This is a genomic window from Streptomyces sp. NPDC096176 (assembly GCF_044763255.1).
Lineage (GTDB): Bacteria > Actinomycetota > Actinomycetes > Streptomycetales > Streptomycetaceae > Streptomyces.
This window is the reverse complement of sequence record NZ_JBIWFV010000001.1, coordinates 336,026-392,587: the sequence shown is the minus strand read 5'-3', so window position 1 is coordinate 392,587 and position 56,562 is coordinate 336,026. Positions and strand designations below refer to the sequence as shown.

Annotated in this window: 49 protein-coding genes and 1 pseudogene (2 of these 50 only partly in view); 19 read left to right on the top strand and 31 right to left on the bottom strand. The window is 70.1% G+C overall.

All coding sequences use genetic code 11. The features are described from left to right. The 9 genes from ACIQ7Q_RS01915 to ACIQ7Q_RS01875 all read right to left on the bottom strand — a co-directional run. Window positions 1-1,184, bottom strand: partial view of an ABC transporter permease gene (locus tag ACIQ7Q_RS01915; RefSeq protein WP_403855231.1) — the 5' portion only. 85 nt of this gene lie to the left of the window's left edge; only the first 1,184 of its 1,269 coding nucleotides appear in the window; it begins with the start codon at window positions 1,182-1,184; its stop codon lies off the left edge, out of view. After that, the gene (locus ACIQ7Q_RS01910) at window positions 1,181-2,290 is read right to left on the bottom strand and encodes an ABC transporter permease (RefSeq protein ID WP_403855229.1); all 1,110 of its coding nucleotides are present in this window, start codon (window positions 2,288-2,290) and stop codon (window positions 1,181-1,183) included. The genes ACIQ7Q_RS01915 and ACIQ7Q_RS01910 overlap by 4 nt, the downstream gene beginning before the upstream one ends. After that, window positions 2,287-3,816 (bottom strand): ABC transporter ATP-binding protein, encoded by a 1,530-nt coding sequence (locus ACIQ7Q_RS01905; protein WP_403856387.1) that lies wholly within the window; start codon window positions 3,814-3,816, stop codon window positions 2,287-2,289. Before ACIQ7Q_RS01905 ends, ACIQ7Q_RS01910 begins: the two co-directional genes overlap by 4 nt. Window positions 3,817-4,054: 238 nt before the next feature. Then, on the bottom strand, window positions 4,055-5,107 hold the full coding sequence (locus ACIQ7Q_RS01900; RefSeq protein WP_403855227.1) for a BMP family protein: 1,053 nt from the start codon (window positions 5,105-5,107) through the stop codon (window positions 4,055-4,057). 1,118 nt (window positions 5,108-6,225) lie between these two features. Then, complete coding sequence (locus ACIQ7Q_RS01895) at window positions 6,226-7,449, bottom strand: amidohydrolase (protein WP_403856385.1); 1,224 nt, start codon at window positions 7,447-7,449, stop codon at window positions 6,226-6,228. A 197-nt stretch (window positions 7,450-7,646) separates the two neighbouring features. Then, window positions 7,647-8,681, bottom strand: a complete 1,035-nt coding sequence (locus ACIQ7Q_RS01890) for a hypothetical protein (protein WP_403855225.1) — start codon at window positions 8,679-8,681, stop codon at window positions 7,647-7,649. Window positions 8,682-8,942: 261 nt separating this feature from the next. Continuing rightward, on the bottom strand, window positions 8,943-9,866 hold the full coding sequence (locus ACIQ7Q_RS01885; RefSeq protein WP_403855223.1) for an N-acetylneuraminate synthase family protein: 924 nt from the start codon (window positions 9,864-9,866) through the stop codon (window positions 8,943-8,945). A 48-nt stretch (window positions 9,867-9,914) separates the two neighbouring features. Further along, window positions 9,915-11,192 (bottom strand): cytidylyltransferase domain-containing protein, encoded by a 1,278-nt coding sequence (locus tag ACIQ7Q_RS01880; protein ID WP_403855221.1) that lies wholly within the window; start codon window positions 11,190-11,192, stop codon window positions 9,915-9,917. 47 nt (window positions 11,193-11,239) lie between these two features. After that, window positions 11,240-12,556 (bottom strand): DUF6716 putative glycosyltransferase, encoded by a 1,317-nt coding sequence (locus ACIQ7Q_RS01875; protein WP_403855219.1) that lies wholly within the window; start codon window positions 12,554-12,556, stop codon window positions 11,240-11,242. A 187-nt stretch (window positions 12,557-12,743) separates the two neighbouring features. On the opposite strand from ACIQ7Q_RS01875, the gene ACIQ7Q_RS01870 reads away from it, so the two are divergent. After that, window positions 12,744-13,727: a glycosyltransferase family 2 protein gene (locus ACIQ7Q_RS01870; RefSeq protein WP_403855217.1), complete on the top strand. Its 984-nt coding sequence runs from the start codon at window positions 12,744-12,746 to the stop codon at window positions 13,725-13,727. Then, window positions 13,727-15,061, top strand: coding sequence for a polysialyltransferase family glycosyltransferase (locus ACIQ7Q_RS01865; RefSeq protein WP_403855215.1), 1,335 nt, complete (start codon window positions 13,727-13,729; stop codon window positions 15,059-15,061). Before ACIQ7Q_RS01870 ends, ACIQ7Q_RS01865 begins: the two co-directional genes overlap by 1 nt. 157 nt (window positions 15,062-15,218) lie before the next feature. On the opposite strand, the gene leuE is transcribed toward ACIQ7Q_RS01865, so the two are convergent. Both leuE and ACIQ7Q_RS01855 read right to left on the bottom strand, forming a co-directional pair. Next, window positions 15,219-15,872: a leucine efflux protein LeuE gene (gene leuE, locus ACIQ7Q_RS01860; protein WP_403855213.1), complete on the bottom strand. Its 654-nt coding sequence runs from the start codon at window positions 15,870-15,872 to the stop codon at window positions 15,219-15,221. Window positions 15,873-15,915: 43 nt separating this feature from the next. Beyond that, window positions 15,916-17,496, bottom strand: a complete 1,581-nt coding sequence (locus tag ACIQ7Q_RS01855; RefSeq protein WP_403855211.1) for a methylmalonyl-CoA mutase — start codon at window positions 17,494-17,496, stop codon at window positions 15,916-15,918. Between the two features lie 252 nt (window positions 17,497-17,748). On the opposite strand from ACIQ7Q_RS01855, the gene ACIQ7Q_RS01850 reads away from it, so the two are divergent. Further along, entirely contained in the window at window positions 17,749-18,627 is an 879-nt protein-coding gene (locus tag ACIQ7Q_RS01850; RefSeq protein WP_403855209.1) for a L,D-transpeptidase family protein, read from the top strand. 245 nt (window positions 18,628-18,872) lie between these two features. On the opposite strand, the gene ACIQ7Q_RS01845 is transcribed toward ACIQ7Q_RS01850, so the two are convergent. From ACIQ7Q_RS01845 to ACIQ7Q_RS01815, 7 genes are all read right to left on the bottom strand, one after another. Continuing rightward, on the bottom strand, window positions 18,873-19,910 hold the full coding sequence (locus ACIQ7Q_RS01845; RefSeq protein WP_403855207.1) for a hypothetical protein: 1,038 nt from the start codon (window positions 19,908-19,910) through the stop codon (window positions 18,873-18,875). After that, the gene (locus ACIQ7Q_RS01840; protein ID WP_403855205.1) at window positions 19,910-20,641 is read right to left on the bottom strand and encodes an RNA polymerase sigma factor; all 732 of its coding nucleotides are present in this window, start codon (window positions 20,639-20,641) and stop codon (window positions 19,910-19,912) included. Before ACIQ7Q_RS01840 ends, ACIQ7Q_RS01845 begins: the two co-directional genes overlap by 1 nt. Before the next feature lie 547 nt (window positions 20,642-21,188). Continuing rightward, complete coding sequence (locus tag ACIQ7Q_RS01835; RefSeq protein ID WP_403855203.1) at window positions 21,189-21,731, bottom strand: SMI1/KNR4 family protein; 543 nt, start codon at window positions 21,729-21,731, stop codon at window positions 21,189-21,191. An 88-nt stretch (window positions 21,732-21,819) separates the two neighbouring features. Continuing rightward, window positions 21,820-22,110 carry a hypothetical protein gene (locus tag ACIQ7Q_RS01830; RefSeq protein WP_403855201.1) on the bottom strand — a complete coding sequence of 97 codons (291 nt, stop codon included), beginning with the start codon at window positions 22,108-22,110 and terminating at the stop codon, window positions 21,820-21,822. A gap of 264 nt (window positions 22,111-22,374) precedes the next feature. Then, complete coding sequence (locus ACIQ7Q_RS01825; protein WP_403855199.1) at window positions 22,375-22,686, bottom strand: hypothetical protein; 312 nt, start codon at window positions 22,684-22,686, stop codon at window positions 22,375-22,377. 37 nt (window positions 22,687-22,723) lie between these two features. Continuing rightward, complete coding sequence (locus ACIQ7Q_RS01820) at window positions 22,724-23,662, bottom strand: L,D-transpeptidase family protein (protein ID WP_403855197.1); 939 nt, start codon at window positions 23,660-23,662, stop codon at window positions 22,724-22,726. A gap of 381 nt (window positions 23,663-24,043) precedes the next feature. Continuing rightward, complete coding sequence (locus tag ACIQ7Q_RS01815) at window positions 24,044-24,580, bottom strand: hypothetical protein (protein WP_403855195.1); 537 nt, start codon at window positions 24,578-24,580, stop codon at window positions 24,044-24,046. Between the two features lie 62 nt (window positions 24,581-24,642). On the opposite strand from ACIQ7Q_RS01815, the gene ACIQ7Q_RS01810 reads away from it, so the two are divergent. Further along, window positions 24,643-25,365: a hypothetical protein gene (locus ACIQ7Q_RS01810; RefSeq protein ID WP_403855193.1), complete on the top strand. Its 723-nt coding sequence runs from the start codon at window positions 24,643-24,645 to the stop codon at window positions 25,363-25,365. A gap of 33 nt (window positions 25,366-25,398) precedes the next feature. On the opposite strand, the pseudogene ACIQ7Q_RS01805 reads toward ACIQ7Q_RS01810, so the two are convergent. Continuing rightward, window positions 25,399-25,728 (bottom strand): annotated as a pseudogene (locus ACIQ7Q_RS01805) (ATP-binding protein); the annotation flags it as partial. Further along, window positions 25,728-25,931 (bottom strand): hypothetical protein, encoded by a 204-nt coding sequence (locus ACIQ7Q_RS01800; RefSeq protein ID WP_403855191.1) that lies wholly within the window; start codon window positions 25,929-25,931, stop codon window positions 25,728-25,730. The gene ACIQ7Q_RS01800 and the pseudogene ACIQ7Q_RS01805, both read right to left, overlap by 1 nt. A gap of 174 nt (window positions 25,932-26,105) precedes the next feature. Here ACIQ7Q_RS01800 and ACIQ7Q_RS01795 point away from each other — a divergent pair, with 174 nt between their 5' ends. Next, entirely contained in the window at window positions 26,106-26,960 is an 855-nt protein-coding gene (locus ACIQ7Q_RS01795; protein ID WP_403855189.1) for a helix-turn-helix transcriptional regulator, read from the top strand. Beyond that, window positions 26,941-27,231, top strand: coding sequence for a DUF397 domain-containing protein (locus tag ACIQ7Q_RS01790; protein WP_403855187.1), 291 nt, complete (start codon window positions 26,941-26,943; stop codon window positions 27,229-27,231). The genes ACIQ7Q_RS01795 and ACIQ7Q_RS01790 overlap by 20 nt, the downstream gene beginning before the upstream one ends. A 5-nt stretch (window positions 27,232-27,236) precedes the next feature. Here ACIQ7Q_RS01790 and ACIQ7Q_RS01785 read toward each other — a convergent pair whose 3' ends face one another. From ACIQ7Q_RS01785 to ACIQ7Q_RS01770, 4 genes are all read right to left on the bottom strand, one after another. After that, window positions 27,237-28,619: an SMI1/KNR4 family protein gene (locus ACIQ7Q_RS01785; RefSeq protein WP_403855185.1), complete on the bottom strand. Its 1,383-nt coding sequence runs from the start codon at window positions 28,617-28,619 to the stop codon at window positions 27,237-27,239. A gap of 47 nt (window positions 28,620-28,666) precedes the next feature. Continuing rightward, the gene (gene lepB, locus ACIQ7Q_RS01780) at window positions 28,667-29,269 is read right to left on the bottom strand and encodes a signal peptidase I (protein ID WP_403855183.1); all 603 of its coding nucleotides are present in this window, start codon (window positions 29,267-29,269) and stop codon (window positions 28,667-28,669) included. 174 nt (window positions 29,270-29,443) lie between these two features. Next, window positions 29,444-30,022: a hypothetical protein gene (locus tag ACIQ7Q_RS01775; RefSeq protein WP_403855181.1), complete on the bottom strand. Its 579-nt coding sequence runs from the start codon at window positions 30,020-30,022 to the stop codon at window positions 29,444-29,446. 31 nt (window positions 30,023-30,053) lie between these two features. Beyond that, a complete protein-coding gene (locus ACIQ7Q_RS01770; RefSeq protein WP_403856383.1) occupies window positions 30,054-38,465 on the bottom strand; it encodes a DNRLRE domain-containing protein in 8,412 nt (2,803 codons plus the stop codon). Between the two features lie 628 nt (window positions 38,466-39,093). Here ACIQ7Q_RS01770 and ACIQ7Q_RS01765 point away from each other — a divergent pair. Then, window positions 39,094-39,744, top strand: a complete 651-nt coding sequence (locus tag ACIQ7Q_RS01765) for an MmpS family transport accessory protein (protein WP_403855179.1) — start codon at window positions 39,094-39,096, stop codon at window positions 39,742-39,744. A 22-nt stretch (window positions 39,745-39,766) separates the two neighbouring features. After that, complete coding sequence (locus tag ACIQ7Q_RS01760; protein WP_403855177.1) at window positions 39,767-41,374, top strand: N-acetylmuramoyl-L-alanine amidase; 1,608 nt, start codon at window positions 39,767-39,769, stop codon at window positions 41,372-41,374. 218 nt (window positions 41,375-41,592) lie between these two features. Here ACIQ7Q_RS01760 and ACIQ7Q_RS01755 read toward each other — a convergent pair whose 3' ends face one another. The 3 genes from ACIQ7Q_RS01755 to ACIQ7Q_RS01745 form a co-directional block, all read right to left on the bottom strand. Next, a complete protein-coding gene (locus tag ACIQ7Q_RS01755) occupies window positions 41,593-42,159 on the bottom strand; it encodes a hypothetical protein (protein WP_403855175.1) in 567 nt (188 codons plus the stop codon). Between the two features lie 92 nt (window positions 42,160-42,251). Continuing rightward, window positions 42,252-42,971, bottom strand: coding sequence for a DUF4328 domain-containing protein (locus tag ACIQ7Q_RS01750; protein WP_403855173.1), 720 nt, complete (start codon window positions 42,969-42,971; stop codon window positions 42,252-42,254). 313 nt (window positions 42,972-43,284) lie between these two features. Further along, window positions 43,285-44,889: a glycoside hydrolase family 20 protein gene (locus ACIQ7Q_RS01745; RefSeq protein WP_403855171.1), complete on the bottom strand. Its 1,605-nt coding sequence runs from the start codon at window positions 44,887-44,889 to the stop codon at window positions 43,285-43,287. An 87-nt stretch (window positions 44,890-44,976) separates the two neighbouring features. Between ACIQ7Q_RS01745 and ACIQ7Q_RS01740 the strand changes: the two genes are divergently transcribed. The 6 genes from ACIQ7Q_RS01740 (at window position 44,977) to ACIQ7Q_RS01715 (ending at window position 50,010) form a co-directional block, all read left to right on the top strand. Then, window positions 44,977-45,678 (top strand): 2-oxo-4-hydroxy-4-carboxy-5-ureidoimidazoline decarboxylase, encoded by a 702-nt coding sequence (locus tag ACIQ7Q_RS01740; protein ID WP_403855169.1) that lies wholly within the window; start codon window positions 44,977-44,979, stop codon window positions 45,676-45,678. A 214-nt stretch (window positions 45,679-45,892) separates the two neighbouring features. Next, complete coding sequence (gene sdhC / locus ACIQ7Q_RS01735; RefSeq protein ID WP_403855167.1) at window positions 45,893-46,273, top strand: succinate dehydrogenase, cytochrome b556 subunit; 381 nt, start codon at window positions 45,893-45,895, stop codon at window positions 46,271-46,273. Between the two features lie 8 nt (window positions 46,274-46,281). Continuing rightward, window positions 46,282-46,758, top strand: a complete 477-nt coding sequence (locus ACIQ7Q_RS01730) for a succinate dehydrogenase hydrophobic membrane anchor subunit (protein ID WP_403855165.1) — start codon at window positions 46,282-46,284, stop codon at window positions 46,756-46,758. Window positions 46,759-46,781: 23 nt separating this feature from the next. Next, window positions 46,782-48,536, top strand: a complete 1,755-nt coding sequence (gene sdhA, locus ACIQ7Q_RS01725) for a succinate dehydrogenase flavoprotein subunit (RefSeq protein WP_403855163.1) — start codon at window positions 46,782-46,784, stop codon at window positions 48,534-48,536. Beyond that, window positions 48,536-49,294, top strand: a complete 759-nt coding sequence (locus tag ACIQ7Q_RS01720) for a succinate dehydrogenase iron-sulfur subunit (RefSeq protein WP_403855161.1) — start codon at window positions 48,536-48,538, stop codon at window positions 49,292-49,294. Before sdhA ends, ACIQ7Q_RS01720 begins: the two co-directional genes overlap by 1 nt. 167 nt (window positions 49,295-49,461) lie before the next feature. Then, the gene (locus ACIQ7Q_RS01715; RefSeq protein WP_403855159.1) at window positions 49,462-50,010 is read left to right on the top strand and encodes a hypothetical protein; all 549 of its coding nucleotides are present in this window, start codon (window positions 49,462-49,464) and stop codon (window positions 50,008-50,010) included. Window positions 50,011-50,111: 101 nt separating this feature from the next. Here the strand turns inward: ACIQ7Q_RS01715 and ACIQ7Q_RS01710 are convergent, their stop codons facing one another. Then, window positions 50,112-50,567, bottom strand: a complete 456-nt coding sequence (locus ACIQ7Q_RS01710) for an Lrp/AsnC family transcriptional regulator (protein ID WP_403855157.1) — start codon at window positions 50,565-50,567, stop codon at window positions 50,112-50,114. 77 nt (window positions 50,568-50,644) lie between these two features. On the opposite strand from ACIQ7Q_RS01710, the gene ACIQ7Q_RS01705 reads away from it, so the two are divergent. Continuing rightward, window positions 50,645-51,571, top strand: a complete 927-nt coding sequence (locus ACIQ7Q_RS01705; RefSeq protein ID WP_403856381.1) for an SMP-30/gluconolactonase/LRE family protein — start codon at window positions 50,645-50,647, stop codon at window positions 51,569-51,571. A 66-nt stretch (window positions 51,572-51,637) separates the two neighbouring features. Here the strand turns inward: ACIQ7Q_RS01705 and ACIQ7Q_RS01700 are convergent, their stop codons facing one another. After that, window positions 51,638-52,501: an alpha/beta fold hydrolase gene (locus tag ACIQ7Q_RS01700; RefSeq protein ID WP_403855155.1), complete on the bottom strand. Its 864-nt coding sequence runs from the start codon at window positions 52,499-52,501 to the stop codon at window positions 51,638-51,640. 136 nt (window positions 52,502-52,637) lie between these two features. On the opposite strand from ACIQ7Q_RS01700, the gene ACIQ7Q_RS01695 reads away from it, so the two are divergent. From ACIQ7Q_RS01695 to ACIQ7Q_RS01685, 3 genes are read left to right on the top strand one after another with little or no spacing between them, the layout of a single operon-like run. After that, on the top strand, window positions 52,638-53,081 hold the full coding sequence (locus tag ACIQ7Q_RS01695) for a hypothetical protein (protein WP_403855153.1): 444 nt from the start codon (window positions 52,638-52,640) through the stop codon (window positions 53,079-53,081). 5 nt (window positions 53,082-53,086) lie between these two features. Beyond that, window positions 53,087-53,515, top strand: coding sequence for a thiol-disulfide oxidoreductase DCC family protein (locus ACIQ7Q_RS01690; protein ID WP_403855151.1), 429 nt, complete (start codon window positions 53,087-53,089; stop codon window positions 53,513-53,515). Between the two features lie 11 nt (window positions 53,516-53,526). After that, entirely contained in the window at window positions 53,527-54,249 is a 723-nt protein-coding gene (locus ACIQ7Q_RS01685; protein ID WP_403855149.1) for a TetR/AcrR family transcriptional regulator, read from the top strand. Between the two features lie 39 nt (window positions 54,250-54,288). Here ACIQ7Q_RS01685 and ACIQ7Q_RS01680 read toward each other — a convergent pair whose 3' ends face one another. Further along, on the bottom strand, window positions 54,289-55,881 hold the full coding sequence (locus ACIQ7Q_RS01680) for a metallophosphoesterase (RefSeq protein ID WP_403855147.1): 1,593 nt from the start codon (window positions 55,879-55,881) through the stop codon (window positions 54,289-54,291). 9 nt (window positions 55,882-55,890) lie between these two features. Next, window positions 55,891-56,136: an SCO4848 family membrane protein gene (locus ACIQ7Q_RS01675; protein WP_356639270.1), complete on the bottom strand. Its 246-nt coding sequence runs from the start codon at window positions 56,134-56,136 to the stop codon at window positions 55,891-55,893. Between the two features lie 121 nt (window positions 56,137-56,257). Here ACIQ7Q_RS01675 and ACIQ7Q_RS01670 point away from each other — a divergent pair, with 121 nt between their 5' ends. After that, window positions 56,258-56,562 carry the 5' portion of a D-alanyl-D-alanine carboxypeptidase family protein gene (locus tag ACIQ7Q_RS01670; RefSeq protein ID WP_403855145.1) on the top strand. 949 nt of this gene lie beyond the right edge of the window, so only the first 305 of its 1,254 coding nucleotides appear in the window; the start codon lies at window positions 56,258-56,260; its stop codon lies off the right edge, out of view.

Sequence of the window (56,562 nt, the reverse complement as noted above, 5' to 3'; positions counted from 1 at the left end):
GTGGCGACGTACGGCGCGGCGTCGACGAACTGGCTGGGCAGTACGTCCGTGAGCGCGTACCAGGTGAACAGCAGGGCCGAGAAGACCGCCGAGATCACCGCCGGCAGGTACTTCCTCTTGTACAGCTGCCACACCACGACGATCACCAGCAGGATGGCCAGCAGAAGCAGCATGGCGTGCACGTTCACCGCGCCGCCCCGCAGCTTGAGGCTGTCGGTGAAGCCGAACAGGCCCGCGCCGAGCGCCGTACCGCCCGGCATCCAGTTGCCGAAGATCATGGCGGCGAGACCGATGTAGCCGCGGCCGCCGGTCTGGCCCTCCTGGTAGATGCCGGTGATGATCGCGAGGAACGCGCCGCCGAGGCCCGCCAGACCGCCGGAGACGATGACGGCGATGTACTTGTACTTGTAGACGTTGACGCCGAGCGACTCGGCGGCGACGGGGTTCTCACCGCAGGAGCGCAGCCGCAGGCCGAACGAGGTCCGCCACAGCACCCACCACGTACCGGGCACCAGCAGCAGCGCCACGACGGTCAGCAGCGAGAGGTTGGTGATCAGACCGCCGAGGACGCCGGCCAGGTCGGAGACGAAGAACCAGTGCTTGCCCTGCAGGTCCCCCAGCCAGTCGGAGAGCCCCGGAACGGTGATCCGATCGATGGCGTCGATGCGCGGGGACTGCTTGGACGAACCGCCCTCGGTCTCGGCGAAGGTGAAGTCCGACAGGTAGCGGGTGAGGCCGGTGGCCAGGATCGTGATGGCGACACCGGAGACGATGTGGTTGACCTTGAAGGTCACCGTCATCACCGCGTGCAGCAGACCGCCGAGCGCGCCGCCCGCGATGCCGAGCACCACGCCGGTCCACGGGCCCCACTGGTAGCCCGCCCAGGCGCCGAACCAGGTACCGAGGATCATCATGCCCTCGAGACCGATGTTGATGACACCGGCCCGCTCCGCCCACAGACCGCCGAGTCCGGCGAGGCCGATCGGCACGGCGAGCTGGAGCGCGCCGGAGACCTGGCCGACGGAGGTGAGGTCGTCCGCACCGCTGATCACCCGCACCAGGGAGAACAGCGCCAGTCCGCCCGCGACGATCAGCAGGACGACGGGCAGGGACAGCTTGCGGCGGCCGCCGCCCTTCTTTGGCGCGGTGCTCGCCATCGAGACCGTGCTCGTGGACTCGCTCATGCCGCGGCCACCTCCTTGTTCTTCCGGGCCTGCGCGGCAAGCTCCTCGCCGACCTTCTGCTGCTGACGGCGCAGCCCGTACTGCCGGACGAGTTCGTAGGACACGACGACCGCGATCACGATCAGGCCCTGCATGATGACGGCGATCTCCTTCGGGTAGCCCTCCAGGCTGAGGCCCTCCGCCGTCTTGTCCAGGAAGGCGAAGAGCAGCGAGGCGAAGAGGATCCCGATCGGGTTGTTGCGGCCGAGCAGCGCGATGCCGATGGCGGTGAAGCCGACACCGACCGGGAAGCTCAGGCTGTAGGTGTGGGTCTGGCCCAGCAGCATCGGCATACCGGCGAGGCCGGCCATGGCGCCGGAGATCAGCATGGCGGTGAGGATCATCTTCTTGGCGTCGACACCGCTCGCCTGTGCCGCGGACTCGCTGGCGCCGGTGGCGCGCAGGTCGAAGCCGAAGCGGGTGCGGTTGAGCACGAACCAGTAGACGATGCCCAGCGCGAAGGCGACGAAGGTGAAGCCGTAGATGGTTCCGCCGTCCATCTCCAGGCCGGGGAACCAGCCGGACTCGGCGATCTCGCCGGTGGTCAGGTCGTTGGAACCCTCCGGCCGCACACCCAGGTTCGCCGGAAGGATCATCCAGGCGATCAGGCTGGTCGCGATGGCGTTGAGCATGATCGTGGAGACGACCTCGCTCACGCCGCGGGTGGTCTTGAGGACGCCCGCGATACCGGCCCAGACGGCCCCGACGGCCATGGCGACGCACACGATCAGCAGGATGTGCAGCGGGCCGGGCAGGTCGACGGCGGCACCGACGACGGCGGCGAGCATGACCGCAAGGCGGTACTGGCCGTCGACGCCGATGTTGAAGAGGTTCATCCGGAAGCCGATGGCGACGGCGAGCGCCGCCAGGTAATAGATACCGGTCTGGTTGATGACCAGGACCTGGACGTCCGTGAACTCGATCTGCTCGACCATCAACTGGTACGGCTCGACCGCGCTGCGGTCCGAGAGGAGCAGCACCACCGAGGTGAGCAGGAAGGCCACGACCAGGGCGAGCGCAGGACCGGCCAGGCCCAGGATCAACCGGTCCTTGTCGAACTTCTTCATCGGCTCTCACCGTTCTCGTGGTGCTCGAGGTGGCCGGACGCGGCACCGGTCATGGCGGAGCCCAACTCCTCCGGCGTGATCGTGGCGGGGTCGGCGTCGGCGACCAGACGGCCGCGGTACATCACCCGCAGGGTGTCGGAGAGCCCGATGAGCTCGTCCAGGTCGGCGGAGATCAACAGCACGGCCAGACCCTCGTGGCGGGCCTCGCGGATCTGGTCCCAGATCTGCGCCTGCGCGCCGACGTCCACACCACGGGTGGGGTGGGCGGCGATCAGCAGCTTGGGCTTGTGGCTCATCTCGCGGCCGACGATCAGCTTCTGCTGATTGCCGCCGGACAGGGAGGCCGCCGTGACCTCGATACCGGGGGTGCGCACGTCGTACTCACGGACGATCCGCTCGGTGTCCTTGCGGGCTGCCTTGAGGTCGAGCAGGCCCTTCTTGCTGTTGGGCGCCTCGGTGACGTGGCCGAGGATGCGGTTCTCCCACAGCGGCGACTCGAGCAGCAGCCCGTGCCGGTGCCGGTCCTCCGGGATGTAGCCGATGCCGCCCTCGCGCCGCTTGCGCGTGGACGCGTGGGAGATGTCGGCGTCGTCGAGGGTGATGACGCCGCCGTCGGGCTGCCGCAGACCGATCAGGGCTTCGATGAGCTCGGTCTGGCCGTTGCCCTCGACACCCGCGATGCCCATGACCTCACCCTTGTGGATGGTGAAGTTGATGCCGGCGAGGACCTCACGGACCACACCGTCGGGGTCGGTCACCGTGAGCGTGAGGTCGTCGACCTTCAGCATCGGGACGTCGGTGACCGTCGACTCGCGGGTCTCCGGCGAGGGCAGCTCGCTGCCGACCATCAGCTCGGCGAGCTGCTTGGTGGTGGTGTTCCTCGGGTCGGCCGTGCCCACGGTCGTACCGCGGCGGATGACGGTGATGTCGTCGGCGACCGACAGCACCTCGCCCAGCTTGTGCGAGATGAAGATGACGGTGAGACCCTCGGCCTTGAGCTCGCGCAGGTTGTCGAAGAGCGCGTCGACCTCCTGCGGGACGAGCACGGCGGTCGGCTCGTCGAGGATCAGCGTGCGGGCGCCGCGGTAGAGGACCTTGAGGATCTCGACGCGCTGACGGTCGGCGACACCCAGCTGCTCGACGAGCACGTCCGGGCGCACGTTCAGCCCGTACGCGTCGGAAATCTCTTGGATCTTCTTCCGGGCCTTGGCACCGATGCCGTACAGCTTCTCGCCGCCGAGAACGACGTTCTCCAGGACGGTGAGGTTGTCGGCCAGCATGAAGTGCTGGTGCACCATGCCGATGCCGCGTGCGATGGCGTCGGCGGGGCTCGAGAAGGCGACCTGGTCGCCGTCGATGGTGATGGTCCCCTCGTCCGGCTTCTGCATGCCGTAGAGGATCTTCATCAGGGTCGACTTTCCGGCACCGTTCTCACCGACGAGGGCATGCACAGTGCCCTGACGGATGGTGATGTCGATGTCGTGGTTGGCGACGACGCCGGGGAAGCGCTTGGTGATGCCGCGCAGTTCTACGGCGGCAGGAGGGCTGGACGCGTTGATGACGCACTCTCCTTGGCGGGAAGGAGCGGGAGGGCAGGCGGAAGGGGCGGGCTGTGGTGGTCATGGGGGCGTGGCGAAGTTATCGCGCCTGAAGGCCCTCTACGCGCGTAGCGCTCCCGAATACCAGAACCCGGGGGCCGGAAACCGGTCCGCGGGCCGTGGGGCTTTCGCCCTGGCCCGCGGACCTGCGGTACCGGCCGCTCGGTTACGGAGCGGTCTTGACCTTGATCTTGCCGGCGATGATGTCGGCCTTGGCCTTGTCGACCGCCGTGACGACGTCCGACATCTTGGTGAAGGCCGGATTCGAGCGGGACAGCGCGACACCGTCGTCCTCGAGGCCGTAACGGACTTCACCGGTCTGCGGCTTGCCGTCCTGGACCGACTTGATCAGGTTGAACACGGCACCCGAGACGTTCTTGGTGACCGAGGTCAGGATCTGCGCCTTGTAGGCGGCCAGACCCTTCTGGTTGTACTGGTCGGAGTCGACGCCGATGGCCCACTTGCCGGCCTTGGCGGTCGCCTCGATCGAACCGGAGCCCGCGAGGCCCGCAGCCGCGTAGACCACGTCGGCGCCCGCGTCGAGCTGGCCCTGCGCGGCGGCCTTGCCGAGGTCCGGCTTCGAGAAGCCACCGAAGTCCGGCGGCTGCGTCAGGTACTGGACCTTGACGTTGACGTCCTTGTTGGTGTCCTTGACGCCCTGGACGAAGCCCGCCTCGAACTTCTTGATCAGCGGGGTCTCGACGCCGCCGATGAAGCCGACGGTGTCGGTCTTCGTCACCTTGGCGGCGGCGACGCCGGCCAGGTAGGAGCCCTGCTCCTCATTGAAGACCAGGTTGGCGATGTTCTTGCCGGTCTTGGAGGTGTCGTCGATGAGGCCGAAGGTGGTCTTCGGGAACTTCGGGGCGACCTCCGCGATGGCGGGCGCGTAGGCGAAACCGACACCGATCACGGGGTTGTTGCCGGCGCGAGCCAGAGCGGTGAGGCGCTGGATCTTGTCCGGGTCGCCCTCTCCCTCGCTGGGCTCGGCCTCACTGCCCTTGATGTCGAGTTCCTTCTCGGCCCTCTCCAGGCCCGCGAAGGCGGCGTCGTTGAACGACTGGTCGCCGCGGCCACCGATGTCGTACGCGATGGCGGCCTTGCCGCCGTTGTCTTCCGAGCCGCTCGACTCGGAAGACGACTTGCCGCCACATGCGGTGGCGGACAGTGCGAGAGCCGCGGACGCGATGCCCACGGTGGCGATCCTGGTGATCCGGCGCACTGGGGGGCTCCTTTAAACCTGACCGAAAGCGCCACTTCCGGCGCTGGGTTCGCGGCGATCGTAACGCGCGTAGATGTCAGTTAAAGACCCGTTCATCAGTCGTTACCGGATCGTCGCGAAGCCCCTGGACGGGCGGCTGCCAGGTTATGCGCCGGGTAACGACCCGGCCCCACGGCGTGGCGCTGCGTGCCGCTGCGCGCCCACGGATGTGGCCGAATGCCGCCGGTCCCGGGCGGTTCCGGGCGGAGCCCGGTTGTCCCCGGCGCGCTGCCGGGCGGGGCGGTTCCGGGCGGAGCCCGGTTGTCCCGGGTGCGCTGCCGGGCACGGCCCGCCTCTTGTCCGAGGCGTGCCCGGGTCTCGGGCGTGGCCCGGTTGTACCGGGTGCCGGCCCGGCCGTCCAGGTGCGTTGCCGGGCCCGGCCGGTTGTCCCGGGTGCGGTTCCGGGGCGGGCCCGGTCCGGCTGGTGTGCGTCCGGGTGCCGCTCCGGGGGCATGTCCGGGACTGCTTTCCCGTACTTGCCTCGCCCTATCCAACGACGCCTTACGTCCCGAACACGCCCCCTGCGCGTCCCCCTCCCCCGGCCAACGGCTTCGCTCCCCCCGGTGGACAGCCGCACCGCTCGCAGCACAGCGGGCGACCCCTCTCCCTCCGTGGACCGGCACCCGCGCGTCCATTCCGCCCCAGGTGGACAGTCGCACCCACGGGCGCCCGTTTCCCCCGAGGGAAGCCTGCCCCGGCCGTGGGGACGGCCACCGGCCCCACGGTCCCGTGACCGGCGGGAGGGGGTGGGGTCGCAGGAGGGGGGTGAGCGGACGTAAAGCGTCGTGAGTCAGGGCGGGGCAAGTACGGGAAAGCAGTCCGCGATCCCCCTCCGGAGGCCCCGCCCCCGCACCCACCCCCGGCAGGGGCACCCCCGGAAACGCCGCGCAAGCGCGGCCCACGCCGCGCCCGCCGAACCGGGCTGAGCACGAGACCCCGGGCCGGGCACAGGGTCGCCACGCCCCCGACCGGGCCACGCACGAGAACGCCACACCCCGGCACCGGTCCACGCACGGGAACGCCACGCCCCGGCACCGGTCCACGCACGGGCGCGCAACGCCCCCACGACCGCGCAGCGGTCAGAGCGCCAAAAGCGCCGCGGCCGTGAAGAGTTCGACGCCCACCGTGATCGCCGCCTCGTCGACGTCGAAGTCCCCGCGGTGCAGGTCGCGGCGGACAGGGTCGCCCGGGACGCGGACGCCGAGGCGTGCCATCGCGCCTGGGACGTGCTCCAGGTACCAGGAGAAGTCCTCGCCGCCGAGACTCTGCTCCGTGTCCTCGATCGCGTACGTCCCGCGTCGCGCGGTCTGCGCGTCACGCAGCAGTTCGGTGACGACCGGGTCGTTGACGACCGGCGGCACGCCCCGCACGTAGTTGATCTGGGACTTGGCCCGGTGGAGCGTCGCGATCTCGTCGATCGCCGCGTGCACCAGGTCGGGGGCCTCGCGCCAGCCGGGGAGGTCGAGGCAGCGCACGGTGCCGGAGAGTTCGGCGTGCTGCGGGATGACGTTGCAGGTGTGGCCGGCTTCGATGCGGCCCCAGGTGACGGCGAGCCCGGACCTCGCGTCGACGCGGCGCGCCAGCAGCGCGGGGACGTCGGTGACGATCTTCGCCGCAGCCGTGACCAGGTCCGTGGTCAGGTGCGGGCGCGCGGTGTGGCCGCCGGGGCCGTCAAGGGTGACCTCGACGCGGTCGCAGGCGGACGTGATGGGGCCGGGCCGCAGCCCGATGACGCCCGCGTCGACCTTGGGGTCGCAGTGCACGGCGATGATTTTGCTGACACCGTCGAGGACGCCGGACTCGATCGCGTCGGCCGCACCGCCGGGCAGCACTTCCTCCGCCGGCTGGAAGATCAGCCGGACCGGCTGCGTCAGCAGCCCCTGCCGGTCCAGGTCGGCGAGGACAAGCCCCGCACCGAGCGCCACGGTGGTGTGCACGTCGTGGCCGCAGGCGTGGGCGCGGTCGGGCACGGTGGAGCGATAGGGGACGCCGACTTTGGTGTCAGGGATGGGCAGGGCGTCGATGTCGGCGCGGATCGCGAAGAAGGGCAGTACGGCGCCCGGGGCCGGCGTTCCGATGTCGCAGATCAGGCCGGTGCCCGCGGCGAGGACGCGGGGCTGGAGCCCGGCCTTCTCGAGGCGTGCCTTGATCACTGCGGTGGTGCGGAACTCCTGGTTGCCGAGCTCGGGGTGCATGTGCAAGTCGCGCCGGAACGCGATCAGTTCGGCGCGCAGCGATTCGGACAGCGTGCCGGGCAGTGCGACTGCGCCGGGCTGTTCGACTTCTTCGGACTCGCGGGACATCAACTGGTTCACCCAGTGAAGGGTATGCCCCTTGGCGCTTCAACTGCCGTGCGATCAACAAAACATCAGCCTCATAGGGGACAGATATTTGGTCACACGGCGATTGGCGCCTTCCCCAAGTGGGTAAGCTCACCCAACTCGGACTTGAGTCGATCTTTCCTTTCCGGACCGTGACCGTCCGCTCACCACCGCTTCCTTCAAGCGGGCGCGGGCAGCCGTTGCACATCGCGGGCGGTGCCCGTGACCCCGGCCAGAAAGCCCTGGGCGCGGGGTGAGGCGTTCTCCCTGAGCCACTCGGGCGCGATGTCGCACACCGCCACCTTGATTCCGGTGCCCTCGAGGGCCAGCGGAAGGGTGTGGACGACGGTCGAGGGAAAGCTCAGGACCGTTGCTCCGATCGGGCCACGCCGGGCGATCAGCTCCAGCGGCAGGTCCGGGCGGACCACCTCGAGGCCCGTCTCCGCGGCCAGACGGTGCAGCTTGTCCGTGCTCTCGCGGCGGTGCGCGAAGTAGCGGGTCGCGCCGTGGGTGCGGGCGAGGGACGAGACGGCCCGCAGGTACTGCGCGAGGTCGACGACGCCGGTCTCCACCAGGGAGGTGCCGACCATGTCCGCGCCCTTGGTGATCGTCGGCGGCCCGAAGCGGGCCCGGGTCCACGCGAAGTTGTTGGGCGTGACCGTGATCCCCTGTGCCGACTCGACGGGCATCGAGGTGAAGACCTCGACCGACCGGCCCTTGGAGGGGGCGAGCCGGCGCCTGGCCAGGAAGGTCACCGGCGCGAGCACCAGCTCGCGCGGCCCGCGGCGGCCGCCACGCCGGTGCCAGCGCACCAGCTGCTCCCCGCGGGTGACCTGTGCGACGAACTCCATGGTCGCCGTGCCGTCGTCCACCACGGTCACGTTCTTCCGGCCGACGAGGGTCAGCAGGAGCTGGACGTACCGGGAGAAGGGGTCTCCGATGACGATGCGCTCGGCGCGGCGCAGGATGGGGCCGAGTTCGCGCACCGTGCGCAGCGGCGCGCCGAGCCCGCCGCGGGCCTCCTGCCAGCGGACGGCGAAGCCCTCGCCGCGGGCCAGCTCGGCCATCCGGCGCAGCTGACCCCGCGACATGGGGTCCGTGGGCGACAGCACGACCAGGGTCAGACCGCCGGCCCCGGGGGCGGTCGGCGCAGTGTGGGCCCACTCCAGGACGTTCAGGAGCTGGACCGGACTCTCGACGAAGGCGAGATTCATCGGTTGTCACCTCGTGATGCCGGGCCGGCGTGCAGCCGGGGTCGTCGACGGGTCCGTACGGAGCCGGCGGTGGTTGCTGTCGGCTGCGGGTTTCCACAGGGCCGGCCTACGGAGCGCCCGTGGCCGGGCCCGGGGCGCGCGGCGGGCCCGGCCGTGACGGGGGCGCCGTGCGCCCCCGGCCGACCGACGGCCCCCGCGCGGAACGCACACACGCGCCGGGGGTGTCCTCCGGGGCGGTGCGGCACGGCAGCGCGGCCGTGGTCAGATCGCGGCCGGCTCACGGTCGCCCGCCTCGGCGACGACGCCCGCGACGCGCCGCAGCTTCTTCATGGGGGCGAGCTCGGAGTCATAGACCTTCTTGACGCCGTCGCCGAGGGCTTCCTCGATGGTGCGGATGTCGCGAACCAGGCGAGTGAGGCCCTGCGGCTCGACGGAGGCGGCCTGGTCGGAGCCCCACATGGCGCGGTCGAGGGTGATGTGGCGCTCGACGAAGGCGGCGCCGAGGGCGACGGCGGCGAGGGTGGTCTGCAGGCCGGTCTCGTGGCCGGAGTAGCCGATCGGGACGTTCGGGTACTCGCCCATCAGCGTGTTGATGACGCGCAGGTTGAGCTCCTCGGCCTTGGCCGGGTAGGTCGACGTGGCGTGGCAGAGCAGGATGTTGTCGCTGCCGAGGACCTCGACGGCGTGACGGATCTGCTTCGGGGTCGACATGCCGGTCGAGAGGATGACCGTCTTGCCGGTGGCCCGCAGGGAGCGCAGCAGCTCGTCGTCGGTGAGCGAGGCGGAGGCCACCTTGTGGGCCGGGACGTCGAACTTCTCCAGGAAGGCGACGGCCTCGGTGTCCCACGGGGAGGCGAACCAGTCGATGCCGCGCTTCTTGCAGTGCTCGTCGATCTGGCGGTACTCGTCCTCGCCGAACTCGACGCGGTGACGGTAGTCGATGTACGTCATCCGGCCCCAGGGGGTGTCGCGCTCGATGTCCCACTGGTCGCGCGGGGTGCAGATCTCCGGGGTGCGCTTCTGGAACTTGACCGCGTCGCAACCGGCGTCGGCGGCGGCGTCGATCAGGGCGAAGGCGTTGTCCAAGTCACCGTTGTGGTTGATGCCGATCTCGCCGGTGATGTAGACGGGGTTGCCGGGGCCCGCGGTCTTGTTGCCGAGGGCGCGGAGGCGGGACGTGCTCATGGGGGTGGTTCCTTACTTCTTGGGGGACTGTCCGGGGTGATTCGGTGATCAGGGGGTGGTGGCAGGGGTGTCGGGGACGGTGAGCGTCGGGCCGAGGAGCCAGGCGGCGATCTCTCGGATCGCCCCCTCACCGCCGGGTGTGGCAGTGACGGCACGGGCGGCGGCGCGTACGGAGTCGTGCGCACTCGCGACGGCCACGGGCCAGCCGACGAGGTGGAAGCACGGAAGGTCGTTGACGTCGTTGCCGACGTAGAGCACCCGCTCGGGAGCGAGCCCCCGCTCCTCGCACCACTGCTTGAGCGCGAGGTCCTTGCGGTCGATGCCGTGCAGGACGGGGACCCTGAGCTTGCGGGCGCGGGCGGCGACGACCGGGTTCTGCTCGGTGGACAGGATCAGCAGTTCCAGGCCGGCCTTGCGCAGGTGGGCGACGCCGAGCCCGTCGCCGCGGTGGACGGAGACGATCTCGCGTCCGTCCGCGTCGATGAGGACCCGGTCGTCGGTCTGGGTGCCGTCGAAGTCGAGGACGACGGCGTCGATGTCCTCGCGGGCGGGCAGCGCGGCGGTGTCGAGCAGCGGTGCCAGCGCGCGGGCGCGGGCCAGGTCGTGCGGGTCGTCGACCTCGAGGACACGTGCCGGGTCGGTCCTCACGAGTGCCGTGCGGCCGAAGAACCGGTGGCCCGCCTCGCGGAAGCCGGTCGCGGACATGGCGTACGCGGCGCCGGTCTCCAGGAAGTCCTGGGGGCGGTCCTGCCGGCGGGGCCGGAAGGAGGAGTCGTGGTTGACGCCGTAGCCGGTGCCGGTGTCCGTGGCGGTCTCGACGAGCACGGCGGTGCCGCCGGCCCGCTCCGCGCTGCCCTCCGGGGCCTCGGCCGCTTCGCCGGCCCCATCGGTCTCCCGCCACACGAAGCCGTGGAAGGGTGCCACGGTCACGGCGCTGTCGGCGCCGTCCAGGGCGACGGCGCGGGCGACGCCTTCGATGTCCTCGCGGGCGACGAAGGGGCTGGTGCACTGGACGAGCAGCACCACGTCGACGGGTGCGCCGTGTACGGCCTCGTGCGCGTCCATGGCGTGCAGGACGGCCGACTCGCTGGTGGCGGTGTCCCCGGCGATGGCGGCGGGCCGCAGCACGACCTCGGCACCGGCGCCGCGGGCGACGGCCGCGATCTGCGGGTCGTCGGTGGAGACAGCGACGTGCGTGACCAGCGGGGCGTCGAGGCAGGCGCGGACGGCTCGTGCGACGAGCGGCACGCCGCCCACCGCCGCCAGGTTCTTGGCCGGGACGCCCTTCGATCCGCCACGGGCGGGGATCACGGCGAGAACGGTCATCGGTGGCTCCTGAGCTGGGGGTTCGAAGGCGGTCGCGGCCACGGGGGTCACAGCTCGCCCATCCGGCGGATCACGGGGGCGACGCGCTGCACCCCGTGGCGGTAGGCGCCGCGTGCCGCCTCGCGCACCGCGTCGCGCACCACCCGCCGTACGCCGGTGACCTCGGCCTTCGGTGCCACGCCGGCCAGTGGCGTGCCGTCGGGGGCGAGGTGATGACGGGCGAGGAGGGCGGGCAGGTACCCGGGTGCGGTGGTGGGTGTGTAGTACGGCGCGAGCGGCGGGAGCGCGGGCCCCAGCAGCAGTTCGGCGACCCGCGTGCGGGCCTCTTCGAAGGCGCTGTCGTACGAGCCGTCGGCGGCGACGCCCTGGCGTGACAGCCAGTCGCTGTCGGGGGTCGGGCGGTGCCCGCCGTCGAGCTGGTCCCAGGAGGCGAGCAGGCCCGAGCCGAGGAAGTGGTGGTTGCCGAGCGCCTCGCGCACCCCGAGGTCCGTGAGGACGGCGGTGGGGATGCGGCGGTGCAGGGCTTCGAGCGCGGCGGTGGACGAGACGGTGACCAGGAGGTCGGTGCGGTCCAGCACCTCGCCCATGTGCCCGTACACCAGCCGGAAGTTGGGCGGCAGTCCGCCGGGCAGCTTGTCGGCGAGCTTCTGGTACGGGATCTCTTCGAGGTGGGTTGTGTGCTCGCCCGGCTTGGAGCGGAGCTTCAGCAGCACCTCGCGGCGAGGGTGGAGCCGTGCGTGCTCGACGAGCCTGCGCAGCAGGTACGTACGGTCGGCGCGCGATTCCGGGACGGACGGCTGGACGGCGAAGACGACGGTGTCCCGGCCGTCCTCCGCCCGGTGGGGCGCGCCGCCGAGGAAGGGCAGCGCGGCCTCGGTGACGGCGCCCGCGTCGGCGCCCACTCCCTCGTACACGGCGCGGAAACGGTCCGCGTCGTGGCGGGAATTGGCGAGGACGACGTCCGCGCCGTGCCGCAGCAGCAGTCCGTCGGAGAGCTTCTCGTAGACGACGCCGACATAGCCGGTGACGACGACGGGCCGGCGTTCGAGGCCGAGTGCGGCGAGCCCGTGCAGCATCGCCTGGACGCCGCCGCCGACGAGGGCGAGCACGACGACGTCGTACGGCTCTTCCTTCATCGCCCGCAGGAACCCGTTCCCCGTCACCTCGCGCAGGTCGTCGGCGCGCACGCCGACTTCCGCGAGCTGGCGGGCCGTGGGTGTGGCCCGGCCGCGCAGCAGGAAGCCGCTCAGCTCGACGGAGGTGCTCGGCGCGATGCGGCGCGCGGTGAGCGCGCCCCATTTCCACCGGGTGTCGGAGTCGGCGAGTACGGCGACCCGTACGGCCTCGCTGGTACTTGTTGGCACGTCGAGGACGTTAGAAAGGCATTTTGTTTCGTGGCCCAACTGGGCTGCAACAAAGGGTTAACAGCGGGTCTACGGATGGGGAATCGGGCCGGTTGGCGAACCGGTTAACAGATTCGATGCCCGCCGTTCACCTGTCGTCCTCCCACGCGTCGACGCGAATGCCGAGGGCCCCCTTAGCGTCTCGCGGGTGGTCAAGCTCTCCGTCATCGTGCCGTTCTACAACGTGCAGACATACGCCCCCGACACCCTGCGAAGTCTGAAGGCGAATGCCCGCGCGGACTTCGAATTCGTTCTTGTCGACGACTGTTCGACGGACGGAACTCCGGAGATCCTGCGGCGGGCGGAACGGGAGCTCCCGGGCGCGGTTCTGATCAGACACGAACAGAACGGCGGGCTGGCGACCGCGCGCAACACCGGCCTCGACGCCGCGAACGGTGAGTACCTCACCTTCCTCGACGGCGACGACTGGCTGGCGCCCGGCCACTACGAGCGCCTGCTGGCCGCGATGGAGGACCTCGGCTGCGACTTCGTGCGGACCGACCACGTGCAGTGCACGGGACGGAACCGTTCGATCCACCGGGTGCCGTTCGGCCGGCGCGGCGAGGTGATGCGACCGCGTGACGCGATCCTGCCCGCCGACCGCTCGACCGCGGTCGACTACCCGTACGCCTGGGCCGGGATGTACCACCGGCGGCTCGTGGACCGCGGACTGCTGCACTTCACGCACGGGCTGCGCACCGCGGAGGACCGTCCGTGGATCTGGCGGCTGCACCGTGAGGCGGATTCTTTCGCCGTGATCAGTCAGCTGAGCATTTTCTACCGGCGAGGAGTCGCCTCTTCGCTCACCCAGATCGGCGACATCAGGCAGCTCGATTTCATCAGGGCATTCGACCAGGTCATCGAGGAAACGGCGAGCGACGCGGAATCGGAAAAATTGCTGCCGAAGGCCGTCCGCACCTACTGCGCTCTCATTTCTCATCACCTGGGATCCATCGAAAGGTACGAACCGGCCGTGGCACGCAAATTGCGCACGATGAGCGCGGCCGCGCTGAAGCGTATGCCGCAGGACGTGCTGAACGACGCGCTCGATTCGATGGACGCCGAGCGTGCGTCCCGGCTGCGCAAGGTACGCCGGCGCCCCGCCCCTCTCGCCCCGGAGGTGGCGGCCTGATGGCCACGACCCAGATCTTCTTCGCCTCTTCCCTCTTCGGCGCCGCCACGCTGGCCGCCGCGATCGACTCCGGCGGCTTCGCCACCGCCGACCGCCGGCTGCTGCTGGTCTCCAACAACGCGGTCACACCGGAGACGTCCCCGTCCCTGGACCGGATGCCCGGCTTCGAGCAGCTGCGCGACCGCTTCGACGAGGTGCTCTCGTGGAACGAGACGATCTCGCCGTTCCACCCGGGTGGTTGGGCGCCGCGGAGCGAGGACGTTCCGCTGTGGGAGCGTTATCTGCGCCGGCTGTGGAACCTGGGCGACGACCGGATCGAGCTGGCCGTCGAGTCGATCCAGGTCAACCCTGCTCTGGCGATCGCGCAGCTCTTCCCCGACGCGGCGCTCGACGTGTACGCGGACGGTCTGATGAGCTACGGCCCCACCCGCAACAAGATCGACCCGCTGGTCGGCGAGCGGGTGCGGCGACTGCTGCATCTGGACCTGGTGCCGGGCCTGAAGCCGCTGCTGCTGGCGGAGTTCGGGGTCGAACCGCAGCTCGTGCCGACCGAGGCCTTCGTGAAGGTCGTCGCCGAACTCTCCGACGCCGTGCCGGACGCCTGCGAGGGCGTCGCCGAAGGCCCGGCGCTGCTGCTCGGCCAGTACCTCGCGGCATTGGACATCATCACGGCCGAGGAGGAAGAGGCCCTGCACGTCGGCATGCTGGCGGGCGCGGCCGCACTCGGCCACCGCCGGATCGTGTTCAAACCGCACCCGACGGCCCCGGCCGCCTGGACGCGCACGCTGGAACGCGAGGCCGAGACGCTGGGTGTCGAACTGACCGTCCTGGAGCGGCCGTTGCTGGCGGAAGTGCTGTACCGGCAGCTGCGTCCCGCCCTGGTGGCGGGCTGCTTCTCCACGGCGCTGTTCACCGCGGGCGGCTTCTACGGCACGCCCGTCGCCAGGGTCGGCACGGAGCCCCTGCTGGACCGGCTCAGCCCGTACCAGAACAGCAACCGGGTGCCGGTGACGCTCGCGGACGCGCTGCTGCCGGACCTGGCGGCGGGCGAGGCGGGAACACCTGCGGGTGCCGACGAGCAGATCGCCGGGCTGATCAGCGCCGTGGGTTTCGCGATGCAGCCGCAGCTGCGTCCGGATCTGCGTCCGGCGGCGGAGCGCTGGCTCGGCAGCAGCCTCGACGCGTACACCGCGCGCTACTTCAAGCGCCGCCGGCTGACGATCCTCGGCCTCCCGGGCGGCCTGCCGGTCCCGCGCGGCAAGACGGTCCGGCGGGTGGTGCGGCGCGGCCGGCGGCTCAGGCGGGCACTGAAGCGGGTCGCGGCGCTGGGGTGACGGGGCCTGGGCGCGGGGCCGGCCCCCTGCCCAACCCTCCCTGTGCACCGATGTGGGCTCCGCAGTTGTGTACCGATGTGGGCTCCGCAGTTGGGCGGGGCTTCCATCCTGGGTGGGGTCTCAGCCCGCAGGGAGTGCCGACCCCCCGGCTCGGGCGTCACGTGCCGCTGAGCGACAACTTCACCGCGAAGCCCAGGAACAGCGCTCCCGCCGCCGACGTCGCCCCCGCCGACAGCCGCCGCCTGCGGCGGAACGCGGCGGCCAGGTGCGTACCAGTGAAGATCAGCAGCGTCAGGTAGAGGAACGACGCGAGCTGCGCCAGCGTGCCGAGCACCGTGAACGACAGCGCCGGATACGCGTAGGCCGGGTCGACGAACTGGACGAAGAAGGCGATGAAGAACAGGATCGCCTTCGGGTTGAGCAGGCTGATCACGAACGCCCGGCGGAACGGCCGCTCGACCGCCTCCAACGTGTCGGACGCCGCGACCTCGGCCACCCGCTCGCGGCGGGTGCGCCACATCGACCAGGCGGCGCGCAGCATCCCTATGGCCAGCCAGGTCAGATAGCCGGCGCCCGCGTACTTCACGATGCCGAACAGCAGGGCGTTCGCCTGCAGCAGCGAAGCCACTCCCGCGGCCGACAGCACCATCAGGACCGTATCCCCGCACCACACTCCGGCGGCGGCTTTGTAGCCCGTGCGCACACCACGACGCGCGGCGACCGAGAGCACGTACAGCGAGTTCGGCCCAGGCAACAGGATGATCAGGACAAGGCCTGCGAGATAGGTCGGCAGATCGGTAACACCCAGCATGGGCGGAGTGTCGCACACGGGTACGACACTCCGCCCAATGGTCTCAGAATGCGTCGGTGGGGACGTATGTCCCCCACACCTCGCGCAGTGCGTTGCAGACCTCGCCGACGGTGGCGCGCGCCCTCAGCGCGTCCTTCATCGGATAGAGGACGTTGTCCGTGCCCTGCGCGGCCTCCTTCAGCTCCGCGAGCGCCGCGTCCACGGCCGACTGGTCGCGTTCCGCGCGGAGTTTCGCCAGCCGCTCCGCCTGCTGCGCCTCGATCGCCGGGTCGACGCGGAGCGGCTCGTAGGGCTCCTCGGTCTCCAGCGTGAAGCGGTTGACGCCGACGACGACCCGCTCGCCGGAGTCGGTCTCCTGGGCGATGCGGTAGGCGCTGCGCTCGATCTCGTTCTTCTGGAAGCCCTGCTCGATGGCGTTGACCGCGCCGCCCAGGTCCTCGACGCGCTCCATGAGCGCCAGCGCCGCCGCTTCGACGTCGTCGGTCATCTTCTCCACGACGTACGAACCCGCGAAGGGGTCGACGGTCGCGGTCACGTCCGTCTCGTACGCGAGCACCTGCTGGGTGCGCAGCGCGAGGCGGGCGGACTTGTCCGTCGGAAGCGCGATGGCCTCGTCGAAGGAGTTGGTGTGCAGCGACTGCGTGCCGCCGAGCACCGCGGCGAGGCCCTGCACGGCGACCCGGACGAGGTTCACCTCGGGCTGCTGGGCGGTGAGCTGCACCCCGGCCGTCTGCGTGTGGAAGCGCAGCATCAGCGACTTCGGGTTCTTCGCGCCGAACTCCTCCTTCATCACCCGCGCCCAGATGCGACGGGCGGCGCGGAACTTGGCGACCTCCTCGAGGAGCGTCGTCCGCGCGACGAAGAAGAAGGACAGCCGCGGCGCGAAGTCGTCCACGTCCATACCGGCGGCGACGGCGGTACGGACGTACTCGATGCCGTCGGCGAGAGTGAACGCGATCTCCTGAGCGGGCGAGGCCCCGGCCTCCGCCATGTGGTAGCCGGAGATCGAGATGGTGTTCCACTTCGGGATCTCGGCCCTGCAGTACTTGAAGATGTCCGCGATCAGCCGCAGCGACGGCTTGGGCGGGAAGATGTACGTGCCGCGGGCGATGTACTCCTTGAGCACGTCGTTCTGGATGGTGCCGGTGAGCTTGTCCGCGGGCACTCCCTGCTCCTCGCCGACCAGTTGGTAGAGGAGGAGAAGGAGGGCGGCGGGGGCGTTGATCGTCATCGACGTGGAGACCTTGTCCAGCGGGATCCCGCCGAACAGGATCCGCATGTCGTCGATGGAGTCGATGGCCACGCCGACCTTGCCGACCTCGCCGTGCGCGATCGAGGCGTCGGAGTCGTGGCCCATCTGGGTCGGCAGGTCGAATGCGACGGACAGGCCCATCGTGCCGTGGGAGATGAGCTCCTTGTAGCGGGCGTTGGACTCGACGGCGGTGCCGAAGCCCGCGTACTGACGCATGGTCCAGGGCCGGCCGGTGTACATCGACGGATAGACACCGCGGGTGAAGGGGTACTCCCCGGGCTCGCCCAGCTTCTTGGCAGGGTCCCAGCCTTCCAGGTCCCTTGGCCCGTAGACCGGCTCGATCGGCAGTCCCGACTCGGACTCGCGCGCCATTGACTGTGCCTCCCGCTGGAGCTACTGACAAGTAACAAGTTCTGCGACGGACTGTATCGGCGAGCGTGCGGCATATGGAGAGCAACGCGCTGGGACCTTGCTCACAGCCCGCCGCGACGCGGTCCGCGAGGACGCCGCGACGCCGCCGTGTCGCGCTCGTCCCCCAACTGTTACCCCCATGATGCGCGGGATTGCGCAACCGGGCAGGAAGGGAATTTGTCTCACCAGGCACAGAGACAAGGGGGGGCGATCATGCTCAGGAAGAACGTCGGGTTGAGAACGCTGGCCGCGGCGGCGGCCATGGCTGTGGCGGCCGTGACCGCCGGCTGCAAGGCGGAGGCCACGACGGATGCGCCCCCCGCCGACAACAAGCCGAGCGCGGCCACGTCGGGGCCGACATCCGCGTCGCCGACGCCGTCGCCCTCGCCGACCGCGTCAAAGTCGGCCGAGCCCTTCCACACGCCGTCTCCTTCGGCGTCCACCACGAAGCCCGCGCCCAAGGTCCTCATGGCCCCCGGCGCCAAGGGTGAGCAGGTGCGCGAGCTGCAGGCCCGGCTGGCGCAGATCGGCTGGTTCGACGACAAGCCGACGGGGACCTACGGGCCGGTCACCAGCACGGCGGTGAAGGGCTTCCAGGGCAAGCGCGGTCTGCCGGCGACGGGCAGCACCGACACGGTGACGTGGCAGCGGCTGCTCGGCATGACGACAAAGCCGACACGCGACGAGCTGGACGGCAAGGACGTCAACAAGCCGAAGGCCAAGCTGGACCCGCGCTGCATGACCGGCCGGGTGATGTGCATCAGCAAGACCACCCGCACGCTGTCGTGGATGATCGACGGCAAGGTGCTCTCGACGATGGACGTGCGCTTCGGGTCGCAGTACACCCCGACCCGCGAGGGTGTGTTCAACGTGGGGTGGAAGTCCCGTGACCATGTCTCGACGATCTACGACACCCCCATGCCGTACGCGATGTTCTTCAGCGGCGGCCAGGCGGTCCACTACTCGTCCGACTTCGCGGCACGTGGCTACAACGGCGCATCGCACGGCTGCGTCAATGTGCGGGACAAGGGGAAGATCGCTGCACTCTTCGACCAGGTGCGGACCGGCGACAAGGTCGTCGTCTACTGGTGACGCTTCCCGACGGCGCCGTCTTCCGGCGCCGTCGCCCGGCGCGGCTTCCGGCGGAAGCCATGAGGAGAAAGAGAGGGCGCGGGCGGGACCGGGGGAACGTGTCCCGCCCGCGCCATATGCGCTGAGCCGTAGGTACGGGGGGAACCCCGGCTCGTTGCGCCGCCGATGACCAGTCGGCTCACTTATTACTGCGCCATGGCCCGGAAAAACGTCACACCCCGCTGCCGGAGCAGTAAAAGTGCAGGTCAGAACACGTACAGCGCGGTGCTCGCCGAAGAGCCCGAGCCGCTCGCCGACAGCGTCACCGAAGGCTTCGGGACAAATGACCAGGAGACCGGCGGGGTCGTGGGGGCACCTCCGCCCGAGTCCGAGCTGCCGTCGCCGTCACCGCCGGAGCCACCGGACTGCTTGCCTCCGTCGTCGCCCCTGCCGTCGCCGTCCCCGCCGCCGTCGTTGTCGCCGCCACCGTCGCCGGAACCGCCCGAGCTGCCGCCCAGCAGCTTGTCGCAGAACCGGTCCACGCCCTCGGGGCCCTTCGCGGCCAGCTCCAGCCGGCGCTTCCTGTCCGGGTCGATCTTTCCGCTGCGGTAGTCGCGGCACTCCTCGACGGACTTGCGGTACAGGTCGCCCTTGGGAGCCGTACCGTCGTCGGGCGTCGACGGGCCGTCGTCGGCGGACCCGCCCGGGGTCGTCGCCCCCGCGCCACCCGGGCTCGGACTCGAGGTGCTCGGCAGCGGCGGCGGCCCCGGCGGTGTGCCGGGAGCGCCCGGGGACTCGGAGGGCGTACCCGGTCCGCTCTCGCCCGGCGACGGAGAGGTGACAGGACCCGGTGTCGCCGCGGCGGAGACCGAGGAGGCGGGCAGCGGACGGTTGTCGTCGAAGGGGGTGGGCAGCATGCCCGTGCCGGCCGCGACGGCCACACCGCCGATGGCGCATCCCGCCACCGCGGCGGCGAGCCCGAACCGAAGGGGCCGGGCGAAGCCCACACCGTGGGAGGGGCGGGCGGCGTGGGAGACCCACACCGTCCCGAGCGAGGTGCCGCCCGGAACCGTGGCATCGCCCGCGGCCTCGGCCCTGGCCTTGCGGAACGCGGCCATGGCGGCCGCCTCGCCGGGCAGTTCGCCGTCGTCGTACCGGTAACCGGCGCCGGCCGCGCGGTGGAGGACCTCGACAAGGCGTGCGGCGTCGGTACGGGCGCGCGCGTCGGCGGCCTCGACAGGCTTGCCGCGCAACAATCGCTCCGCCGCGTCCCTGTCAAGCCACTCGTACCGCTCGTCGGCCATCACATGTCCTTCTGCGTCCGCAGGCGTGAATGCGTCACACCGGCGGGTGCCGCTGCACCGGGACGGGAGCCGCGCTGGGACGGTACCCCGCCCAGATCCGAAGCCGCCTCCTGGGGGTCCTCCGCGCCTTCCGAGGCGACACCGGAGGTGCCACCTCCCGCGTCGTCGAGGGCTGCCGCGCCCTCCGCGCCGAGCAGCTCGGCGAGCCGCTTCAGCCCGCGGTGCGCCGCCGTCCGCACGGCGCCCGGCCGCTTGCCGAGCGTCTTCGCCGCGCTCTTCGCGTCGAGACCCACCACGACCCGGAGCACGACCGCCTCGGCCTGGTCCTGGGGCAGCTGGGCGATGAGCGCCATGGTGCTGCTGGTGGAGATGGACTCCATGGCCTCGTCGACGGTATCGGACGCGGCGGGCCTGCCGGTCAGCTCGGTCTCGTCCCCACCGATGGCGGGACGACGGCCCCGCATCCGGATGTGATCGAGCGCACGATTGCGGGCGATGCGCGCGGCCCATCCGCGGAACCGGTCGGCGTCCCCGCTGAACCGGTCCAGATCCCGCGCTATCTGCAGCCACGCCTCCGAGGCGACGTCCTCGGCGTCGGCCTCGCCGACGAGAGTGCGCACATAGCCGATCAACCGCGGATGCACGGCGCGGTACACAGAACGGAAGGCACTCTCGTCCCCGCCCTGCGCCGCGAGCACGGCGGCGGTCAGCTCCGCGTCGTCCCCCAGCACTACCTCAACCTGTCGTTCTGAACCGCAGCTGGTCACCACTGCTGCGCCACCGTGCGCGAATCAGCACGCTACGTGCTTTTATGCACCCACGTCCACGCCCCGTACAACTTGCAACAACTTCGCGACCCGCGCCTACCCACGCAGCGGGGTGTGACACAAACGGCACGCTCGGCGCTGAGAGAAGTACGGGGTTCCACTGCGGCCCCGTCCGAAGCGACGACCGGGGCCTCTCCTGTGGGGGGTGGCGGCCCCGGTCGTCCTTCTTTGTCCGGTGGACCGGATCGACGCACCGGGTCGGCGGACCGGGTCGCCCCGGCCGACAGCATCCGTGACGGAACGGCCTCGGCGCTCGGACGGCTCCCTGGCGGGATCGTCACCACAGAGGGCCCGTTCCCCCCGCGAACTCTCCGGGCGCCGGGTCACCGCCCTGCCGGCCGGCCGCCACCACCACGGCCGTGGTCGGCAGGTCCGGCGCGTCGCGTGCGGCCTCAAGCGAAAGGGCAGCAACACGGGCACCAACTTCGCATAGCGCCTTATGAGTTGCCGATCAGTCGATGCGGTCGCCCAGGCCCAGCACCTTCGGGTCGTCGCTGGGGAAGTTCCTGGGCATGCCCGGCACGTCGATGGTGCGCCCGTACACGCCGGCCAGGAACTCGACGGCACCGACTGGGAACTCGATCCAGTCGGCGTTGTCCGTGCGGACGACCACCGGCCATGCGTCCGGATCCGCAGGGCTCGTCCTCCAGTAGAAGGTGTCCCCCGAATTGGACGACGCCCAGGAGATCAGGCCTCCCGGCTGCGGGTAGGGAACGTAGTCCTCGGTGTCGCCCATCTCGTACAGATCCTGAAGGATCTCGTCGTCCCTGGACTCGGACGCCCATGGCGCCTCGGCGCCGGGCGTGGGAAGGGACACCATGAGGAAATCATCGATGACAAGCACCGGGTACGCCTCCGCCAGAGAGCGGAAGTCCGAGGGCAGCGCCGTCCCGAGACCCGCCTCGAGGGCGGCCCAGTCCACGCTGCGTCCGCCTGGCACACGCCACCGTGCCATCGAAGGCAGCGCGGCCTCCAGCTCTTCGACCCTCACCATGTCGTCTGCCAATCCGGGGAGTTCTCGACCACGACGGTCTCGGACAATACTCCGGCCGCGATGCGGGCGGGCACGGCGACATAACTGCTCAAAGAGTCACGAACCGCCCGCTGAACCCGGCATCGGGGAAGAACAGCTCCGCCTCCCGCTCGACGAGCCGCATCCGCCGGGCCAGGACGTCCGCCCGTACGTCGCTCATCGGCCGCCCAAGGAGCGGCACACCACCGTGGCCGACCGACGCCGGCCGCGTGAACGCGATACGGACGACGGTCTCGTCGGCTTCGTACGTGAGCACCACCCCGGCCTCGAAGAAGTTGTTCTGACGGGCGCCGCCGAACTCGGGGACGGACCCGGTTCCGCCACCGAGCAGCCGCCGCATGTCGGCGCGCGCCGATCCGAGGCGTACCGGGCCGATGCCGCGGTGCGCGACGACCTCTGCGGGCCCGCTGCCGCCGGGCCGGAGCCGCCCGCCGGCTCGAAGAACTCGAACGCGTCGTCGCCGACGGCGGTCGCCCGCACCGCACGCTCTCGAAGCCGTCCGCGTCCTGCGCCGTGCCGCCGAGCACCACACCGAGGGGGGCAGCGCCCCCCTGCACCTCGCCGGCGGGCTCCACCCCATGCCCCAGGCCGCGGAGTTCCGCGATCACCTCGCCCCCCCCGGCCGCCCGAGCAGCACGATCCCGTCCAGGGTGACGGGTGCGGGCGACGCCACCTCCACGGCATGAAGGACGCCGGCGTCGTCGCACTCGAGGAACTCGAAGAAGCCGTCACTGCATCCGCCACCGCGCCCGTCGCCGTCCTCGTACCCGCCCGCCGCCGTGACGTACATGCCCGTCAGGGTGACGTCGGCGGCACGCCGGAAGGCGGAGTCCGGCGCGCCGCGGGCCGCCCGCACCGAGGCACGTGTCTGTCCGAAGCGGGCACCGGGCACGCCGACGCGAGGAACTGTCTCCACGTACCGACCAACCCTCCGCAATGTCCGCTCTGTTCTGTCAGCCGATCGCGATGCGCGGGTTCGCGGACGGCTTGACCCAGCCCATGAACTGCTCCATCGTCGCGCGCGGCACCGACACGCATCCGGCGGTCGCGCCGCTGCCGTTGACGTGCAGGAAGATCCCGGCGCCCCGGCCGGGGGTGGCCGGCCAGCGGTTGAAGTTGATGACCAGGGCCTTGGCGTACTGCGTCGGGTAGTTGATCAGGTGCTCGCTGCCGCGGTCGCCGGACTCGGTCAGCGGGAAGTCCGCGCCCGCCTCGGTGTGCATCGAGTTGTAGAACTTCGACTCCGGGTCCTGGACCCACCAGTGGCTGTCGTTGACCTTCGTGTACGGCATGGCGGTGCCGCTCGACTCGACACCGAAGCCCTCGGTGATCGTGTAGGTGCCCGTCGGGGTGGTGTAGGTGTTCTGCCTGCGGGTGGCGCCGTCGGTCACCCCGTTCGACCCGACGCGCCCGGCGCTCGTCGAGAACTGCGCCTTCCAGCCGGTGGAGCCCTTCTGCCAGGCGGTGACCGTGGCGTAGGAGCCGTTGGCCTTGACCGTGATGACCTGGGTGGCGTTGCCGACGTTCACGGGTACGGGGAAGTTCGGCGTGGAGGGCGCGGCCGGCTCGTCACCAGAACCGCTGCCCGGGCCCGCGTTGCCGCCGCTGGTGGCGGTGGCCTTCGGGGCCGTGCTGCCGGACGCCTTGGCAGAGGCGGAGGCGGAGGCGGAGGCCGAGGGTGACGCCGAGGCGGACGAAGAGGCCGAGGCGGAGGGGGACGCGCTGGGCGACGCCGAACCGCCCGTCACCTCCTTGTCCCCCTGCGCCGCCGCACCGGTCGAGACGGGGGCGGCAGAGCCGGCCGGCTCCTCGCCCCCTCCACAGGCCGACAAGAGCGACATGGCACCGAGCACGGCCAGCACGGGCGAGAACTTGCGGGTAGAGCGCAGCACAGGAAGATCCTTGGCTCGACGGGACGGCGCAGCACGACGGGGCCGCGCGCGAGGCGGGCCGGTTATACATCGCCGCTTCCACCGATAGCCAGGCCTCGGACATACCGGACAAGGGGGTGACCGGGGTGCCGGCGGCGTCGGATACGGCGCCGTGCCGTGAGCTCCCTCTGCACCGGATCGAGGCCGGCCAGGCGGGCGACCGTCAGGAAGCGGCCCCCAGAATCAGTGCGCCGACCACCGGCGCTGCCGATCAATCGATCCGGTCGCTCAGGCCCACCACGTGCGGGACATCGCTCGGGAAGTCCCTGGGCATACCGGGCACGCGTGCTCACGGCGGACGACGCCGCCCAGGCGGCCTACGCCTGAGGCTCGAGGTCGGCCTCAATGACCGTCCGGGTGATCAGCGGCCGATCCCACAGGCCGAGGATCTCGTTTGCGAGCGCCACGATCGGCAGGGGGTTCCGCTCGCCGTGCACCTCGATCGCGGCGGCCGACAAGCCACGCGGTACGCTCCGCCGTCTCCGCCTCCGGGGTCTCCCGTTCGGCCACCAGCACCACGAGCCGGACGTCGTCCCCTGCCCGCGCGCTGCCGCACCCGATCCACCGGTCCGCGAACGCCCATCCGCGCATCTCCACGATCCGCTCGCCGAACGGGGCCAGCAGCGGGAGCCCGGTCCGCGCGCTCACCGTCGGGTCGGCGAACCCGCCCATGGCGAGGTTCCGCGGCCGGCCGTACCGCCCGCCGAGCGCCTCTTGGAGAGCGGGAAGGCCGATCGCCTCGGAAGGCGCCAGGCAGATGTGCCCCGCCTGATGCCCCGGCGTCCCGCAGTCGAGGCCCCCCGTCCCGGGGGCGGCCACCCGGTGCACCACCGAGAGGAGTTCGTCCAGATGGTGCGCAGGCTCTTTCCGTTCGTCCATGGCGGACATTGAAACGGATGCCGCCGACACCGGCCCCGGGCGGCCGCGTCATGATGTCGCCCGTGACGAACAGCGCGGACCCGATCCCCGCCCGGATAGCGGGCTACGACGGCGGCCCCCTCACCCACCGCCCCGAACTCCTCGACGAGCGGCTGTTCTGGCTCGGACACCTCTCCTCCTGCGCCCACGACGAGGAGGCGGAGGAGCTGCTGTTCGGCCCGGACCTCGACGCCGCCGGAGACTTCCACCGCACGCTGCACGAGCGCGCGGACTGGCCCGTCTTCACCGTCCCACTGACTGTCGGCCACCGCGTGCACGTCGTCTACCGCACGTTCGAGGACGACCCGGGCATCGATTTTCTCGTGCACCACCCCGACTGGGAACGGGCCGAACTACTCGCCGTGGACGACGGGCACTTCATGGGCCCCGCCCTGTCCTGGCCCGAGCTGACCGCCGCGGCAGACAACGGCCTGCCGGGCGGCTCCACCACCGATCCGAGCGCCCGGCTGCTGCTTCTGCTGCCGGCTTTGGGCGACGACGACCTGCCCGACGACGCAGTTGAGCGCCTGAGGTCCGCCCTACAAGCCCTGGTCGGCGTCGAGGACCCCGAAGCGGTCGCCGCCGCGCTCCTTGACGGCCAGGGTGCCCCCGGCACCGCGACCTGGACCACGACGGGGGACGGGGCCCGGATCAACCACGGTTCGTACTCCTACCGGAACCCCGCCAACGGCTTCGCCCTGCCGCCCGCCCGACTGGCCCAGGTGTCCGCCGCGCTCGCCCCCTGACCGCCACGCCGCCAGCTCGCACCACACGGTCTTGCCGCCGGGCCCCTGCCCCACGCCCCACCGCAGGGTCAGCGCGTCGAGCAGAGCGAGGCCCCGGCCCGACTCGTCGTCGGCGGTGGCCGTCCCGCACAGGACGGGCAGAGCACGCGGGTCGGGGTCGGTGACCTCCAGTCGCGTACGGCCGCTGCCGCACGACACCCGGACCGTCACGCGCGTGCCCTCACCGACGTGGCGGATCACGTTGGTGACGAGCTCGCTCGCGCAGAGCTGGAGGTCGACGCCGTAGTCGCGAAGGGCATGGCGTACGCCGGACACGGCGGCCGGGGTCGCGAGCAGGTCCAGCGTCAGCGGTGGCCGGCTCATCACGCGACTCCCTTGCGGAGGGCGGCGACCAGCGCGCGGGCGGTCGGCAGGTTGCAGTTGCCGAGCGCGACGAGCGGCCGGTTCGGGTAGCGGGCGGCGAAGGTCGGCAGGTCGACGCCGAGGGACGGCAGCGTGATGCCGTGTGCGGCGAGGGCGGCCCGCAGTTCCTCGGCGCAGGTCTGGGCGTCGGGCTGGTCGTGCATGGGTCACACCTTCCAGTGCGCTCTGTGACGAATCACTCACACACTGCCCACCAGGCGCGTAGGTTGAAAAGTGTTCAGGCTCCCGGCTCTGAACTGCACGTACACGCGGTGCAGTTGGTACGGGATGGGGAACGCCGGGAAACGGGCGGTACACGGCACCAGGGACGGTGGGCGATGGGGCAGCGCAAGGACATCGACGGCTCGGCGGGCGTCCCGACCTTCTACGGCAGCGAGTTGCGCTGGAAACGCGAGGAGGCGGGCCTCACCCTCCAGCAGTTGGTCGAGGGCAGCTTCTACGGCCCCAGCCACCTCAGCGAGATCGAACGCGGCACGCGCCGCATGCCGGCGGAACTGGCCGAGCACGTGGACAAGGTGCTCGGCACGGACGGCTTCTTCAAGCGCCGCTGCGAGGACGTGCGAAAGGCGAAGAGGCGGGGTCACGCGAGCTACTTCGAGCGGGTGCTGGAGGCGGAGAAGCACGCGGAGACCATCGAGGAGTGGTGCCCGACGCTGATCCCGGGGCTGTTGCAGACGGACGCGTACGCGCGGGCGGTGGTGCGCGCGACCCATCCTCTTGCCCCGGACGAGGAGGTGGAGGAGAAGGTCAGCGCCCGACTGGCACGCGCCCACCTCTTCGAGGACAACCACAAGACCCCGATGTACTGGGCGATCCTGTCCGAGTCGCTCCTGCGCCAGCCGATCCTTCCGCCGGACCAGGCGGCCGAACAACTGGGGCACATCGCGGCGCTGGCACAGCGCCACCGGATCGTTCCCCAGATCCTTCCGTGGAACTGCGGGGCGCATCCCTTCATGCTGGGCACGGCCAAGGTCATGACTTTCCCCGACGCCCCTCCCCTGGTCTACACGGAGGCACTGCACAGCGGGGACACCATCGACGATCCGGCCCTCGTGAAGGAGTACCGCCGGTCGTACGATTGGCTGAGGGCCGCCGCACTGCCACCGGAGGCGTCCCTCGCCCTGATCGAGGAAGTGGCTGAGGATGTCCGAAATGGCGAGCAGCGGGATTGACTTGAGCACGGCCGTCTGGCGCAAGAGCAGCTACAGCAACGGCAGTGGCGGGGACTGCGTCGAGGTCGCGGAGGCGTTCCCCGGCGCGGCCGCCTGGCGCAAGAGCACGTACAGCAACGGCGACGGCGGCGACTGCGTCGAGGTGTGCGACGCCCACACCGGCGTCGTCCCCGTCCGCGACTCCAAGGTCCCGAGCGGCCCGGTCCTCACCGTCACGGCCCCGGCCTGGACGTCCTTCGTCGCGTCGCTCACGGAGGACGACGCCACGTAGACGGCCTACGCCACCGGCCCGAGATCGGCCTCGATGACCGTCCGGGTGATCAGCGGCCGATCCCACAGGCCGAGGATCTCGTTTGCGAGCGCCACGATCGGCAGGGGGTTCCGCTCGCCGTGCACCTCGATCGCGGCGGCCGACAAGCCACGCGGTACGGCCCCGGCGTCGAGCAGGACGCGCCACTCCTCCGGGGCGAGCTCCAGAAACTCCAGACCCTCGAGGCGGGCGATCTCCAGCGGGTCGGCGAGGGTGCCAGGGTAGGCGGTCAGGGTCCGCAGGCGCGGAAGCCCGACGAGCGGTTCGAGGCTGAGCGGTTCGCCCTCCCACACGCCAATGCTCAGGGCCTCCAGCCCGGAATGGGCGGCGGCCTCCACGCTGGGGATGCCGCTCCTGTTCACCCAGGCGACGGCCGGAGGCTGTGCCTCGCGACCGGCGCCACGCCGCTCATCGGGCCGCCGGTCGAGGACCATGTCGGTGACGGAATCGGCGACGAGGCCCGCACCGCAGTTCTCCTCGTGGTTCATCACGATGATCTGCCCGAGGTATCCGGCCGGGCCCGGGGTCAGGTCGACGGCTATCCGGTCGCCGCCTCCGGTGTCCCCGAAGACGATCCAGCCAGGTGAGCCGACGAGGCCCTGGACGGCGGCGTCGGGCCGGGTCTCGACGGCGTCCATCGCGGCGAACTCCCAAGGAGCCGGACGGGACGCGGTATCGGCGACGTACACCTCGTCCAGCGCGAGGAGTTCGCAGCCGACCGCCTTGGCCATGCGCGTGGCCGCACTGTAGTCCCCGCCGAGATCCTCCCAGCGCGCCCGGGTGACCCGGTACAGGGCCTTCAACTCCTCGGGCAGCGTGACGCCCAGGCGTGCCTCCGTCGCGGCGAGTTCCTGCTCGGTGGCGCCGATCGCCTCGGGCAGCCGTTCCCGGAGAGTCCGCTCCAGCAGCGCCGCGTCCGCCGTCGGGGCGGGCACCGCGTCCGGTGACGGGTCCGGCAGCCGGCGCCAGGGCTCGGGGACGGCCCCCTCGACCAGGACGAGCGCACCGAAGCGGGTGGCGACACCCGACTCGACGGCCGGGCCCCTGTCGAAGAGATGGAGCAGGGCCTTGCCCGGGGCGGGCGTCTCCAGCATGAAGGAGACCTCGTCGACGTCCGACTCCTCCAGGACGCTCCGCACGCGGCCGACCGCGTCCCACTCCGTCTGCATGTCACTGACCTGTGCGGCCCGCCCGGGCTGGAACGCGGGCGGGGTCACCGGCACGCTCCAACTTCCCCTGCCTATGTGGCCCGCCACGTATCCGCCGGGTGCGGCGAGCCGCTCCGCGTTGTCCTGGAGCAGCAGCCGCAGCAGCGGCTCCCAGGTGGCTACGTCGTGTGTCGAGGGCAACTCTTCCTCCGTGATGTCGTGTGCTGTAGCCGGAAGGGGCCCGGTCGTCATCGGACGGGCGGTCTGCGGCGCCTGGCGATCTCCGTCGCGAGCGCACCGACGACGACGACGAGCCCGAGCAGCGCGGTCAGGCCCGCCCCGACGAGCCCGGAGCGGTCGTCGAGGGGACGTGCCAGGACCGCGCGTTCCGCGACGGTGCCCGATCGGTCGTCGAGGAAGTACCGGGAGTCGTTGGAGTTCGCCCGGTGGTCGCCGAGCAGGAACAGCCGGCCCTCGGGGACCACCACGTCGTACGCGGGAGCCGCCCCCGACGGGTCGCCGTCCTTGACGTAGGGCTCGTCCAGCGGCTTCCCGTTCACGGTCACCGGCTCACCGGTCCGCTGCGCGACCCGGTCGCCTCCGACGCCTATGACGCGCTGGAGGACCGCCAGGCCGCCGTATCGCTCGTCCGTCCTGTGGAGCAGCACATCGCCCCGCCGGGCCTCGCCCGCCTCGATGCGTTCCAGGAAGACACACTCACCCCGCGTGTACGTCGGCCGCATGGCGTCACTGGAGATGGTGGCCGTCGTGTACCCGGACACCACGTGCGCGACCGCCCCCGCCAGCAGGACCAGCCCCACCGCCCCCAGCACCCGGAAGACCGTTCTCACTGTTCTCTCGCCCCGCCCCATGGTTCCTCCGGTAGTGCCCCTCAGGGGCCGAAGACGCGCGAGCGGACGAGGACCGGTGGCGGTCTCCGTCGTCGCCCGCAAGAAGACCGCCGGGCACCTGTCGGTGCCCGGCGGTGTGGTCCGGCGGTCAGCCGGCCGGTCCGGTGGGGGCGGTCACTGCGCCCACGGGTCGAGCCCTTGCTCCAGCAGGCGCTCCTCCTCGCTCTCGCTGAGGAAGAGCGCGGGGTGCCTGCCCCAGAGCGAGAGGTCGCTCAGGGGGCATGCGGGGAACTCCGCCCGCAGGACACGGACGAGGAACTCGACCATCCCGCAGTCGTGGCGGCGCCAGATGCCCTTGCCCCGGTGGTAGACGAGCACCGGCCAGGCGGCCGGGTCGTCGCCGGAGGCGTCCCAGCAGACGATGTCCGCCGCGGCGTCCGAACCCCAGGCGATCAGCCGCGGCTGCGTCCCCTCGAGCTCGGGCTCCTTCGGGAAGTTCGCCCAGGCGTCCTCGGCGGTGAGGGTCTCCACGAGCATGCCGCCGAAGGGCGACGTCGGCTCATCCGCCTTGGGTTCGGGTACCTGGACCTGGAAGAAGTTGTCGATCGCCCCGGGTCCCCACACCTCCATGAACGCGCGGTAGTCGGGCGGGAACTCCGTGCCCCACGACTCGACCACGGGGGCCCAGTCGACGGGCGCCTCGGGTGCCATCCTCGGCGGCATGAGCTGCCGGAGCGTCTCCGGATCGGTCATCGCGGTGCCTCCTTCTCCTTGTCGTCCGCCGTCATTCCATCGATCCCGTCGGTACCTGCCGACCGGTGTTCTGATCGTTGAACATGCCGAGGTTGCGGCCGGCCAGGGTGTTGGAGATGAAGGTGTCGATGGATATGCCGGCACTTCCGTCCGGGTTCGTCCCCTGCGCGTAGATGGCGAATCCGGTCGGTACCGTCCGGCGGCCACTGTAGCGAGGGGTCACCGAGTAGTAGACGTCCTGCCCCGCCTGCACGGCCGCGGCGATGTCCGCCTCGTACTTGGCCATGTTGCCGTCGCCCTGCTGGGACCCGAGCTGCTTGGCGTTGGCTCCGCGGGCGCACGTGGCAAGGTTCCGCGGGTCCGTGCCCGATCCGGTCAGCTGGTTGGCCAGGAGGTGGCAGGCGTTGATGTTCTCGCGCACCGGACGCGCACCGAGGAAGCCGGCGGTGCGCTGCGCCCACCGGTAGCCCGGAGGCGTGAACACCCGGGTGTCCGTCTCCGAACCCTCGTTGCTGTCCACGTAGTCCTTGGTCAGGCAGGAGGTCATGCCGGTGGCGCGGCTGCCGTTCTTCTTGTCCACATCGCCGTACTGGACCCAGCCGGACCCGCACTTGTTGCTGTCGTCGTCCTCGTCCTCGGGCGAGGGCCTGGGCGCCGGCTTGGGCTTGGGCTGCCTGGCCCGGTCGATGGCATCGTTGATGCCACGCGCCGTGGACACCAGTGCGTCGCCGAGGCTGTCCGCGAGGCTCGGTCGGCCCTGCTGCTCGGCGACCACCTCGTCGGTGGCGACGACCGCGACCGCGACGAGGGCGATGACGATGGGGATCGCGATGGCGAAGTGCCCGTCGACCTCGACGTTGCTGATCGGGTTGCCGCCGGTGAAGGCGTAGCGGTTGCCGGTGAACGGGTCGCTGCCGAGCCCCATGTCGGCCAGGGCGCCGTTGTACATGTCCCGGGTGGTGAAGCGGTTGAGCCCAGGGTCATAGTTGCGGAAGCCCATGTCGTAGGTGCCGGACTGGGCGTCCCACCGCTTGGCGTTGTAGCGGTAGGAGTTGTACTCCTCCTTCGTCGGGTCGCCGGCGTCGGGCTTGTCGATTCCGGTGAACTCGGACGTGTCGTTGCTGCCGTAGGCGGTGTAGCCGTAGGTGGCCTTGGTGTCGCCGTTCCTGTCGGTCAGCGTGTCGACGTCGGTGTGGCTGTTGTAGCCGTAGAAGCCGTCCTCGGTCGTCCCGTCGTCGTTGTGCTTGATCTGGGAGAGCCGCTCACCCCACGGCGAGTACTGGTACGACTTGGTGAGTTTGCCCGCGACCTCCTCGTTCAGCACCTCGCCCGACAGGCCGAGGTACGTGTACTCGGTGGTCTTGCCGTCGACCGTCTTCGACGTGGTGCGGTCCAGCGGGTCGAAGGCGTAGGTCGTCGACTTCATCGCGCCGGAGCCGTCCCGCTGCTGGGACTCCACGACATGGTCGAAACCGTCGTAGACGTTCCGGGAGACGACCTGCCCGCCCTGGGTGACGGACTCCGTCCGGCCGAAGGGGTCGTAGTTGAAGGTGGACGTGGTGCTGCCGGTGGTCGACGTCTGCAGCCGGTTGCGGTCGTACGCGAAGACGGTGGACGTGCCCCGCACGTTCTGGCTGACCACGTTGGCGTTGTCGTCGTGGACGTACGTCTCGGTACCCGCGCCGTTGCCCGTCTTGACCGCCTTGGCGAGACGGTCGGCCGGGTCGTACGAGTAGTCCGTGGTGGAGTCGAGGTACGCCGCGTGGTTGTCGGCGTTCATCTTCCTGACCACGTCCTGCGCCTTGTTGCCGTTGGCGTCGTAGGCGTAGGTGTGCGAGGCGACGAGGGTGCCGTTGCCCTTCTTCTCCGTGGTGGTGCGGACCGCACCGTCCAGGAAGTAGGCCGTGTCGACGGTGTTGCCGTTGGCCTTGGTCTCCCGCGACACGGCGCCGCGGTCGGTGTAGGCGTAAGAGGACACCTTCGGGGACGGGTCCGTCGGGCTCGTGCCGACCGACACCGTCTTGACCAGTTCACGCGTGTCGTAGGTGTACCGGGAGAACTGGTCGTCGTGGGTGACGGTCTCCGGCTGGCTGTTGGCGTCGTAGGTGTAGGTGCTGGACTTCTTCTCCTGGCCCGCGAGCGCCTCGGTCACCTGCCGGACCTGGTTGAGGCCCGTGTAAGCGATCGTGTAGGCGTCGACCTTCGCCCCGGACGAGGTGTCGTCGATCGAGGTCAGGTTGCCGTTGAGGTCGTAGGCGTAGGCGAAGGTGTGCTTCTCGGTGTCGGACTCGGACGACGTGTCGCGCACGAGCTTGACGCCGTCGGCGACGACGGCCCCGCCGCTGCTCTGGGCGAGCTGGATCTTCGCCGTGTTGCCCTGGGAGAAGGCGTAGGAGCCGAGCCGGACCCAGGTGCCGGTGTCCGAGTTCTGGTCCTTGGTGACCTCCGCCGTGCCGCCGCTGTGGGTGACCGTGTACTTCGCGGCGGTCGTCGCGCCGGTGACCTTCGGGTACTTCACGTACGCGGTGTACGTGCCGGCCTTCGGGACGTTGAGCGTCCAGGTGTAGGCGTCCGTGCCCGCGCCCGCGGCGTGCGTCCGGTGGTCGTACCCGGTCTGGCCGGCGATGCTTCCGGCGGTCCAGGTGCCGGTCGAGGACGTGTGCTGGGTGTCGGAGTTGTCGACGAGCACGACGGCGCTGCCCACCGGCACGCCGTCGTCCGTCTTGGACTTCAGCCTGCCGTTCGGGTAGTACGACCAGCCCATGGTGCGATTGGAGGAGCCGCCCGCCGAGGTCAGCGTCCGCGAGGTCTGCTGGCCGATGGCGTTGTAGTCGTAGGAGGTGACGATGTCCCACGGGTCGGTGGACGTCTTCGTCCAGCCGTTGTCGAAGTACTCGAAGACGCTGTCGTTGCGGACCGTCTGGCCCTCCGACGGCGGCATCGACGTCTTTGCCACCCGGCCGACCTCGTCGTAGTACGTCTGCGTGTAGACGTCCGGCTTGTTGTGGCGGGCGTCGGCGGGGTCGTACGGCTGGAACTGCTTGACCGGGCGGTTCAGCGCGTCGTACTCGGTACGGGCGGTGAAGTCGTCGGCCGTGGTGGTGGCGACGCCCCGCGGCGAGATCGCCTTGGTGGCGTTGCCGACCTGGTCGTACTCGTAGCGGGTGGTGCGGTAGGTGATGGCCGTGCCGGTGCCGGAGTGCGGCGCCTTGACCTCGGTCTGCCGGCCGCGTTCGTCGTAGCTGATGGTCGACGTGTTGTTCTCGGCGTCCGTCGTGGACACCAGCAGCGAGTCCTTGTCGTACGTGCGCTTGCTGGACTTGCCGAGGGCGTCGACGACCTCCACCGGCCGGTGGTTGAGGTCGAAGACCGTCCTGGTGGTGTAGTCGGTGGTGTCGGCGGTGGCGTTCTTCTTCGGATCGACGACCGTGACGACGTTGCCGACGTTGTCGTAGGTGTAGGAGATCTTGTCTCCCACCCCGTTGATCACGGAGACGAGCTGGTAGATCTCGTCGTAGGTGTTGGTGGTCGCGTAGTCGGACGGGTCCGCCGGGGTGGCGAGGCCCTTCGGCTCGGTCGTCGTCCGGAGATGACCCGCCTTGTCGTAGGTGTAGGTCGTCGTCCGCTCGGGTGCCGTCGGCGAGTCCTTCGGAGCCGTGCCCGAGGTGATCTGGTCGGCCGCGTCGTACACGGCCGTGGACACCGCGCCGTGCGGCGCCGTGACGGTCGTGACGTTGTCGTTGGCGTCGTAGACCGGTGCCGGAGTGGTGATCAGCTCGCCCGCGGCCCGGTCCTTGGGCACCGTGGAGGCCAGCGGACGCCCGAAGGTGTCGTACGCCTGCGTGGTCTTCGTCCCCAGCGCGTCGGTGACCTCGGTGACCTGTCCGCGTACGTCGTAGACGTAGGACGTCGACTCGCCCAGCGCGTCGGTGATGGTGGCCGGGTAACCGGTGACGCCGAAGTCGCTGTTGACGGTCGGGTTGCCGTTGGCGTCGGTCGCCTTGGTCAGCTGGCCGTAGGCGTCGTAGTCGTACGACGTGGTGTAGTCACCCGCCGTCGCGGTGGCGACGCCCTTCGGGTCGGTGACCGTCTTCAGGTTGCCGTACGTGTCGTAGCCGAACTGCCACTTACGGCCCTCGGGGGACGTCTTGGTGAAGAGGTCGGCCGAGAAGCCGTCCAGACGCGTCTGGTAGCTGTAGCGGGAGGAGTTCGCCGGGTAGGTACCGGGCGCGCACTCGGCGGCCGTGGGCACGCCGGCCTTGTTGTTCTCGGCGTCACGTGTCCAGAGCGGGTAGCCCGTCCTCTGGTCGTAGCAGTACGCGGTCTTCGCTCCGTTGGCCTCCTCCATGTACGTGACGTTGTTGTCGGCGTCCCACGACATCTTCGTGGTCTGCGACTTGGCGTTGACCGTCTGGACCGGGCGGCCGAAGTCGTCCGTCACGTAGTCCGTGGCACGGGACTCGGCGTCGGTGACCTCGGTGTCGGTGAACTTGGTGTTCGCCGCGTTCACCGCGTAGGCGAAGTCCGTGGGACCGCCCAGACGGTCGGTGATCCGCTGCGTCCACCAGTGGTACTTCGGGTCGTCGCCCTCCTTCGGGAAGTAGTACCCGAGGGAGGTGGCGTTGCCGCGCGGGTCGGTCGCCTTGACCAGCTTGACGTTCTTGTTCCCCTGCGTGGCGTCGTAGGTGAACGTGAAGTCCTTGGGCTGGCTGGAGCCGGCACCGTCGGTGATCTGACCGAGCAGGCCCTTGGTGGTGTAGTAGAAGGTGATCTTCCGGCCGGAGATGTCCGTCATGGACTTCACGTGGTCGTAGATCTTGGAGTTGGTCAGGTTGGTGCCGCTGACCTTCGCGCCCGAGTCGTTGATGTACTCGTAGGACGCGTCACCCTTCTTGTAGTAGTCGACGGTGAGCGACTGACGGCCGGCCGGGTCCGTGATGTACAGCAGGAACTTGGTCGGCTTGTTGTTGGACTTGCGCTCCTCGTACGTGAACGTCTGGGTGTTGCCGTTCTTGTCGACCGTCGACGTCATGTAGCCGTCGCAGCCGAAGAGGAAGCGGGTGCCGTCGGGACGGGTCAGCGTCCAGGCGTCCGGGACGGGGTCCTTGGAGGGCTTGCAGTCCAGACCCGCCTTCATGGTGACCTTGTAGTGGACGCCCGCCGGGGCCTTCCAGGTGCCGTCGCCCTGCTTGCGGAAGACGTGCGTCGTGCCGTCGCCGTCCGGGAGACGGATCTCCGTCGGGTTCGGGTTGGGGTGGAAGTCCAGTGCCGCGCCAAGCCGGATCGGCCCCGCGGCCTGCATCGACCAGCCGTGGCCTGCGACGGTGTCGGAGGTGTCCTGGGAGTTGTACGCGAACCGGACGAAGGTGCTGAGCCCCCGGCCCGGGTTGCTGAAGGCGTTGTACTGCCAGACGCTGTTGCCGGAGGCCAGGTTGTTCATCAGCGTCGAGCCGGCGCCGGTGTTCTTGCCGGTGTAGCTGTAGAACTTCTCCAGGCCGAGGCTGTTGGAGGTCGGGTCCTCGACCGCCACGTTCTGCTTCAGCGACGGAATACCGCCCGTCCCGGCCGACAGCCAGGTGCCGTCGGCGATCTTGCGGACGTCCCAGCCGAGCACGTACTCGTTGCGCTTGTTGCCCGAATCCGAGTTGATCGGGGTGGCGACCTGCGCCTGGATCGTGGCCGACTTGCCCGGCAGCAGCGCCGGGATCGGGGTCTCCAGCTGGTTGCCGCCGGTGGTGGCGTCCGTGCCGTCGGGGAGCTTCCAGGTGTAGGACAGTTCCCGCTCACCCGCGGCCCACGCCGTCGACGTGGTGTTGGTGACCGTGAACTCCACCGTGTAGGTGGTGTTCGGGGTCATCCGGGACGGGGTGGTGGGCGCGTAGTACGTGTCCTCCGTGGTGGAGTCGACGTAGATCACGCGCAGCAGCGGGCGGAGCTGCGGGTCGGGCGCGGCGGAGGACAGGAAGATGGAGCGTTCCTGCGGGCCGGCCGTCGTCTCGTCCTTCAGCTTGATCAGGGTGCCCTTGTTGCTGGTGGGCGTCTTGACCCAGCCCTGGGTGAGGGACGTGGCGTCCCACCAGTGGCGGCCGAGGTCGGTGTTGAAGGCCGGCACGTAGTCGGAGACGACCGAGGAGTGGTCGCCGCCCGCCGTGGTCCACGCGGTGGTGGAGTTGGCGTTGTTCCAGGTGGCCTGGGTCTCCGTGAAGTCCCGGGTCAGTCCGTGCAGGTTGTACTGAGCCTTGGTCGTGGTGGTGCGCTCGGTGAGCGTGGACCACAGGAAGACCCGGCTCTCGAGCACCGTCGCGGTGGTCGGGATCGTGGTGGTGGGCCACTTGATCACCGAGCGGGTCTTGCCGTAGGTGCCGGAGTTGTTGCCCACCGTCAGCCAGTCCTGGCCGACGGTGCCCTGCTCGACGGTGTTCAGGTTCGTCGTCGGCTTCAGCGACGACAGCGTGGTGTCGGTGACACCGGCGCCGGCCTGGATGAGCCGCATGGTGCGGCCGGCCTTCGGGACGCCGACCACGCGGGTCGGGGAGCCCAGCACCTGACCGTCGGCCGTCTTGACCGCGATCTGGTAGTAGTACGACTTGCCGATCTCCGCGCTGCTGGAGTCCGGGGTCGGGACCGCGGTGGTGTCCGTGTAGGTGGTCGCCGTCTTGGCGACCGGCGCGACCAGGGTCGCGGCCGACGGGGTGAACACCTGCTGGGTGGAGCGGTGGAGCTGGTACTCGGCGATGTCGAGACCGGCGTCACCGGTGGTGTTCTTGTACGCCGCCCAGGACAGCTCGGGGCCGGTGCCGTGCACGACGGTCGGCGAGTTCAGCGAGGTGCCGACCTTGCCGAAGGTGACCGTCAGGCGCGGAATGGTGGACGTCTCGCCGCCGTAGTCGTAGTCCCCGGCCTCGTACTGCGGACCGCCGAGCGGCGCGGTCGAGGTCTCGTCGACGGCCTTGACGACAAAGCCGTGGTTGGCGGCAGTGCCGGAGACCCACTTCTGGACGGTGTCGCCGACCCGGAAGTTGTGCCACTCGTTGTACTCGCCGACGTCCTTGCGGATCTGCGCCGGATTCACCAGCCGGACGCCGTCCGCGATCGTCCGCTTCGTCGAGTCACCGGTGTCGCCGAGAACGATCTTGCCGGTGTTGCCCTTGGCGAAGTCGATCTGCGACGAGCCCAGCTGACGCCAACCGGTGGTGCCGGTGGCCTGGTTGACCGTGAAGTTCGCGGCCGGCTCGGCCGAGGTCACCGTGTACGGGGCGGCCGTCGCGCCGTCCGTCTGCACCGGGGTGTGGACCTCGACCCGGTAGTCCGCGGCCTCGGGGACCATCGGCTGCCATGTGTACGACTCACCGGTCGCGGTGTTCTTGTTGTACGCGTAGTCGCCGGCGTTGCCCGTACCGGTCACCCGCGGCCACTCGCCGACCGCGGCCGTGCCCGTGTCACCGTCGTCCATCACGACCGTGGTCGCGGACTGCTCACCCGCCAGCGCGCTGGTGTTGTTCCACGTCGCCGTGGCCTCGTCCCAGGCGCCGGTCGCCCGGCGGACCTCCACGTCCACGTTCGTCGAACCGGAGGTGTGGACCTGGTCGAAGTACATCGACAGCTCAGCCGTGTCGATCTTCGAACCGGCCGGGATCTCGTCCAGCGGGAACTTGATCAGCGAACGGGCGATGCCCGTGCTGCTCGTCTTGCCTGCCGACAGGTCCCATGTGCTGTTGAAGTTCGCCGTCGGCTGGTCCGAGCGGACCATCACGTCCTGCGACGTCGTCGGCGACGGCGCGATCGTGATCGTCGGGTCGATCACCACCGGATACTGCCGCTCCGGCGCCGCCAGCCACGTGGCGTCCGGCGTGACGGTCAGCCGCCACTGCTTGCCGTCGCGGCTGAGCTTCTGGGACACCTTCGCGCTGTAGGCCTTGCCGTACGGCGAGGCCTTGTCCGCCTTGGCGTCCGTCATGAACGCCGGCGGGATCACCAGCGCCGGGTTCGCCGGGTCCTCACCGAACAGCGCGATCGAACCGTCGCCCCGCTCCTTCGGCTCCAACTCGCCCGCGTCCAGCGTGAAGACGTACTTCACCGGGGCCTTCGGCTCCTCGGCGAGGGTGATGTTCTCCTTCACCCGGCCCGCGCCCACCTGGTACGACACGTCCGCGCCGGCGGCCAGGCCCTTGTAGGTGACCGTGTCGCCCTTCGCGGAAGGCGCCACACCCTTGGTCGCGCCCTGGAGGCCGAGGGTGACCGCCTGGCCGTCCGCCGTCTCGAAGCGCAGCAGCTTCGAGGCATCGGAACCGAACCAGCTGCGGCCGGTGTTGGACGTGTTGGCGAAGTCGAAGCCCTTGTCCTTCGTCGCCCTGACCGTCGTGTCGATCGGCTTCCACGACGAGCCCGCACGGTACGAGACGGGCGACGCCGAAAGCTCCGCCTCCACCCGCCCGTCCGACATCTGCCAGAACCGGGCCTGCGGCGTACGCCGGTCGGTCAGTTCCTTGACGCGTTGCGCCGGGGGAAGTTTCTCGCCCTTCGGCAGCTTCTGGCGGCTCGGTATCTCGAGCTTTCCGCCGACCGGAGGCTCCGCCTCCTTACGGTCCTCGTCGTCGGAGAACCAGCCCGCAATGGTGTCGACAACGCCTTTTCCGTCGTCTTTTTCGGGCTCGGACGGCGGGGCCGCATAGGCGACCTGCGGCAGTAGCGTGCCCGCCACCGCCGCGACCACCAGACAGGAGAGATATCTCCTGTACGGAACTTTCACGTCATTACCTTTCGGCGTCGGCGGCCGACTCCGCCGAACGCGAAATGGGCACGCCGAACGAGCCGGAGCGCAGGTTTGCGCCCGACTGGAGCATTGCTGTGCCACCTCATCGCGAGCAGTCGAAAGCCCAGCTCACGGGCGCGGCAGCGGATTATGAACCACTGGAGTGACGCCCCGTCAACCCCCCGGACATTAGGGGCAATCGAGCCCCGGAAGCCCGGCCCGTTCGCCCCTTTCGTCCGGTCGCTCGCGCCGCACGTTCCGCGTGGTGTATAACCGCCCGGTTCGACTCATGCCGACTCACCGAAAGCCGGGCACACTCATGTCATCGAAGGAATCCACGGAAAGCGCGGAGCCGGAATCCGCGGAGCCGGAAACCGAGGTGACCGGCGAGGCCGAGGAGACCAGGGAGGCCGGGGACGCGGAAACAGCTGACGCCGAGTCGGCGGACACGGAATCGGCGGACACGGAATCCGACTCCGAGCCGGCGGACACGGAATCCGACTCCGAGCCGGCGGACACGGAAACGGCAGGCGCCGAGCCGGGCGACGGGAGCAAGGAAAAGAGCACGGGAGCCCGCGCGGGTGTCGCCATCGCCGCCGCCCTGCTGCTCGCCTGCGGCGGTCTCGTCGGCTACGGCGTCCTCGACACCGAGGAGAAGCCGAAGCCGCGCGCCGTACCGACGGCCGAGGTGACGTACGAGGTCACGGGCGAGGGCACCGTCGACATCTCGTATCTCGCCCGAAGCGAGGCGGGCACCGCCACGGTCGTGCAGGGCGCCACGCTGCCCTGGAGGAAGACCGTGCAGGTACCCGTCGGCAAGGCCCCGATCGTCGCGATAGTCCTCGACGGGAAGGGCGGCCAGGCCGCCTGCACCCTGGCCATCCACGGCACCCACGTACAACGCTCCACCGCCATGGGTCAGTTCGGGCGAGCCACCTGCACGGGCGAGCTGCCCGCCGCAGGCCAGTGATCAGTTGTGATGAGGGATGGGCATGAGTCCGAGAACGGTCCGCGGCCGACGGGCGAGCAGGACACCGAAGGCGCGACGCACGGTATGGCTGGTGACGGGAGCCGTCGTCCTGGGAGGAACCGGTGTGACGGCAGTGGCCGCCACGGTCGGCTCAGAAGGCGGCGATGACCGCACCCGCCCCGCGCGGGCCCATGTGCTGGCGCTCGAGGGCAAGGACGCGAAGAAGCGCGAACTCCCGCGTACGGAGACGCAATTGTTCTCGCTCGTCGGCGTCTCCTGGGAGGACAGCGCCGACGACTTCGAGGGCACGGCGCAGATACGCACCCGCAGCGCGGACGGCGGCACCTGGACCGACTGGCGCGATCTCGACTTCGACATCCGGGCCCCGGAGTGGGAGGAGGGCGACGCCGCGGGCGTCCGCGGCGCCTCGGAGCCTCTGTGGGTGGGACCGTCGGACGCCGTCGAGGCCCGTGTGGTGGCCGGCGGCAAGGAGACCGCGGTGCCTGGGGCCCTGCGGCTCGACATGATCGACCCCGGCGTGGCGGCCGAGGACGCGACCGCGCGTGTGAAGCCGAGCCGGGGCGTGGTGAAGCCGCAGCGCACCACGGCGCGCAAGCCCGAACCGTCGCAGACGGCCCAGCCCTCCACCTCGGCTCCCCCGGTCACCGCCGCGCCGAGCACTCCGGCGACGAGCCCGACGGACGGTTCCGGCGGTGGGATCTCGCCGTCACCGACCGACGCGCCGACGGCACCGAGCACGCGGCCCGAGTCCAGCGCCCCGACCGTGCCGGAGCCGAGCTCGGAACCGACCAGCACGGAACCCAGCACGGAGCCGACCGAATCGACGCCGCCGGAACCGTCCGCCGAGCCGTCGACCGCTCCCTCGCCCAGCGTGGACCCGGCCGAGCCGACCACCACCGCCGAGCCCTCCGCGCCTGCGTCCGGTTCACCCGAACCCTCGCCGACGCCGTCGGACCCGAGCAGCGCCCCCGCGCCGAGCGAGAGCGCGACTCCCACGGCTCCGGCCGTTCCGCCGATCGTCAGCCGGGCCGACTGGGGCGCCGACGAGTCGCTCGTCGAGGACCCGCCCACGTACCTGAGCAAGGTGGACGCTGTCTTCGTCCACCACACCGCCGGGACGAACGACTACGACTGCGCCGAGTCGCCCGCCATCATCCGCGGCATCCTCACGTACCACGTGAAGACGAACGGGTGGAACGACATCGGCTACAACTTCTTCGTCGACAAGTGCGGGACGGTCTTCGAGGGCCGTGCGGGCGGTGTGGAGAAACCCGTCCAGGGCGCCCACACCTACGGTTTCAACGGCTACTCGTCCGGCATCTCGGTCCTCGGCGACTACGAGAACGGCGGTACGCCGACGGCCGCGGCCAAGCAGGCCGTCGCCGATGTCGCCGCGTGGAAGCTCGGCCTGTACGGCGTCGACCCGGAGGCCAGGGTGACGCTCATGGCTGCGGGCGACACCGGAGTCTGGAAGAAGGGCCAGGCGGCGAACCTGTACACGGTCTCCGGCCACCGCGACGGCTACGCCACGCTCTGCCCGGGCGCGACGCTCTACTCGGCACTGCCGGAGATCCGCCGGACGGCGGGCGCCTCGGTGTACACACCCTGATCCCGCCCGTGCCCGGTCGCTTCCCGTACTGAGGTCGGGAAGCGGCCGCCGGGCGTGCTCGTGTCACGCGTCGCACCGGCCGTGGCGCGTGTGCGCCCGTGACGTCTCGGACCGCCGTCGTGGCGCTCGTTCACATGTCGGGCCGCCGTGGCGCGCGGGTCGGGCCGCCGTGGCGTTTGCGCGGCCCGTGCCACGCGTCGAGCCCGCCGTCGTGCGTGTCAGCCCGTCACGCGGGCCCGGCGTGAGACCGCGGCGCGCAGCACGCGACGTCCCTCGGTCGACACCTCGAGTGCGTGCCGCAGGCCGTTGCCGCCGGGGGGCTCCGCGAGGATCTCCAATATCTGGGCCTGGCGCCGCAACTCCCCCGCGACCAGCGGTCCGACACCCTCGGTGCCCGTCCCGCCCTCGCGGCAGCGCTCCAGGGTCTCGGCCGCGCAGTCGCCCACGTCGAAACGGCGGTGCACCTCGAGCGCGGCGACGGAGCACCCGTCGGCCCACTCGCGCAAGGGCATGATGTCCCAGTCGGAAGGAGCGGCGCCGAGCATCCGGCGTACCAGGGCCGCGTCCCCGTCCTCGAGGGCCGTGCCCTCCATGGCCTGCCGGGCCGCTGCCAGCTGCCCGGACCACTCCTCCTCGCCGCCGGCCAGCCCCGCCCAGAGCGGGCGCAGCGTGTCGTCCTCCGCCGCGAGCAGCGGCATGCAGCGGTCGAGGCACGCGAGCCCGCTCGCTGCCAGCCCACGCTCATCCGCGTGTGCGATGAGTTCCGTCAGGCTCTTGGAGGTCATACGGACGCCTTCCGTCGCGGACGAAGTACTTGCTCTTGTACCGGTTCCTACTGCGTCGGATGGCTCGATTACGTCACTCCGTGGCCGGAACGTTACCGTCGGCTCCCGGCCTCGGCCGGCGTCGCACCCACTTTGCCCAGCGCCCTGGCATGCTGCATGTGCGTCAGGCGGCGGACGAACAGGGCCGCGAGGACGGCGGCGACGATGTCGACGACACCCGCGACGACCAGGGCGTCGGCGGCGGAGACGATCTCCTGGGTCGTCTCGGCCTTGTCGTAGAGCCGGTCCGCGTACCGCGTCACCAGCCATGACGCCACGAACGCGATCCACCACACGTTCACCAGGGTGCCGTGCTCATGGTCGTCCCCCGCGTACGGGTCGGTGCGGCTCGCGGTCCACGTCTCGGCGGCGACACGGCGCGGGATCCAGAGAAAGGCGACAGGGATGAACCAGCCGCCGATGGCCCAGCCCCGGCTCTTCGTGAAGCGGTCGAGGGCGAAGAGTTCCGCGTTCGACCGGACGCGGTGGAACCAGATGATGAAGACCACCACGGTGGCCGCGAAGGCCGCGAACTGCGCGAAGGATGTGACCACCATCAGCAGGTCGGCGAGGTCGGCGTCCTCGGTGGAGTAGGCGAGGAAGTCACCGCTCTCCATGATCGTCATCAGTCGGCGGAGATTGAGTGCGGCCGTGATCGCGGCGATGTCGGTGACGGCCACGACAAGGAGCAGGATCGCCGCGGCACGGCCGAGCCCCACCGGCGAGCGAAGTGGCCGGCTCAGTGCGGACGGTGGTGCGGGTGCGGCAACCACGGGGCTCAGGTTCGGCGTCAGCGGCGATGACGGCACTGACGGTGCATCAGCGGACGTCTTCGACGTGGACGCCACGGACGCCGCATCGGTGGACGGCGCCGCGGCAGTCGCGCGGCAGTCGTCGCAGAGCGACTCCCCGGCGCTCGCGGGTCTTTCCTGGCATCGGGAACACGGCATGGCGGACAACCCCCGGGCAGAGACAGCAATCGGCACCGCCCCCAGGGGCCCGACATGGAAACGCGGCCGTACGCACGGCGGCCGCCCGCGGAACATACGCCCACGTGACGGCCACCGTCCAGCGAGTTGCGGCAGGTCAGGAAGTGCCTGTGATCTTCTCCGCCAGCTGCTCGAACGACTGCCAGCTGCGCGACGGCTGCCGCGGGTCCCACAGTTTCTGCGCCGTCGCCTGGAGCGGGCGCTGGATGCCCGCCGCTACCTGTTCCTGGGTCTGGGAGTTCGCCAGGTCGCACCAGATGGCGAAGCGGCCGCCGAGGATCTGGTCCGAGTACTTCTGCGGCACCGCCGTCGTGCCGCGCAGCACCAACGGGGTCCACTGCTCGTAGATGCGGCGGCCCGTCGGGTAGGTGAACTGGTTGGGCTCGCCGAGCACGTAGTAGAGGAACTCGTCGTTGAGGTTCACCACCGGCCGGCCCTCGGCCAGGTACTCCTCCGGCGGGCGGGCGCCGATCTCCTTGCCGGTCCAGTACTCGACCTCGATGCCCTTGTCGGCGTTGACCACCCCGCCGCTGAAGAACCCGTCGTTCCACGCTTTGGGTGTCTTCTTCGCGTCACGGACGACCGCGGCGCGGTCGTTCAGCCAGCCCTCCGCCAGATCCTGGATCGTGGCGTTGGCGCCGTACTTCTCGCGGGCGGCCTGGGCGAGCTGCGGATAGGAGGCCGACGGGTTGCTCACCGTGAGGGCCTGGTACTCGTCGGCCCCGATGTGGAACCACTTGCCGGGGAAGAGCGCCGCGTACTCGCGCAGCAGGTCGTCGACGATGCGCGCCGAGTCGGGCTTGGAGATGTCGATGGCGCCCTGACGCGGCACGCCCTGGGTGTTGCGCAGCTGGAGCTGGGGGTACGCCCGCATGACCGCGCCCAGGTGTCCGGGCGAGTCGATCTCGCCGACGACCGTGATGTGCAGGCGGTCGGCGAGCGCCAGGATCCGGCGGACCTCGTCCTTGGTGAGGTGCGGGTCGGAGACGATCTCCGGATGCGAGTCCGACTCGATGCGGAAGGCCTGGTCGTCGGAGAAGTGCAGGCCGAGCTGGTTGAGCTTGAGGTCGGCCATCTCACGGAGCCGGTCCTCTATCCACCCTGCCGTGAAGTACTTGCGCGCGATGTCGAGGTTCAGTCCCCGCTGGGGACGGTCCGGCCGGTCCCGTACAACGCCTTCCGGCATCGACCCGCCCGAGCGCACGGACTGCTTCAGCGTGCGGGTTCCGTAGAAGACGCCCGCCTCGTCGGGGCCGGTGATCTTCACCCGGCCGCCACTGGTGGTGAGGGTGTACGACTCGGCGGCGCCGTCCCCGGCAAGTGCCAGCTCCACGTCGCCCGCGCGGGCGGCGACGGCTCCGCGATAGGTGAGCTTGAGTTCCTGGGCGAGCAGCCGGCCCTCGTCCGAGAGCGCTTCACTGCCCTTGGCCACGACGACCCCGCTGTCGGCCGTACGGCTCCAGCCCGGGCCACGGGCGGCCTGGTGGCTTTGTACGGAGGGGATGGTGGCGGGCGCCTCGGAGAGTGGGTAGCTGCGTGTCGGAGTCGGTGCAGCGGCGGCCTCGGTCGGTGCCACCTGGGCCGGCGGGGCGCTGCCGGGCTCGCCGGGCCCTTTGTCGGAGCAGCCCGCGAGCGTCATCGAGAAGACGGCGACCGAGGCGGTCATCGCACCGGTGAGGCGCGCCTTTCGAGAGAGCCACATGGTCCTGATACCTCCGATAAGCGGTGAAACTTGGTAGAAGCGCCCCCTTCTTTTGTCCATTACGTAAGATCAAACTCTCCCGTCCGGGTGAAAATCGTGCATCCGTCGGACAGCCCTGCGTGCACATCGCTAGCTTTACGACACACCCTTATCTCCCTTCCCTGCCGTCCCGCTGTCCCGTTCGAGGAGCCTCCGCTGTCCAGCGATCCCACCACCGGCCTCCCGAAGCGACCGCCGACACTCCACCACACGCGGAGCGCTTCTGCTCCAGCGCCCATACCGTTCCAGCGTCGCGCGGAGTCGGGGCTCGAGCATTTCAACAGCGCCCCGGCCGAAACCGCGGAAGCGATCATCCTCGCCTGCTGCGGCAGCCGCGGCTGGGCCCGGCGCGTGGTCGCACACCGCCCCTACCCCGATATCGAGGCCCTCCTCGCGGGCTGCGACGAGGCCGGATACGACCTCCCGCCCGGCGAGGTGCACGAGGCCCTGGCCGGCGAATCGTCCACCGGACTGCCCCCGAACGCCCCGCAGGCGGCGCACACCGCCCTCGCCGCCGCGCACGCGGCCTACGAGAGCCGATTCGGACACGCGTTCGTGATCAGCCTCGACGGACACCGGCCCGACGAGTATCTCGACCAGGTGCTGGCCGGCATCCGGAGCAGGCTGTCCCACGAACCGGACGAGGAGCGGGCCGTCTCCGCCGAGGAACTGCGCGCCCTCGCACGCTCCCGGCTGGCCCATGCAGTGGCCAACCATCCGGAGACCGACATCGCGAGGGCCGGCACGTAGTTGCCGCCTCCACCCCGTCCCGCCGGACCGGACGGGCGCGGCTTAGCCCGTCCGAGGCTGTTTGATTGCCTGTTTGATCACACCGGCGGACCCCGGGCGAACGAACCGACAACACGTCGCTACGATGGCCAGGGCCGGTGGACCGTACCCGGCCGGGCCAGACCGACACCCACAAGCCGGCAGGCCCCAATCCCCGCTCCCGGAGGGTTCTTCCGTGCCGGCTGGAACGCTGTACCGCGGCCGGGAAGGAATGTGGTCCTGGGTGGCTCATCGAGTCACCGGCGTCCTCATCTTCTTCTTCCTGTTCGTACACGTGCTGGACACCGCTCTCGTCCGCGTCTCCCCCGAGGCGTACGACGAGGTTGTGGCCACCTACAAGACGCCGATCGTCGCGCTGCTCGAATACGGCCTGGTGGCCGCGATTCTCTTTCACGCGCTCAACGGCCTCCGCGTCATCGCCGTGGACTTCTGGTCCAAGGGCCCGCGCTACCAGAAGCAGATGTTCATGGGCGTCATGGCCATCTGGTTCGTGCTGATGGTGGGCGCCCTTTACCCCGTGCTCGGCCACGCCGTCCGCGAAGTCTTCGGGAGCTGAGGCCAGAAATGTCCGCTGACACCACTTCCGCGATCGGTCCCGTCGAGGGCGCCCACGTCTACGACGTGAACAATCCCGCCCCGTACATCGAGGCCCCGCGCAAGCGCACCAAGAAGACCCCGCGCTCCACCCGGGGCAACTTCGAGATGGCCGCATGGCTGTTCATGCGCCTGTCCGGCGTGGTTCTCGTCGTCCTGGTCATCGGTCACCTGCTGATTCAGCTGGTGCTCGACGGCGGCGTCTCCAAGATCGGCTTCGCCTTCGTGGCCGGCCGCTGGGCGTCCCCGTTCTGGCAGACCTGGGACCTGCTGATGCTGTGGCTTGCCATGCTGCACGGCGCCAACGGCCTCCGCACCGTCATCAACGACTACGCGGAGCGTCCGAACACGCGCCTGTGGCTCAAGGGCCTGCTGTACACCGCCACGGTGTTCACCATCCTTCTGGGCACGCTGGTGATCTTCACCTTCGACCCGAACATCCGCTAGGCACGGGGCTGAGGAATTCACCCATGAAGATCCACAAGTACGACACCGTCATCGTCGGCGCCGGCGGCGCCGGCATGCGCGCGGCCATCGAGGCGACGAAGCGCAGCCGCACCGCCGTGCTGACGAAGCTCTACCCCACCCGCTCCCACACGGGCGCCGCGCAGGGCGGCATGGCCGCCGCGCTCGCCAACGTGGAGGAGGACAACTGGGAGTGGCACACCTTCGACACGGTCAAGGGCGGTGACTACCTGGTCGACCAGGACGCCGCCGAGATCCTGGCGAAGGAGGCCATCGACGCCGTCCTCGACCTGGAGAAGATGGGCCTGCCGTTCAACCGGACCCCGGACGGCACCATCGACCAGCGCCGCTTCGGCGGCCACTCCCGCAACCACGGCGAGGCCCCGGTCCGCCGGTCCTGCTACGCCGCGGACCGCACCGGCCACATGATCCTCCAGACGCTGTACCAGAACTGCGTCAAGGAGGGCGTGGAGTTCTTCAACGAGTTCTACGTCCTGGACCAGTTGATCACCGAGGTCGACGGCGTCAAGAAGTCCGCCGGTGTGGTCGCGTACGAGCTGGCCACCGGTGAGATCCACATCTTCCAGGCCAAGGCCGTGATCTACGCCTCCGGCGGCACGGGCAAGTTCTTCAAGGTGACCTCCAACGCGCACACCCTGACCGGTGACGGCCAGGCCGCCTGCTACCGCCGTGGTCTGCCGCTGGAGGACATGGAGTTCTTCCAGTTCCACCCGACGGGCATCTGGCGCATGGGCATCCTGCTGACGGAGGGCGCCCGCGGTGAGGGCGGCATCCTCCGCAACAAGGACGGCGAGCGCTTCATGGAGAAGTACGCGCCGGTCATGAAGGACCTCGCGTCCCGCGACGTCGTCTCGCGCTCCATCTACACGGAGATCCGCGAGGGCCGCGGCTGCGGTCCCGAGGGCGACCACGTCTACCTGGACCTCACCCACCTTCCGCCGGAGCAGCTCGACGCCAAGCTCCCGGACATCACCGAGTTCGCGCGGACCTACCTCGGCATCGAGCCCTACACGGACCCGATCCCGATCCAGCCCACCGCGCACTACGCCATGGGCGGCATCCCGACCAACGTCGAGGGTGAGGTCCTGCGCGACAACACCACCGTCGTGCCGGGCCTGTACGCCGCCGGTGAGGTCGCCTGCGTGTCGGTGCACGGCGCCAACCGCCTCGGCACCAACTCGCTGCTCGACATCAACGTCTTCGGCAAGCGCGCCGGTATCGCCGCCGCCGAGTACTCGGCGAAGTCCGACTACGTCGAGCTGCCGGAGAACCCCGCGGCGTTCGTCGCCGAGCAGGTCGAGCGGCTGCGCAACTCCACCGGTTCCGAGCGGGTCTCCGTGCTCCGCAAGGAGCTGCAGGAGACGATGGACGCCAACGTGATGGTGTTCCGCACCGAGCAGACGATCAAGACCGCGGTCGAGAAGATCGCCGAGCTGCGCGAGCGCTACCTCAACGTGTCCATCCAGGACAAGGGCAAGCGGTTCAACACGGACCTGCTGGAGGCCATCGAGCTGGGCAACCTGCTCGACCTGGCCGAGGTCATGGCCGTCTCCGCACTGGCCCGCAAGGAGTCCCGCGGCGGTCACTACCGCGAGGACTTCCCGAACCGCGACGACGTCAACTTCATGCGCCACACCATGGCGTACCGCGAGGTCGGCGACGACGGCTCCGAGACCGTCCGTCTCGACTACAAGCCGGTCGTCCAGACCCGCTACCAGCCGATGGAGCGTAAGTACTGATGGCTACCCCGACCCTGGAGAAGCGGGAGGCCGGCTTCGCCGACTCCCCGTACATCACCGCCACCTTCCGGATCCGCCGCTACAACCCCGAGGTGTCGGAGCACGCGGTCTGGGAGGACTTCCAGATCGAGATCGATCCCAAGGAGCGTGTCCTCGACGCCCTCCACAAGATCAAGTGGGATGTCGACGGCTCGCTCACCTTCCGCCGCTCCTGCGCGCACGGCATCTGCGGCTCCGACGCGATGCGGATCAACGGCAAGAACAGGCTCGCCTGCAAGACGCTGATCAAGGACATCAACCCGGAGAAGCCCATCACGGTCGAGGCCATAAAGGGCCTGACGGTCCTCAAGGACCTCGTGGTCGACATGGAGCCGTTCTTCCAGGCCTACCGCGACGTGATGCCGTTCCTCGTCACCAAGGGCAACGAGCCGACGCGCGAGCGTCTGCAGTCCGCCGAGGACCGCGAGCGCTTCGACGACACCACCAAGTGCATCCTGTGCGCCGCGTGCACCTCCTCGTGCCCGGTGTTCTGGAACGACGGCCAGTACTTCGGCCCGGCGGCGATCGTCAACGCGCACCGCTTCATCTTCGACTCGCGTGACGAGGCCGGAGAGCAGCGACTGGAGATCCTCAACGACAAGGACGGCGTGTGGCGTTGCCGCACCACGTTCAACTGTACGGACGCCTGCCCGCGCGGTATCGAGGTCACCAAGGCGATCCAGGAAGTGAAGCGTGCGCTGATCACGCGCCGCTTCTGACGGCTCGCCACATCACGGCTCGTCATATCATCGAGGCTCGCTTCCCCCAGGGAGGCGGGCCTCTTTGTATCCGTACGGGTACGGACGCAGACTTCACCCACCGGGGCCATACCTGGCAGGATCAGGGAACGTCTGACCGGACGCAGTGGGAAAGCGGGGACGAGATCATGAGCACGCCCAATCCGTACAGGGACGGGGAGCCCGAGTACCAGTGGGGCCCCACCCAGCCACCGGGCAGCACGCCCGCCTACGGCTACCCCAACCCCGCGCCGGGATACGGCTATCCACAGGACCCCGCTCCGGGCTACGCCCAGACCCAGCCCGCCGGTGTCCCGGTGCCGTACACCGGCCCTCCCGCGCCGACGGGCGGCGCGCCGCTGGTGTCCATCGGCGACATCACGGTGATGGGCGATTCGATCGTCACCCCGGGCGGCACGCTGCCACTGAAGGGCGCCGTCTGGAACGCGACGGACATGTCGCGCACCGAGGAGAAGATCCCGACGCACGCGATCGTGCTGGCGATCGTCTTCTTCATCTTCTGTCTGCTGGGTCTGCTCTTCCTGCTGATGAAGGAGAAGACGACCACGGGATTCATCCAGGTCACGGTGACCAGCGGCGGCAAGCACCACTCGACGATGATCCCGGCTCAGGGTCCCCAGTCGTTCCAGATGGTGATGGGTCAGATCAACTACGCACGGTCGCTCAGCAGCATGTAGGCGCTTCGGGGTCGGCAGGGCCGCGGGCCTGCCGACCCCGTCGACGCTCCGCCGCTCGGCCGTCCGCCTTCGGACCGAGCAGCAGGACGCCACACCGACAATCAGGTGCGGCGGGGCTCCTCCAGCGGGGAGACCGGCCGTTCGAAGAACGTCTCCAGGGACACCGTCGCCTGCGTCCCGCTGACGCCCTCGATGGCGTAGAGACGCCTCAGCACGTCCTGGAGCTGCTCGGTGGTGGAGGTGCGCACCTTCACGAGCACGGACGCGCTGCCCGCGATGATGTGGGCCTCCTGGATCTCCGGAATCGCGGCGAACGCCTCGGCCGAATCGCCCATCCAGGCAGAGGACTCGACCATGACGAAGGCCAGCACACCGCGGCCCAGCGCGGCCGGGTCGACGTCCACCGTCGTACGCCGGATGACGCCGCGCTCGCGCAGTTTCCGTACGCGCTCGTGCGCGGCGCCGGCGGACAGGCCCACGGCCTTGCCGAGCGTCGCGTAGGGCGATGCGGCGTCCTGCTGGAGCAGGGCCACGAGTTCACGATCGATGCCATCCATAGTTGCGACCATACTTCATACTGCGATACTCATGGATCACCGAAGCTGATTCGGCACATCCCATGGGGGGCTTGATGATGTCCGGAACTACGCGTACTTCGATCTACGAGATCCTCGACGACCGCTTCCGCACTGGACGCTGCGCCAACGGCGACGAGCGGCTCGAGCGGCTCCACGAGGAGAGCCGCTGGGCCGAGGGGCCCGTCTATCTGCCGGCCTGGCGGCAGCTGATCTGGAGCGACATACCCAACGACCGGATGCTGCGCTGGGACGAGGCGACGGGAACCGTCGGGCTCTTCCGTGCGCCGGCCGGCCACAGCAACGGCAACACCCTCGACCGCGAGGGGCGCCTCATCAGCTGCGAGCAGGGCAACCGCCGGGTCATCAGGACCGAACCGGACGGCACCACGACCGTTCTGGCCGACCGCTTCGACGGCAAGCGCCTCAACAGCCCGAACGACGCGGTCGTGCACTCCGACGGCTCGGTGTGGTTCTCCGACCCGACCTTCGGCATCACGAGCGACTACGAGGGCCACCGCGCGGAGTCCGAGATCGGCGCGTGCAACGTCTACCGCGTCGATCCTGCGAGCGGCGAGGTGCAGCCGGCCGCCGACGGCTTCGGCGGGCCGAACGGCCTGGTGTTCTCCCCCGACGAACGGCAGTTGTACGTCTCCGACACCGTGGCAGGACACATCCGGGTCTTCGACGTGCGCGACGACGGCACTCTGGACGGCGGCACCGTCTTCGCCGAGGCGAAGGACGACGCCCGGTTCGACAACATCCGCTTCGACGACGAGGGCCGGCTGTGGGTCGCGGCCATGCACGGCGGAGTGCACTGCTACGCCCCGGACGGGACCCTCATCGGCCGCATCCTCGTACCGGAGGCCGTCTCCAACCTCGCGTTCGGCGGCCCGAAGAACAACCACATGTTCATCACCGCCACGACGACGCTGTACTCCCTCGTCGTCTCGGTGACCGGCGCGCCGAGGATCCGCCCCGCCTGACCGGCCCGCACGCCCGAGGCCACGACCCGGGTGACGCGGGGCCGACAGGCTCTCGGAGGAGACGCGCTAGGAGGCGCGCGCGGTCGGCCGCGCCGGGTGCTCGGCGAGGAATCCGGTCATCAAGGCCGTGATCTCCCGAGGCCGTTCCAGACTCGGCAGGTGCCCGGCCCAGGGCAGCTCCAGGTGCCGAGCGCCGGGCAGTTCGGCCGGCAGGCCGGCCGCGATCTGCCGAAAGTCCTCCAGGTCGTGTGCGCCCGAAACAACAAAACAGGGCGCCTGGATGCGGGACAGGCCGGGGGGCTCCGGCGCGGAGTCGGCCTCGGCCGCGGGGACTTCGGCCCCGCCGTCCGCGCCGTCCGCTCCTGCTGCATCGTCGGCGGCTTCCTCGGCCGCCTGCTCGGCCGCTTTCTCGGCCGCGAGCTGCACCTCGAACGCGTGCCGCTGCATCCGCCGCACGGCGTCCCGCACCGTCTCGTCGGCCTGGGGCCCGAGCCAGGTGGAGACGTTCAGCTCCACCGCCCCCTCGATGTCGCCGGCTTCGAACAGTTCGTTCTCCCGCTCGGCGAAAGCGACCAGTTGCGGGCCGGGGCGGTGCCCGGGCCGGTCGGGACAGAGCAGCAGCAGTCCCCCGACCCGCTGCGGGCTGCGCGCGGCGGCCTCCAGCGCCACCCGGCCTCCGTACGACGCGCCGATCAGCGTGGCCCGCTCCACGCCGAGGGTGTCCAGGAGTTCGAGGACGTCGTCGGCGTCGTCGTAGGGACCGGTCTCAGGGGGCGTGTCACCGAAGCCCCGGAAGTCGCAGCGCACGACCCGGTGCCCGGCTTCCACCAGCGCCTGCCAGTGGGCGTCCCACATGCGCCGGTCGCAGACGGTCGAGTGGAGCAGGACGACGTCGGGGCCCTGGCCGGTCTGATCGTAAGTGAGTGTCATGGAGCGGACTTTACGGGCCGGGCTCCAGGCTCGCCCCTCCATTTCTCCCGCCCTCCCCCCAACGCTTGAACATGTTCAAAAGGAGGTCTACAGTCACACCTACCAGCTTTTGAACACGTTCAAGGGAGGGTGGGGCATGGACCTCACTGTTGTCACGTACGTCGCCTACCTGCTGATCAGCGTCGGTCTCACCGTCTGGGTCGCTCGCACCCTCACCAAGAACGGCCGGATCTTTCTCGCCGACGTACTCAAGGGGAACGAGAAGCTCGCCGACGCCGTGAACCACCTGCTGGTGGTCGGCTTCTACCTGGTGAACCTCGGATTCGTCGCGCTCTACCTCAAGACCGCCGACGCCGTCACGGAGACACGGGGCCTCTTCGAGGCCCTGTCGGTCAAGATCGGAGTGGTCCTGCTCGTCCTCGGCGTGATGCACCTCGGCAACGTCTACGTGCTCAACAAGATCCGCCGCCGCAGCGTGATGGAGCGGAAGCAGACCCCGCCGGTCCCGCCGCAGGCATGGACCCCTCAGACGGGCCCCGGACCCTGGAGCGCGCCCGCCACCCGCCCCGCCGGAGCGTGAGCGCGATGATCGCCCCCGCACGGCCCGCAGCCCCCGGGACGGTGCGCAAGCTGACCGTCCTGTACGACGCCGAGTGCTCCCTCTGCGTCCATCTCCGGAGCTGGCTGCTGCGGCAGCCCCAGCTCGTACCCCTGGAGCTGGTTCCCGCCGGGTCGGCGGAGGCGCGGAGGCGCTATCCGCATCTCGACCACGGCATGACCCGGCGCGAGATCACCGTCATCGGCGACAAAGGCCAGGTCTACACCGGTCAGGCCGCCTGGATCGTGTGCCTGTGGGCCCTGGCGGAACACCGGCCCAAGGCCCACTGGCTCGCTACCCCGGCCGGCGCCCCCTTCGTCCGCGTCACGTTGCTCGCGGCGGCCAAGTACCGCGAGGCCGTGAAGGGGGCGCCGACCGCGGCTCCCTGCGACGACCGGTGCGCGGTACCCGACTAGGCTCGGTCACCGTGACTGCAGCGAACGACCCGACCGACGCGAAGGCCCCCAAGAGCGAGCAGACCCGCACGCTCATCCTCGAGACCGCGCTCCGGCTCTTCCAGGAGCGCGGCTACGACAAGACGACGATGCGGGCCATCGCCAAGGAGGCCGGTGTCTCGGTAGGGAACGCGTACTACTACTTCGGCTCCAAGGAACATCTCGTCCAGGGCTTCTACGACCGGATCGCCGCCGAGCACCAGGCGGCGGTCCGTCCCGTACTGGACAAGGAGACGGACCTCGAGGCACGGATGGCCGGGGTTCTGAAGGCCTGGCTGGACATCGCCGCGCCGTACCACGAGTTCGCGGCGCAGTTCTTCAAGAACGCGGCCGACCCGGAGAGCCCGCTCAGCCCCTTCTCCCCCGAGTCGGAGCACGCCCGGGAGGCGGCCATCGACGTCCACCGGGAGGTGCTGGCGGGCTCGAAGTCCAAGGTGGCGGAGGAACTCCGGGAGGTTCTCCCCGAGTTGATGTGGCTCTCCCAGATGGGCTTGGTCCTGTACTGGGTCTTCGACCGGTCGGAAGGCAGCGAGCGCAGCAGGCGCCTCGCCGAGCGCGGGGCCCGGCTGACCGCCCGGGGCGTGGCACTCGCCCGCTTCCGGGTACTGCGTCCGCTGGTCCGCGAGGTGCACGAGCTCTTCACGGACTTCCTGCCCGGCATGGCGGAGACCGTGGCCGCCCGCAAGAAGAGCTGACCGGCGGTTCACGACCCCGTCATGAGCCGCCGGACCGTCTTACGCCTGGCGCGACGCCAGTTGCACGAGGGTGATGTCGGACGCCGCCCCGACCCGCACCGGCGGGCCCCACGCGCCCGCGCCCCGGGTCACGTACAACTGGGTGTCGCCGTAGCGTTCCAGGCCGGCGACGGTGGGATTGGCCAGCTCGGCGAGGTGGTTGCCGGGCCAGAGCTGGCCGCCGTGCGTGTGGCCGGACAACTGGAGGTCCACGCCCTGCTCGACGGCGTCGTGGATGACGACGGGCTGATGTGCGAGGAGCACGGCGGCGCGGGTGCGGTCGCGGTCGCCGAGCGCCTTCACGAAGTCCGGCCCGTGGCCTTCGCTCTCGCCCGCCACGTCGTCGACCCCGGCGAGGTCGAAGCCCCCCGCGATCTCGACGCGCTCGTTGCGCAGGGGGCGCAGGCCCAGCTCGCGGACGTGGTCGACCCACTCGTCGGCGCCGGAGAAGTACTCGTGATTGCCGGTGACGAAGAACGAGCCGTGCCGGGAGCGGAGCTGCGCGAGCGGCTCGGCCGCGGAACCGAGGTCCGCGACCGAACCGTCGACGAGGTCGCCGACGACGGCGACGAGGTCCGGCTGGGCGGCGTTGATGGAGTCGACGATGCGCTGCGTATGAGCCCGGCCGAGGATCGGCCCGAGGTGGATGTCGCTGACGACGGCGATCCGGTAACCGTGGGCGGCGCGCGGGAGCTTGGCGAGCGGAACGGTGACGCGCTTGACGCGGGGGCCCCGGAGCACGCCGTAGGTGCCGTACCCGACGGTCCCGAGCGCGGCGGCGGCCGCCGCGCCGCCGACGACTCGCGAGACGAACAGCCGCCGCGACACGCCTGCGGCGGGCCCGCCTCGGGGACGCTCGGGGTTGGCGTCGCCGGGTGTCGGCGAGGGATCGGCCTCGGCCGGGGCGCCCTCGTCACCGGAGGAAGCGGCAGCCATGTCGGGGCCGGCGTCCTCGCGCGCCCCGCTCACGCCCGAGGCACCTCCGGAAGCGACGGAGCCGTGCGCTGCGGCCGGTTCGGAGGCCGGGTGTCCGGCACGGTCTGCGGAGGCTGCCGCGGCCCCGTCAGGGGCGATGTCGACGGCGACTGCGGAACGCACCCCGTGCGCAGCGCCGCCCGCCTCCCGCGAGACGGGGGTCCCATGGGGCCCGGCGTGCTCGCCCGTGCCCCTCACGGCCGACGTGCCGCCCAACGGGGCGGACGCGGCCGGGCCGGTGCCGGACGGGTTCGAGGGCTCGCCGGCCTCGCTCCTGGGTCCGGTGGCAGCCGACGCGCGGCGGTCCAGGACCCTGCGCAGCAGGGGGCTCACCCCCTCGCCGACCAGCAGCGCCAGGACCAGGTAGAGCAGCACCGCCAGCCACAGGTAACCGGGCCATGCCAGCACCCGTTCCAGCCAGAACGGCGCTCCGACCCGGCCCGAAGTGAGGGCCGCGACGGACAGCAGCGGCAGCAGCCAGATCGCGGCCGTGCCGAGCCTGCGGGCCGTACCGCCCCGCGCGGTCGTGTCGCGGACGAGCCTCCGCCACACGTACCAATGGACCCCGGCGAGCAGGGCAACGACCAGAAGAATCACGAGCACGACGACTGCCGCCACGACCTGCCCCTACCTGCGCTCACGGCGCAACGCCCGTACACCACGCAACCCGATGACGCCGATGACCGTCCCCAGAACCAGGGAGGTGACAGCGAGCAGCAGATGGACCCAGAAGTAACCCGTCGGGTCGCCCGCGTCGTCGAAGGCGAGCCCGCTGGCGTCCTTCCACAAGTTCCTGATGAAAGAGACCCAGATGAACCAGCTCCACACCCCGAACGCGAGTAGGAACCAGGAGACGGAACGGCTGAGCTTCATGAACCAAGTATCGCGTCCGTCCTCCGACCGGGTCCTGCGGGGTGGGCTGTCCTGGCGTCAGTCCCGGCGAGCCTTCAATACGATCTCCATATTTTCTACGCGGCCCTGTACGTTCTCGTGCGTGTCTGCTCTGAAAACCACCGCGCGAAGGACGGCGTCGACGGTCCTCGCCGCCGCGTTGCTGCCCGCACTGGCCGCAGGCCCCGCACTCGCGGCCACGCACGACAACAACCCGGACCGGAAGAAGCCGAAACCTCCGGCGCGCATGTCCTCGGTCGGCGGCCTCCAGCTCGCCAAACCGGGCACCCAGGTCAGGCTCGGCCCCGGCGCGCCCGTGCTCCCCAAGGACGTCAGCGGCCGGTCCTGGATCGTCGCGGACGCCGAGAGCGGTGAGGTGCTCGCCTCCCACAACGCACACTGGCGGCT

Excerpts from the sequence above, each read along its gene's own strand:
- ACIQ7Q_RS01910 (WP_403855229.1), bottom strand. The coding sequence starts at position 2,290 with ATGAAGAAGTTCGACAAGGACCGGTTGATCCTGGGCCTGGCCGGTCCT.
- ACIQ7Q_RS01895 (WP_403856385.1), bottom strand. The coding sequence starts at position 7,449 with ATGTCCCGCGAGTCCGAAGAAGTCGAACAGCCCGGCGCAGTCGCACTG.
- ACIQ7Q_RS01890 (WP_403855225.1), bottom strand. The coding sequence starts at position 8,681 with ATGAATCTCGCCTTCGTCGAGAGTCCGGTCCAGCTCCTGAACGTCCTG.
- ACIQ7Q_RS01885 (WP_403855223.1), bottom strand. The coding sequence starts at position 9,866 with ATGAGCACGTCCCGCCTCCGCGCCCTCGGCAACAAGACCGCGGGCCCC.
- ACIQ7Q_RS01880 (WP_403855221.1), bottom strand. The coding sequence starts at position 11,192 with ATGACCGTTCTCGCCGTGATCCCCGCCCGTGGCGGATCGAAGGGCGTC.
- ACIQ7Q_RS01865 (WP_403855215.1), top strand. The coding sequence starts at position 13,727 with ATGGCCACGACCCAGATCTTCTTCGCCTCTTCCCTCTTCGGCGCCGCC.
- leuE (WP_403855213.1), bottom strand. The coding sequence starts at position 15,872 with ATGCTGGGTGTTACCGATCTGCCGACCTATCTCGCAGGCCTTGTCCTG.
- ACIQ7Q_RS01855 (WP_403855211.1), bottom strand. The coding sequence starts at position 17,496 with ATGGCGCGCGAGTCCGAGTCGGGACTGCCGATCGAGCCGGTCTACGGG.
- ACIQ7Q_RS01850 (WP_403855209.1), top strand. The coding sequence starts at position 17,749 with ATGCTCAGGAAGAACGTCGGGTTGAGAACGCTGGCCGCGGCGGCGGCC.
- ACIQ7Q_RS01845 (WP_403855207.1), bottom strand. The coding sequence starts at position 19,910 with ATGGCCGACGAGCGGTACGAGTGGCTTGACAGGGACGCGGCGGAGCGA.
- ACIQ7Q_RS01835 (WP_403855203.1), bottom strand. The coding sequence starts at position 21,731 with ATGGTGAGGGTCGAAGAGCTGGAGGCCGCGCTGCCTTCGATGGCACGG.
- ACIQ7Q_RS01830 (WP_403855201.1), bottom strand. The coding sequence starts at position 22,110 with ATGCGGCGGCTGCTCGGTGGCGGAACCGGGTCCGTCCCCGAGTTCGGC.
- ACIQ7Q_RS01815 (WP_403855195.1), bottom strand. The coding sequence starts at position 24,580 with ATGGACGAACGGAAAGAGCCTGCGCACCATCTGGACGAACTCCTCTCG.
- ACIQ7Q_RS01800 (WP_403855191.1), bottom strand. The coding sequence starts at position 25,931 with ATGCACGACCAGCCCGACGCCCAGACCTGCGCCGAGGAACTGCGGGCC.
- ACIQ7Q_RS01795 (WP_403855189.1), top strand. The coding sequence starts at position 26,106 with ATGGGGCAGCGCAAGGACATCGACGGCTCGGCGGGCGTCCCGACCTTC.
- ACIQ7Q_RS01790 (WP_403855187.1), top strand. The coding sequence starts at position 26,941 with ATGGCGAGCAGCGGGATTGACTTGAGCACGGCCGTCTGGCGCAAGAGC.
- ACIQ7Q_RS01775 (WP_403855181.1), bottom strand. The coding sequence starts at position 30,022 with ATGACCGATCCGGAGACGCTCCGGCAGCTCATGCCGCCGAGGATGGCA.
- ACIQ7Q_RS01770 (WP_403856383.1), bottom strand. The coding sequence starts at position 38,465 with ATGTCGGACGGGCGGGTGGAGGCGGAGCTTTCGGCGTCGCCCGTCTCG.
- ACIQ7Q_RS01765 (WP_403855179.1), top strand. The coding sequence starts at position 39,094 with ATGTCATCGAAGGAATCCACGGAAAGCGCGGAGCCGGAATCCGCGGAG.
- ACIQ7Q_RS01760 (WP_403855177.1), top strand. The coding sequence starts at position 39,767 with ATGAGTCCGAGAACGGTCCGCGGCCGACGGGCGAGCAGGACACCGAAG.
- ACIQ7Q_RS01755 (WP_403855175.1), bottom strand. The coding sequence starts at position 42,159 with ATGACCTCCAAGAGCCTGACGGAACTCATCGCACACGCGGATGAGCGT.
- ACIQ7Q_RS01745 (WP_403855171.1), bottom strand. The coding sequence starts at position 44,889 with ATGTGGCTCTCTCGAAAGGCGCGCCTCACCGGTGCGATGACCGCCTCG.
- ACIQ7Q_RS01730 (WP_403855165.1), top strand. The coding sequence starts at position 46,282 with ATGTCCGCTGACACCACTTCCGCGATCGGTCCCGTCGAGGGCGCCCAC.
- sdhA (WP_403855163.1), top strand. The coding sequence starts at position 46,782 with ATGAAGATCCACAAGTACGACACCGTCATCGTCGGCGCCGGCGGCGCC.
- ACIQ7Q_RS01720 (WP_403855161.1), top strand. The coding sequence starts at position 48,536 with ATGGCTACCCCGACCCTGGAGAAGCGGGAGGCCGGCTTCGCCGACTCC.
- ACIQ7Q_RS01715 (WP_403855159.1), top strand. The coding sequence starts at position 49,462 with ATGAGCACGCCCAATCCGTACAGGGACGGGGAGCCCGAGTACCAGTGG.
- ACIQ7Q_RS01710 (WP_403855157.1), bottom strand. The coding sequence starts at position 50,567 with ATGGATGGCATCGATCGTGAACTCGTGGCCCTGCTCCAGCAGGACGCC.
- ACIQ7Q_RS01705 (WP_403856381.1), top strand. The coding sequence starts at position 50,645 with ATGTCCGGAACTACGCGTACTTCGATCTACGAGATCCTCGACGACCGC.
- ACIQ7Q_RS01700 (WP_403855155.1), bottom strand. The coding sequence starts at position 52,501 with ATGACACTCACTTACGATCAGACCGGCCAGGGCCCCGACGTCGTCCTG.
- ACIQ7Q_RS01695 (WP_403855153.1), top strand. The coding sequence starts at position 52,638 with ATGGACCTCACTGTTGTCACGTACGTCGCCTACCTGCTGATCAGCGTC.
- ACIQ7Q_RS01690 (WP_403855151.1), top strand. The coding sequence starts at position 53,087 with ATGATCGCCCCCGCACGGCCCGCAGCCCCCGGGACGGTGCGCAAGCTG.
- ACIQ7Q_RS01675 (WP_356639270.1), bottom strand. The coding sequence starts at position 56,136 with ATGAAGCTCAGCCGTTCCGTCTCCTGGTTCCTACTCGCGTTCGGGGTG.